This window comes from Orientia tsutsugamushi (assembly GCF_900327275.1).
In the GTDB taxonomy this organism is placed as follows: Bacteria; Pseudomonadota; Alphaproteobacteria; order Rickettsiales; family Rickettsiaceae; genus Orientia; species Orientia tsutsugamushi.
Map to the genome: position 1 here is coordinate 634,384 of NZ_LS398548.1, position 57,671 is coordinate 692,054.

At 30.2% G+C, this 57,671-nt stretch carries 50 protein-coding genes, 2 tRNA genes and 15 pseudogenes (2 of these 67 only partly in view); 35 read left to right on the forward strand and 32 right to left on the reverse strand.

The window, feature by feature from the left end:
- A protein-coding gene (gene rpoH / locus DK405_RS03385) for an RNA polymerase sigma factor RpoH (protein ID WP_045912782.1) crosses the window boundary here: on the forward strand, positions 1–380 show its 3' portion. It extends 520 nt beyond the left edge of the window; the window shows 380 of its 900 coding nt (coding positions 521–900); its start codon lies beyond the left edge, outside the window; its stop codon occupies positions 378–380.
- A gap of 1,198 nt (positions 381–1,578) precedes the next feature.
- On the opposite strand, the gene DK405_RS03395 is transcribed toward rpoH, so the two are convergent.
- Positions 1,579–2,121 (reverse strand): copper chaperone PCu(A)C, encoded by a 543-nt coding sequence (locus DK405_RS03395; protein ID WP_045912781.1) that lies wholly within the window; start codon positions 2,119–2,121, stop codon positions 1,579–1,581.
- A 1,170-nt stretch (positions 2,122–3,291) separates the two neighbouring features.
- On the opposite strand from DK405_RS03395, the pseudogene DK405_RS03400 reads away from it, so the two are divergent.
- Positions 3,292–3,387, forward strand: a pseudogene (locus tag DK405_RS03400) (IS5/IS1182 family transposase); the annotation flags it as partial.
- Positions 3,388–4,118: 731 nt separating this feature from the next.
- Here DK405_RS03400 and DK405_RS03405 read toward each other — a convergent pair.
- Together DK405_RS03405 and DK405_RS03410 are read right to left on the reverse strand one after the other, a co-directional pair.
- Positions 4,119–4,771: pseudogene (locus tag DK405_RS03405) on the reverse strand (transposase family protein); the annotation flags it as partial.
- A gap of 434 nt (positions 4,772–5,205) precedes the next feature.
- Positions 5,206–6,690 carry an ankyrin repeat domain-containing protein gene (locus DK405_RS03410; protein ID WP_045912780.1) on the reverse strand — a complete coding sequence of 495 codons (1,485 nt, stop codon included), beginning with the start codon at positions 6,688–6,690 and terminating at the stop codon, positions 5,206–5,208.
- A gap of 282 nt (positions 6,691–6,972) precedes the next feature.
- On the opposite strand from DK405_RS03410, the gene DK405_RS03415 reads away from it, so the two are divergent.
- The 13 genes and pseudogenes from DK405_RS03415 to DK405_RS03460 form a co-directional block, all read left to right on the forward strand.
- A complete protein-coding gene (locus DK405_RS03415) occupies positions 6,973–9,138 on the forward strand; it encodes a TraG/VirB4 family ATPase (RefSeq protein ID WP_410522031.1) in 2,166 nt (721 codons plus the stop codon).
- Positions 9,135–9,794, forward strand: coding sequence for a hypothetical protein (locus DK405_RS03420; protein WP_064612741.1), 660 nt, complete (start codon positions 9,135–9,137; stop codon positions 9,792–9,794). The genes DK405_RS03415 and DK405_RS03420 overlap by 4 nt, the downstream gene beginning before the upstream one ends.
- Before the next feature lie 83 nt (positions 9,795–9,877).
- Positions 9,878–10,081 carry a hypothetical protein gene (locus DK405_RS03425; RefSeq protein WP_012460825.1) on the forward strand — a complete coding sequence of 68 codons (204 nt, stop codon included), beginning with the start codon at positions 9,878–9,880 and terminating at the stop codon, positions 10,079–10,081.
- Positions 10,082–11,059 carry a conjugal transfer pilus assembly protein TraU gene (gene traU, locus DK405_RS03430; RefSeq protein WP_174197567.1) on the forward strand — a complete coding sequence of 326 codons (978 nt, stop codon included), beginning with the start codon at positions 10,082–10,084 and terminating at the stop codon, positions 11,057–11,059.
- A gap of 22 nt (positions 11,060–11,081) precedes the next feature.
- Positions 11,082–11,213 carry a hypothetical protein gene (locus tag DK405_RS14970; protein WP_269459338.1) on the forward strand — a complete coding sequence of 44 codons (132 nt, stop codon included), beginning with the start codon at positions 11,082–11,084 and terminating at the stop codon, positions 11,211–11,213.
- A gap of 259 nt (positions 11,214–11,472) precedes the next feature.
- The gene (locus DK405_RS03440; protein WP_064612740.1) at positions 11,473–12,699 is read left to right on the forward strand and encodes a tetratricopeptide repeat protein; all 1,227 of its coding nucleotides are present in this window, start codon (positions 11,473–11,475) and stop codon (positions 12,697–12,699) included.
- 103 nt (positions 12,700–12,802) lie between these two features.
- On the forward strand, positions 12,803–13,249 hold the full coding sequence (locus DK405_RS03445; protein WP_064612739.1) for a Panacea domain-containing protein: 447 nt from the start codon (positions 12,803–12,805) through the stop codon (positions 13,247–13,249).
- A complete protein-coding gene (locus DK405_RS14975) occupies positions 13,233–13,364 on the forward strand; it encodes a hypothetical protein (RefSeq protein WP_269459339.1) in 132 nt (43 codons plus the stop codon). Before DK405_RS03445 ends, DK405_RS14975 begins: the two co-directional genes overlap by 17 nt.
- 62 nt (positions 13,365–13,426) lie before the next feature.
- Positions 13,427–14,092 (forward strand): conjugal transfer protein TraF, encoded by a 666-nt coding sequence (locus DK405_RS03450; RefSeq protein WP_410522050.1) that lies wholly within the window; start codon positions 13,427–13,429, stop codon positions 14,090–14,092.
- The gene (locus DK405_RS15360; protein WP_331828116.1) at positions 14,089–14,718 is read left to right on the forward strand and encodes a conjugal transfer protein TraH; all 630 of its coding nucleotides are present in this window, start codon (positions 14,089–14,091) and stop codon (positions 14,716–14,718) included. The genes DK405_RS03450 and DK405_RS15360 overlap by 4 nt, the downstream gene beginning before the upstream one ends.
- A gap of 49 nt (positions 14,719–14,767) precedes the next feature.
- Positions 14,768–14,983 (forward strand): hypothetical protein, encoded by a 216-nt coding sequence (locus DK405_RS15365; protein WP_331828117.1) that lies wholly within the window; start codon positions 14,768–14,770, stop codon positions 14,981–14,983.
- The gene (locus DK405_RS15370; RefSeq protein ID WP_331828118.1) at positions 14,937–15,392 is read left to right on the forward strand and encodes a conjugal transfer protein TraH; all 456 of its coding nucleotides are present in this window, start codon (positions 14,937–14,939) and stop codon (positions 15,390–15,392) included. Before DK405_RS15365 ends, DK405_RS15370 begins: the two co-directional genes overlap by 47 nt.
- Positions 15,392–15,937: pseudogene (locus tag DK405_RS03460) on the forward strand (conjugal transfer protein TraG N-terminal domain-containing protein); the annotation flags it as partial. The gene DK405_RS15370 and the pseudogene DK405_RS03460, both read left to right, overlap by 1 nt.
- A gap of 1,049 nt (positions 15,938–16,986) precedes the next feature.
- On the opposite strand, the gene DK405_RS15690 reads toward DK405_RS03460, so the two are convergent.
- The 5 genes and pseudogenes from DK405_RS15690 to DK405_RS03490 form a co-directional block, all read right to left on the reverse strand.
- On the reverse strand, positions 16,987–17,247 hold the full coding sequence (locus DK405_RS15690; RefSeq protein WP_410522032.1) for a transposase: 261 nt from the start codon (positions 17,245–17,247) through the stop codon (positions 16,987–16,989).
- Positions 17,174–20,611, reverse strand: coding sequence for a hybrid sensor histidine kinase/response regulator (locus DK405_RS03470; protein ID WP_064613200.1), 3,438 nt, complete (start codon positions 20,609–20,611; stop codon positions 17,174–17,176). The genes DK405_RS15690 and DK405_RS03470 overlap by 74 nt, the downstream gene beginning before the upstream one ends.
- A gap of 302 nt (positions 20,612–20,913) precedes the next feature.
- Positions 20,914–21,081 (reverse strand): annotated as a pseudogene (locus tag DK405_RS13820) (transposase); the annotation flags it as partial.
- 461 nt (positions 21,082–21,542) lie between these two features.
- A tRNA-Ile gene (locus DK405_RS03485) sits at positions 21,543–21,619 on the reverse strand.
- A gap of 150 nt (positions 21,620–21,769) precedes the next feature.
- On the reverse strand, positions 21,770–23,329 hold the full coding sequence (locus tag DK405_RS03490) for an NADP-dependent isocitrate dehydrogenase (protein ID WP_045912820.1): 1,560 nt from the start codon (positions 23,327–23,329) through the stop codon (positions 21,770–21,772).
- A gap of 172 nt (positions 23,330–23,501) precedes the next feature.
- Here DK405_RS03490 and hemC point away from each other — a divergent pair, with 172 nt between their 5' ends.
- From hemC to DK405_RS03510, 4 genes and pseudogenes are all read left to right on the forward strand, one after another.
- Positions 23,502–24,398 (forward strand): hydroxymethylbilane synthase, encoded by an 897-nt coding sequence (hemC, locus tag DK405_RS03495; protein ID WP_045912821.1) that lies wholly within the window; start codon positions 23,502–23,504, stop codon positions 24,396–24,398.
- Positions 24,399–24,709: 311 nt separating this feature from the next.
- The gene (locus DK405_RS03500) at positions 24,710–25,930 is read left to right on the forward strand and encodes an MFS transporter (protein ID WP_045912822.1); all 1,221 of its coding nucleotides are present in this window, start codon (positions 24,710–24,712) and stop codon (positions 25,928–25,930) included.
- A gap of 724 nt (positions 25,931–26,654) precedes the next feature.
- Positions 26,655–26,741: pseudogene (locus DK405_RS03505) on the forward strand (IS5/IS1182 family transposase); the annotation flags it as partial.
- Positions 26,742–27,084: 343 nt separating this feature from the next.
- Positions 27,085–28,668, forward strand: a complete 1,584-nt coding sequence (locus tag DK405_RS03510; protein ID WP_231967615.1) for an RAP domain-containing protein — start codon at positions 27,085–27,087, stop codon at positions 28,666–28,668.
- A gap of 88 nt (positions 28,669–28,756) precedes the next feature.
- Here the strand turns inward: DK405_RS03510 and DK405_RS15695 are convergent.
- Positions 28,757–28,876, reverse strand: a pseudogene (locus DK405_RS15695) (DnaB-like helicase C-terminal domain-containing protein); the annotation flags it as partial.
- A 7-nt stretch (positions 28,877–28,883) separates the two neighbouring features.
- On the opposite strand from DK405_RS15695, the pseudogene DK405_RS16070 reads away from it, so the two are divergent.
- Together DK405_RS16070 and risK1 are read left to right on the forward strand one after the other, a co-directional pair.
- Positions 28,884–29,054: pseudogene (locus tag DK405_RS16070) on the forward strand (IS982 family transposase); the annotation flags it as partial.
- Between the two features lie 167 nt (positions 29,055–29,221).
- Complete coding sequence (gene risK1, locus DK405_RS03520) at positions 29,222–31,090, forward strand: T4SS effector phosphatidylinositol 3-Kinase RisK1 (RefSeq protein WP_045913015.1); 1,869 nt, start codon at positions 29,222–29,224, stop codon at positions 31,088–31,090.
- A gap of 565 nt (positions 31,091–31,655) precedes the next feature.
- Here the strand turns inward: risK1 and DK405_RS03525 are convergent.
- A complete protein-coding gene (locus tag DK405_RS03525; RefSeq protein ID WP_045912784.1) occupies positions 31,656–32,669 on the reverse strand; it encodes a serine/threonine dehydratase in 1,014 nt (337 codons plus the stop codon).
- A 137-nt stretch (positions 32,670–32,806) separates the two neighbouring features.
- On the opposite strand from DK405_RS03525, the gene lon reads away from it, so the two are divergent.
- On the forward strand, positions 32,807–35,158 hold the full coding sequence (gene lon / locus DK405_RS03530; protein ID WP_045912789.1) for an endopeptidase La: 2,352 nt from the start codon (positions 32,807–32,809) through the stop codon (positions 35,156–35,158).
- A 63-nt stretch (positions 35,159–35,221) separates the two neighbouring features.
- On the opposite strand, the gene DK405_RS03535 is transcribed toward lon, so the two are convergent.
- From DK405_RS03535 to DK405_RS03545, 3 genes are all read right to left on the reverse strand, one after another.
- Positions 35,222–35,872 (reverse strand): HdaA/DnaA family protein, encoded by a 651-nt coding sequence (locus DK405_RS03535; protein WP_045912785.1) that lies wholly within the window; start codon positions 35,870–35,872, stop codon positions 35,222–35,224.
- 130 nt (positions 35,873–36,002) lie between these two features.
- Positions 36,003–36,749, reverse strand: a complete 747-nt coding sequence (locus DK405_RS03540) for a ComF family protein (RefSeq protein WP_045912786.1) — start codon at positions 36,747–36,749, stop codon at positions 36,003–36,005.
- Positions 36,733–37,770, reverse strand: a complete 1,038-nt coding sequence (locus tag DK405_RS03545; RefSeq protein WP_045912787.1) for a tRNA (adenosine(37)-N6)-dimethylallyltransferase — start codon at positions 37,768–37,770, stop codon at positions 36,733–36,735. Before DK405_RS03545 ends, DK405_RS03540 begins: the two co-directional genes overlap by 17 nt.
- 69 nt (positions 37,771–37,839) lie before the next feature.
- Here DK405_RS03545 and DK405_RS03550 point away from each other — a divergent pair, with 69 nt between their 5' ends.
- The 4 genes from DK405_RS03550 to DK405_RS13830 all read left to right on the forward strand — a co-directional run bounded on the left by DK405_RS03550 (position 37,840) and on the right by DK405_RS13830 (position 40,050).
- Positions 37,840–38,457, forward strand: a complete 618-nt coding sequence (locus tag DK405_RS03550; RefSeq protein WP_045912788.1) for a ribonuclease HII — start codon at positions 37,840–37,842, stop codon at positions 38,455–38,457.
- A gap of 565 nt (positions 38,458–39,022) precedes the next feature.
- Positions 39,023–39,268: a DUF2312 domain-containing protein gene (locus DK405_RS03555; protein WP_012462077.1), complete on the forward strand. Its 246-nt coding sequence runs from the start codon at positions 39,023–39,025 to the stop codon at positions 39,266–39,268.
- Positions 39,269–39,761: 493 nt separating this feature from the next.
- Positions 39,762–39,923: a hypothetical protein gene (locus tag DK405_RS12705; RefSeq protein ID WP_162563000.1), complete on the forward strand. Its 162-nt coding sequence runs from the start codon at positions 39,762–39,764 to the stop codon at positions 39,921–39,923.
- Between the two features lie 16 nt (positions 39,924–39,939).
- Positions 39,940–40,050 (forward strand): Arm DNA-binding domain-containing protein, encoded by a 111-nt coding sequence (locus tag DK405_RS13830; RefSeq protein WP_162563047.1) that lies wholly within the window; start codon positions 39,940–39,942, stop codon positions 40,048–40,050.
- 238 nt (positions 40,051–40,288) lie between these two features.
- Here the strand turns inward: DK405_RS13830 and DK405_RS13000 are convergent.
- Positions 40,289–40,384 (reverse strand): annotated as a pseudogene (locus DK405_RS13000) (IS5/IS1182 family transposase); the annotation flags it as partial.
- A 227-nt stretch (positions 40,385–40,611) separates the two neighbouring features.
- Between DK405_RS13000 and DK405_RS13835 the strand changes: the two are divergent.
- From DK405_RS13835 to DK405_RS03575, 5 genes and pseudogenes are all read left to right on the forward strand, one after another.
- A complete protein-coding gene (locus DK405_RS13835) occupies positions 40,612–40,899 on the forward strand; it encodes a tyrosine-type recombinase/integrase (protein ID WP_064613196.1) in 288 nt (95 codons plus the stop codon).
- 11 nt (positions 40,900–40,910) lie between these two features.
- Positions 40,911–41,111, forward strand: a complete 201-nt coding sequence (locus DK405_RS14980) for a hypothetical protein (protein ID WP_269459355.1) — start codon at positions 40,911–40,913, stop codon at positions 41,109–41,111.
- 137 nt (positions 41,112–41,248) lie between these two features.
- A pseudogene (locus DK405_RS03570) lies at positions 41,249–41,473 on the forward strand (hypothetical protein); the annotation flags it as partial.
- Between the two features lie 139 nt (positions 41,474–41,612).
- Complete coding sequence (locus tag DK405_RS12710; protein WP_162563001.1) at positions 41,613–41,759, forward strand: hypothetical protein; 147 nt, start codon at positions 41,613–41,615, stop codon at positions 41,757–41,759.
- 96 nt (positions 41,760–41,855) lie between these two features.
- Positions 41,856–42,956, forward strand: a complete 1,101-nt coding sequence (locus tag DK405_RS03575) for a tetratricopeptide repeat protein (protein ID WP_064613192.1) — start codon at positions 41,856–41,858, stop codon at positions 42,954–42,956.
- Positions 42,957–43,261: 305 nt separating this feature from the next.
- Here the strand turns inward: DK405_RS03575 and DK405_RS03580 are convergent, their stop codons facing one another.
- The 3 genes from DK405_RS03580 to DK405_RS03590 form a co-directional block, all read right to left on the reverse strand.
- The gene (locus DK405_RS03580; RefSeq protein WP_064613205.1) at positions 43,262–43,807 is read right to left on the reverse strand and encodes an HD domain-containing protein; all 546 of its coding nucleotides are present in this window, start codon (positions 43,805–43,807) and stop codon (positions 43,262–43,264) included.
- A 463-nt stretch (positions 43,808–44,270) separates the two neighbouring features.
- Positions 44,271–44,396, reverse strand: a complete 126-nt coding sequence (locus DK405_RS14985) for a hypothetical protein (RefSeq protein WP_269459340.1) — start codon at positions 44,394–44,396, stop codon at positions 44,271–44,273.
- Positions 44,397–44,455: 59 nt separating this feature from the next.
- Positions 44,456–44,875, reverse strand: a complete 420-nt coding sequence (locus DK405_RS03590) for a sensor histidine kinase (protein WP_070786659.1) — start codon at positions 44,873–44,875, stop codon at positions 44,456–44,458.
- Here DK405_RS03590 and DK405_RS03595 point away from each other — a divergent pair.
- Positions 44,845–45,102 (forward strand): annotated as a pseudogene (locus DK405_RS03595) (DNA adenine methylase); the annotation flags it as partial. The gene DK405_RS03590 and the pseudogene DK405_RS03595 sit on opposite strands and share 31 nt — an antisense overlap.
- A gap of 37 nt (positions 45,103–45,139) precedes the next feature.
- On the opposite strand, the gene DK405_RS03600 reads toward DK405_RS03595, so the two are convergent.
- Both DK405_RS03600 and DK405_RS03605 read right to left on the reverse strand, forming a co-directional pair.
- Positions 45,140–45,214, reverse strand: a tRNA-Thr gene (locus tag DK405_RS03600).
- Between the two features lie 751 nt (positions 45,215–45,965).
- Positions 45,966–46,610 carry a zinc-ribbon domain-containing protein gene (locus DK405_RS03605; protein WP_045912573.1) on the reverse strand — a complete coding sequence of 215 codons (645 nt, stop codon included), beginning with the start codon at positions 46,608–46,610 and terminating at the stop codon, positions 45,966–45,968.
- 100 nt (positions 46,611–46,710) lie between these two features.
- On the opposite strand from DK405_RS03605, the gene DK405_RS03610 reads away from it, so the two are divergent.
- Positions 46,711–47,562, forward strand: coding sequence for a 2,3,4,5-tetrahydropyridine-2,6-dicarboxylate N-succinyltransferase (locus DK405_RS03610; protein ID WP_045912574.1), 852 nt, complete (start codon positions 46,711–46,713; stop codon positions 47,560–47,562).
- Positions 47,563–47,652: 90 nt separating this feature from the next.
- Positions 47,653–48,093, forward strand: a complete 441-nt coding sequence (locus DK405_RS03615; protein ID WP_109510584.1) for an RpnC/YadD family protein — start codon at positions 47,653–47,655, stop codon at positions 48,091–48,093.
- Positions 48,094–48,102: 9 nt separating this feature from the next.
- Here the strand turns inward: DK405_RS03615 and DK405_RS03620 are convergent.
- From DK405_RS03620 to traN, 8 genes and pseudogenes are all read right to left on the reverse strand, one after another.
- Positions 48,103–49,717 (reverse strand): annotated as a pseudogene (locus DK405_RS03620) (type IV secretion system DNA-binding domain-containing protein); the annotation flags it as partial.
- A pseudogene (locus DK405_RS12715) lies at positions 49,701–50,739 on the reverse strand (conjugal transfer protein TraH); the annotation flags it as partial. The pseudogenes DK405_RS12715 and DK405_RS03620, both read right to left, overlap by 17 nt.
- Complete coding sequence (locus tag DK405_RS03640; protein WP_081420668.1) at positions 50,736–50,864, reverse strand: conjugal transfer protein TraF; 129 nt, start codon at positions 50,862–50,864, stop codon at positions 50,736–50,738. The pseudogene DK405_RS12715 and the gene DK405_RS03640, both read right to left, overlap by 4 nt.
- Before the next feature lie 15 nt (positions 50,865–50,879).
- Positions 50,880–51,755 carry an IS982 family transposase gene (locus DK405_RS03645; RefSeq protein ID WP_064613057.1) on the reverse strand — a complete coding sequence of 292 codons (876 nt, stop codon included), beginning with the start codon at positions 51,753–51,755 and terminating at the stop codon, positions 50,880–50,882.
- Positions 51,756–51,845: 90 nt separating this feature from the next.
- Positions 51,846–52,391, reverse strand: coding sequence for a conjugal transfer protein TraF (traF, locus tag DK405_RS03650; RefSeq protein ID WP_410522033.1), 546 nt, complete (start codon positions 52,389–52,391; stop codon positions 51,846–51,848).
- 83 nt (positions 52,392–52,474) lie between these two features.
- Complete coding sequence (locus tag DK405_RS03655) at positions 52,475–52,876, reverse strand: hypothetical protein (RefSeq protein ID WP_045913073.1); 402 nt, start codon at positions 52,874–52,876, stop codon at positions 52,475–52,477.
- A gap of 93 nt (positions 52,877–52,969) precedes the next feature.
- Positions 52,970–54,151: a hypothetical protein gene (locus DK405_RS03660; RefSeq protein WP_064613191.1), complete on the reverse strand. Its 1,182-nt coding sequence runs from the start codon at positions 54,149–54,151 to the stop codon at positions 52,970–52,972.
- Between the two features lie 117 nt (positions 54,152–54,268).
- Positions 54,269–54,550, reverse strand: a pseudogene (gene traN, locus DK405_RS03665) (conjugal transfer protein TraN); the annotation flags it as partial.
- A gap of 430 nt (positions 54,551–54,980) precedes the next feature.
- On the opposite strand from traN, the gene DK405_RS03675 reads away from it, so the two are divergent.
- A complete protein-coding gene (locus DK405_RS03675) occupies positions 54,981–55,823 on the forward strand; it encodes a tyrosine-type recombinase/integrase (RefSeq protein WP_081420667.1) in 843 nt (280 codons plus the stop codon).
- Positions 55,824–55,991: 168 nt separating this feature from the next.
- Here DK405_RS03675 and DK405_RS03680 read toward each other — a convergent pair.
- The 5 genes and pseudogenes from DK405_RS03680 to DK405_RS03695 all read right to left on the reverse strand — a co-directional run.
- Positions 55,992–56,238, reverse strand: a pseudogene (locus tag DK405_RS03680) (hypothetical protein); the annotation flags it as partial.
- Between the two features lie 151 nt (positions 56,239–56,389).
- Entirely contained in the window at positions 56,390–56,569 is a 180-nt protein-coding gene (locus DK405_RS13840) for a hypothetical protein (protein ID WP_231967616.1), read from the reverse strand.
- Between the two features lie 95 nt (positions 56,570–56,664).
- A complete protein-coding gene (locus tag DK405_RS13845) occupies positions 56,665–56,865 on the reverse strand; it encodes a hypothetical protein (RefSeq protein WP_231967617.1) in 201 nt (66 codons plus the stop codon).
- Positions 56,862–57,414, reverse strand: a pseudogene (locus tag DK405_RS03690) (TraE/TraK family type IV conjugative transfer system protein). Before DK405_RS03690 ends, DK405_RS13845 begins: the two are co-directional and overlap by 4 nt.
- On the reverse strand, positions 57,414–57,671 hold the 3' portion of the coding sequence (locus tag DK405_RS03695; protein WP_045915450.1) for a hypothetical protein. The gene runs 39 nt beyond the window's last position; only the last 258 of its 297 coding nucleotides appear in the window; the start codon falls outside the window, past its right edge; it ends in the stop codon at positions 57,414–57,416. Before DK405_RS03695 ends, DK405_RS03690 begins: the two are co-directional and overlap by 1 nt.

Consider the following 57,671-nt stretch of genomic DNA (forward strand, 5'->3'; position numbering starts at 1 on the left):
CAGAAGTATCAGAAGTTAATCAACGCTTATCAAACTCCGATCTATCACTTAATACTCCTATTAGTTATCACGAAGATGATGCTACTGAATTAGTTGAATTAGTACCAGAGCATAGACCAAATCAAGAAATAATTTTAGCTAATCAGCAGGATTTAAACTTAAAAAAAGAAGTTTTGCAAAATGCTTTACAAACTCTTACACAAAGAGAATTATATATCATTCGTGCACGAAAGCTACAAGATGAGCCTGATACGCTAGAAAAATTAAGTTTGCACTTTAATGTCTCCAAGGAGAGGATTCGCCAGATAGAAAGCAAAGCTTTTGAGAAGTTACAGCAGTATGTAATGAACACTAAGCATAAGTTATTACATTTTGTTTAGTAATGTAGAGTAAGGCTTGATTTTTTTTGCTGTAGTATAATATTTCAATTTCATTATTGTGTTATATAAGCTTTGATACAAAACTTGTACTCTGTTGCTTGAAGAACTAGATAATCTGTAAATTAAATATCAAAACATAGGATAAATTATTATATTATCTTATTGTTTGCTACTTATTGCTATTTCTATTTTTTAACTCTTCAAAGCGTATTTTTCTGTCGCTATTTATTGTATCCGCAATAATGTAGTAACCATTCACATGATACTTTATAATAACAGTGCTATTCTCTTTAGTTTTATTTCTGCATTTACTTAAAAATCTGATGTTTGCATAGCATTTTAATAAAGAGATTAATTATACTAGAACCACTTGCTCAAACTGCTTTACCTCAGCTTCTTCACTAGTATAATCTACCTGACTCCATATATTTCATCTTACTTCCTTGTATGATGAAAATATGTGGAGTTACAATAAAATAAAAGTTATAGCAATAGTGCAAGGAAGCTAGTATATAGGTCTGCTCCTTATGCTAAAAGCCTGTATTTACAAGTTTTATTTTGAGTATACTAAGTTAATTTTAACATAAAATTGGTAATTATGCATAGTATAATTTTAGAGATTGATGTTTCTAAAGAGACATTTGATGCAGATATATTAATTAATAATAAAAGCGAAATAATGTCAGTTAAAATTACTAAAGTCTAAAAGCTATCTATAGCTTCAGTTATTTCTAAATGCTTGTCTGGCAAATTGTTTGGTGACAAAGCTTACATACAAAAAGCATTATTTCATTAGCTGATAACCAATGATCTACGTATGTTTACAAATCTTCGTAAACATATGCGAACATACTTATTGAATATAGAAGATAAGCTTTTATTAAAAAGACGTTAATGTACTAAAAAAATATGTATTTAGAGATACTAGACATTGTTCTCCTATTAATTTCTTGGTTCATATAATTGCCTCTCTTATAGCTTATTTTAATCCATATTTATCTTCTTCTTCTTCTTCTTTTCTTTCTTCTATTCTATCCTAATCTGACGTTTAAATGGTATACTGTTATAATACATTTTGTCATGTTGAGTTATTCATTTTTTATTTAAATTTTTCTTTATAACTCAACATTTTCTCTTCCTATACCTTTTATTCTATGCCTTTCATCTTTTTCTTATCATAATCTGACATTATTAAACTCTATTTCTTAACCTGAACTTTAATTGTTTTAGTACTTTGATCTTTCATACAAAAAGTCAGATCGAATGAATCACCAACTGTTAATTGTTTTGTAACTCCAGTTAGCATAATATGGAAACCTCCAGGTTTTAATTTAAATGTAGTTTGCAGAGGAATTAATAAATGCTCAATATGGCTCATACTAATAACTCCATTATTATCTCTTATGGATTGATGGAACATAGCTGCATTAGCTATATTAGGAGCAGAAACACCTATAATTTCAAGATTACTAAGAGACTGATTGTTAATTGTTAAGTAAACAGCAGTATTTTTACCTTTATCTGCTGGTCTTGCCCATGCATTTAGGAATTGAACTTCAGCATTGCTAAATTCGTTATTATTAGATAGTAATGCATTATCTTGGTCAGAATGTTGGCTATTGTGATGTACTAAGCAACAGCTAGAACTAACCTCTTTTGGCTCTAATTGAAGCTCTGTAGCACAAACTTGCCAAGTAAAAATATTGGATAAAGTTAATAAAATTAATGTACTTTTTCTCATATATCTTTCCAATTTGTAAAAAATAGTATATATAATAACTGTATTTCTTTATGTATAAAAGATAAAATGAATACAAAGTATAATTATTTATATTTATTATATCCAAAAGCAACATAGCTAATAAGTCTGATAATAGAAGAGATGTTACCATATCTCGGATTCTATAAGGTATGATCGAGTAATTATGAGGTAGTTTTGTGATTTCAGTTTTCATCAGCTACCTAGTGAAAAGTAGCGTAAAAATTTCCCGCATTATGCTTTTCTGATAGCCAAGTGTTGCCTATGGATTATCTGCTGTTAATGCTTTCAAAAATCTATAATATAGAATTTAGTAATCATTATATAATTCCATCTTCTCAAACTGCTAGAGTTACCGATAATGGAAACTTTAAATTTAATGACGTAGAAAGATTTAAAGAACAGTATCTAACTAAGATTAAATCTATCATATAGTCATTTACAATGAGGTTTAAGCATAGAAAAAAGCAGCAATAGCATCATAAGATTTACCAACAGGATATTTTATACGAAAACTTCATTGTAAATGACTATATATCCTAGTATAAAGGCTTAGTTGAAGCGTAAAATAGCTTGAGTTTTTGAGGTGAATACTGCTTATCAAATTTTGATCTCATGTGCTTTTGAGCAAGCCATTGAAAACAAATATTACATCAGTTACTTAAGAATACTTCACTATCAGATCATATTAAATTTAAGATATAGCAAAACCAGTAAAAACAGTTACGTTGTATACTGTCTAAAAATGGTGTCTACGCCACAGCGATACTTCATTCTTCTTGATTTAGCTTGAAACTATTTTTTCAATAAGATTTAGGAAAATAAGAATGTAAATACTATAAATATATGTTCATTTTTTCTATCATAGTTTTTAAATGAGAACTTTTATAAAAACTTGCATTACATATCACAACTACAAAATTATTAAGGTAATTTCTGAATTAAATCCTGTTCTATCGAACAGTCAAAAATTGATACTGTTAGCAGCAATTTATCTACTATCATCCTATATAGCCAAGCAACTATAAAATAGTAGTTATATTATATACTTTTCGAAAAGGATATCTAGGGCATAGTGATAGCCAAACTATTATAACTGTTTTATAGTAGTTTGGCTATATATTAGACCTCTTTCGAAACTGGTTAACGTAGTTCAAAATTATTGCTGATAAATATCGAAATAGACGTAAAAGATTTGATCTTAGATTTAATTTGATCTCTGCCATTTATAATTTTGAACTACGTTAACCAGTTTCGAAAGAGGTCTATTAAAAGAAGCGTATAAATTGTTAAAATCAAGATTTGGTCTTGTGGTAGTATCATGTTGTCAGAGACTAGTCAAATGGCATGGTTAGCATATAGTGCGATGTGAAGTTATGTATATGATTGTTTAACGGCGAGAGCAGATTAAACCTGTTGTTCTACCAACAGAAGCCTACTGGCACATGCAATGGAGTGATCCTATTTATGAAGCTATCAGGACAATACATTCAGTGGTTAAGAAGATTTAACTAACTTGAAGAAATAAGTTAGAGTAAGAGTTATTATGAGCTTTATACACTTTATAAAAGCTGCTATTTAGTTTATACTCGTTTGAGTTGATATATAAACTTAACTGTATTACAATATGATGATAACACCTTGATGATAATTGCGCAAATATAACGCAAATTTATATATGACATTTAGCTAATTGAGTGCTGATTTTAAATCCAAAAACTTAAATTTATAGTTGATAAGCTTAGAGCAATCTACAATTGATAATGTTGCCCTAAAACATTTTTATTGTTACAAAATTATTATAAAATTATTTGCTTTTAAATAAAAAGCATACTATAGATTCACAATTTAATCAAATTATAAAATAAGTTATTATTTAATTACTTCAATTTTAAATTTATGAATGTGGTGATAAATATGTCAGTAATGGTATTTAAATTTACACAAACAGCATTAATTAAATAAAATAAAAGTACCAATTTAGTTAAAGGATTTTTCTTGCATTTTTTCTTTGGTAATTCAGAATTATTGTGAATTTTTTGTATACCTTGATATCCTGTATCAGTAATCGCTTTAACCTTAGGATGAATAAGAATTTTGGATTTCTTAAATAATCTAAAGTCATGTTTTTTATCGTTAGAAAAATCTGTACATATTACTTGGCGTGTTTTATTGTCTACCACTATTTGAGTTTTTAGTGTATGCCTTTTCTTCTTTCATGAATAATAGAATTTTTGTTTTTTTTAGGTCTTTCTATAGGACTCTCAGTAGCATCAATCAAGACCACTTCATAATTCATATCACTCGTCATTAGAGCTTTGCGACCTAGAAGAACAAAGTTTGAGTGTTTAACTATGGTGTCTTCTACCCATTTTACATCTTTATATGCCGAACTTTCACTAATCCCATAGTTCTGGCCTATATGGAAATAAGTGCGGTATTCTCTAAGATATTCTAAGACCATCAGCAACTGTTCCTCCAAATTGAGCTTATTTTTACACCCACCTTTTGATTTCTTAAGACCATCAGCTTGCCTCAAAATATCTACCATATTTGAGAATGTTCTCTTCCTTACTCCTGTTAATCAATGAAATTTTTCATCCTCTAACTCTTTAATCTGATCGAATTTCATTATTACTTCAAATCAGATATTTATAACACCATTCTACATCATTGTCTACTTTCGAAAGAAGTCTAATGGATAATTCCATCTTCTCATATAACTTTCTTCTACTCTACTTTTTCCAGCTGAAGCCTTTTAATTGCTTTTTCAGATTTGGCTTTGATATATATTTTCCTTTTCGTGTTTTGTAATTCTATAGATGTTTTTATTATTCATCTTTATTTCCATGCTCTACAGACATTAAACTGCTTTATTGCTTATATAGCTAAACTACTATAAAACAATTATAATAAATTGTCATAAAAAAATTCATAGCCTGAGGTTAAAGTGTAAACCAGCTTTTTGATTTATGCTATATAATATAACTCTTCTAACTCTTAAGTTATCACAATAAATTTTATTTTGTCTTTTTAAGCTGTTAATTTTGTGATTAATCCATTAAATTATATGCATCTGTGACCTGAAGGCTGAGGATCTTTTTTCTTAGCTTCGCTTGTCTTATTTTGTTGAATTTTTGATAAATCTTCATTACTCAAATGCTTTAGTATATTGAATTTGACTTCAGGTGGTATAGTACCCCAACCTACCTTGCTTTCGGTGGAATGTTCTCTAGGCTGTTCTTCACATATATCATCCATTGATTCAACTGCACCATATAGCAGCTGTTTTCTAGTACTTCCTGCATCTATATGTTCTTTGAGGGTACCGTAATATATAGGAAATTTTTCTTCACAACATTCATAAACTTTTTGAACTGTAGGATCATTTATATATCTTGATAATTCATTATCATCTGTTGTATTAGCAAGAAAAGCACTCAACATACTTTTTTTGCCACCACCAACTTTTATGTTATTTAGTTTTTCTAGTTCTTTTTCACACGCAAGCTTATACTCACTAAGAGTTGATGATTGTTGTATAAGTTGCTGATTTGTTAGACTGCCTGCTGAATTAGTCTTTTTATCACTAGAATATTCTAACTTGGTAATATGAGCAGTTAAAAATTCAGGAGTTCCTGTTTGCATATTGATGATCGAACTACATAAAATAGCATTACTCAGCGGTGTACAACCTCTGCTATCATATGCATTAATATCAGCACCATACTTTAATAAAGCTTGAATAGCTGGTAAGGCACTATATATTTTTTCAGCAGCATGATGTAACGGAGTGCTACCGTTATTGTTTCGTGCATTAACATCAGCTCCATGATGTAATACAGCTTTTACAATGCTTTCATTTGGACCACGGCCTTGCGCAGCACAATGTAAAACACTGTTACCATGTTGACCTTTTAAATGCACGTTTGCACCACTTTCCAATAAACAAACAACAGTATGGAGGAATCCATTTCTTGCAGCACGATGCAAAGCAGTATCACCTGCATTATTTTGTGCATTAACATTGGCGCCATGATTTAACAATATCTCAGTCACCTCTAGGTGGTGAAAATGGTTTGCAGCGTAATGTAGAACTGTATTACCATTCTCATCTTGTAAATTAACGTTTGCACCATGAGTTAATAATGCTTGAGCAATTTTTAGTGATTCTGTACTTAGCAAACTAGAAACATATTGGGAACTAACTAGTCTTGTTAATGCTAGGTGTAAAGGAGTACGACCCATGTTGTTTTGTACATCAACAATAGTTTTATTATAACTTAACAGTATTTCAGTTATTTTTAAATTGTAACACTGAGCAGCTAAATGCAATGGTGTGTTTTGATTATTATCTTGCAGTGCAGCATCAGCATTATGCTCTAATAGCATATTAATAATTTCTTCTTGTTTAGACTGAACTGATAAATGTAGAGGAGTTCTGCCATACATATCTTGCGAATTAACAATAGTAGGATCTACATCTAAAATACGCTTTACAGCATTTACATCACCATGCTTAATAGCTAAACTCAAAGCAACAGTATTCATATTGATTACCTCTTAATCTTAGTTAATTAGCACTTTTCAATTTTAAATTGAGTTCAATATTATTTTAATTAATTAAACTATACAATTATTTTTTATTACCAAAGTTCGATATAAGGAGAATATAGCTAAACTACTATAAAACAATTATAATAATAAGATGTAATGAAAAAGTAATTAGTATGACATATACTATAGATTTTGGAAAAAAGTGCCAGCATAAAAGAAAGCTAGAAAATTAATTTTGAAAAAGTATCAAAACGTTTTGAGATAGGAACAGAGTTTTTGCATCATCAAGCTCAAAAATCAGGCTCTGTAAAGGATGTAGTATTGTTGATTTCAGTTACTATACCTAATTTAAATGCAAATATCGATGATATGATTCGCAGACGAGATGCTTTAAAAGATACGTTTAGGTCAATTGGATTAAGCACTGAAAATGTGAATGCACAGCAATTATTAAAGTTTCTGAGAGTAATATTTGGCTGGCCTGAAGAAGAACATTCAAATATTAACCAGTATGAAATATTGTCTGAACAAATTCTAAGTGGAGATTTCTCGTTATTTGAGAATGATGATTGTGTAAATGTAAATGATGATCAAATATTTATCAGTCTAGAAGCAAGAAATAGGCCTGCAGAGTGGAAATTATCTGCTATGGATCTGTTTTTAGGCAATGAAATGCGTCGTGATGAATATATAAAATCAAATTTCCTGATTCATTTTGGTCTGCAAATTTTACCAAATCAAGCTATGGAAAGAACTGCTGCTATAACCAAAAGAGAGGCACTAGAAAGAAATATTAATGCAGGAATGGGCAAATTTTTTCCTGACATACAGCAAGAAGCTGCTGATTTAGCCGGTGTAGTGGCTGCTCTACAGAGCGGTGATAGAGTTGTTAATATTCACTTCAATGTTATCATGTTTGATAAAACAAAGAAAGCTAAGCAATCTGCATCGGCTTTTTGTTCGATGTTAAGACGCAGTGGATGGTATTTTGTTCCATGCAAATATGATCATGTAGCCGTGTTATTAGCAGCCTTACCAATGCAGTTAGTCGAGCAAGGCCCAAAAGGTATATTGGGTCAAAAAACATCAGGAGTTGGAGTAGCGCTTTCTAGCTTAGGTAGAGGCATAAAAACTGTTTCTGTAGAGAGTAAAGTATTATTACCAATAATCGGTGAATGGAAAGGTGATTTAAGTTCTCCAGGTATGTTGCTAGCTGGAAGACGAGGTCAAATAATGTACTGGTCTCCTTTTGGTGGAGCTTTATTACCTGCATTAAATAAGAATGCAGCAGCTCCAAATGAGAACTTTAACCTTTGTATAGCTGGAGTTCCAGGCTCTGGAAAATCTGTTTTCATGCAAGAATTAATGCTATCTGTTCTAGGAGTTGGTGGTAAAGTTTTTGTTCTTGATTACGGAAGATCGTTTAAGCGTACATGCTTGATTCTAGGTGGTAGATACATAGAATTCGACATGAAAAATCCTGTATCAATTAATCCATTTTCAGAGGTGCCAGAGGATGACAGCGCAAAGTCTATAGAAGCTAGATCGGATTTTTTATCTAACTTTCCATCCATTTTAGCTACTATGGCTGCTCCACAGTATGGAACAAGCGATTTACAACAACCAATGCTACAGAGGGCTTTGATATCAGTCTGGCAAAAAAAGGGAGCTAAAGCTGAAATTACCGATATTGCAGACTGGTTATCAAATAGAGAAGAATCATATGCTAAAGAGCTTGGAAATATGCTCTTTCCTTTTACTAAAGATGGTCAACATGGAAGATTTTTTAGTGGTAAGGCGCAATTATCCTTGAATTCAGACATAGTAGTGATTGAAACAGATCATCTACGCTCTGTACCAGAGCTGTTAGCTGTGATTGTACAGATTATGATTGTTCATATTAATCAAACAATGGTTAAGGGAGATAGAAGTAGACCATTTTTAATTATGATAGATGAAGCTTGGAAGCTATTAGCTGGAAAGCGTTCAGGAGAGTTTATTGAAGAAGCAGGTCGAATAGCTCGAAAATATAATGGATCGATTGCTTTAGCTACTCAGCAACTCACGGATTACTTTCGTCAAGAGGGTTCTGCATCTGAAAAGGCGTTTGAGAACTCATCGCATAAGATAATTTTGAAGCAAAATTCTGAATCATTTAAGGCAATGCGAGCTAACCCTAAGCTTGCAGGCTTTGTAGATGAGGATTGGAAGCTGAATTTACTGCAATCTGTTCATTCAAATCCTCCGTATTATAGTGAAATAGCTATTTACAGCCCTAATGTTTCAGGTGTTGTAGGCAGATTAATGATTGATCCATTTACTCTGCTGTTAACTTCGACGAATGCTAGGGATTATCAAGCAATAGAAGACCATATGGCTAAAGGTATGAATGTTAGTGAAGCAATTAATTATGTGATAAGAGAACGGAAAATAATTCCATGAAGCACGGAGTAGTAATTGGTATAGGCACATTCTTTGCTTTATTTGCTGTTGCTTATCAAGTAAGCGATACAATGGCTAATTCATTAAATGCTGATATAGGTGTTGAGATTAAGGATTATGGTACTAGATGGCATGTTTTTCCAATCATTGAGGAATCATTACTAGAAGTGATTATGGCTAAACTTAATGCTGCATCAAAAAGTGGTTTGTTGAACCAAATTCAGCTGGAATTTCAGGAAAAAGTTAGACAAAAAATCATGAGACCAGTACCAGTTAAAAATTTGACTAAAGCTACTGAAAATAAAACGCGAATATATGATTCTACCTACGTTCAAAAGAATGACATTAAGACAAAAAATGGTATAATAATAGTAAAGGGAGGAACTAAAATAAATCCTTTAGAGATAATAAATTGGGGTGAACCACTAATATTAATTGATGGAGATGATGAAGATCAGGTCGCTTGGGCAAAATCAAGACCAGGAAAGATAGTGTTAGTTAATGGAAATCCTATTGAACTTAGCAATCTATTAGGCCGGCACGTATTCTTCGATCAATTGGGTTTTTTGAGTATGAAGTTTAAAATACAAGCTGCGCCAGCCATAATAGAACAACAAAATAACGTGCTTAAAATTAGCGAAGTAAGCACCCTATGAAAAGCATGTAACGTACGATGGAGGTACGCTGTAAATAGTATAACTCAGTATACTAGTCGATTCAACTTAAAAGAAGGTTTTATATGAAAAGTTGGAAATTACAGCAATTAGAACAAGATCTAGTTAAAATAGTTAATAATACGCTACGAGGTGAAATACAAGAGATAGTAAATCCAGGTGGTGAAACTTTATATTTAGTGCCAGGTGTCAAAGATATAGAAAATACTGCTAGCAAATTTCGAAAATATAAAAAAAAGGAAGTATACATAATCAAGAAAAGCTGGTAAGTGAAGGAACTGGTAATTTTGTTAGCGATAGTAATGTCTATAACAGCTAATAACTGTTATGCAGCTGCTGGGTGTGTTGGAAGATTTGTAAATTCTATAACAGATGTATGTTGGAAGTGCTTGTTTCCAATTACTATAGCTGGATTTAAGGTAGTGAGTAGTTCAATGCCTGATACTAATGCTTCTGGTAGACTTATATGTCTTTGTCCTAAGCCAGGGATTCCAATACCTGTACCTGGTATTCCTGTTGGATTTTGGGAGCCAGTACGCCTTGTAGATGTTACAAAATCACCAATGTGTATGGTAAGTCTTGGAGGTTTGTCATTTGGAACTGCTACTCAAAAAGGCATGAAAGATGAGGCTGAAGGAAGTGCTTTTTACCACATTCATTGGTATGTCTATCCCGTGATTTACTGGCTGGAAATTTTGCTTGATTTTATTTGTCTGGAAATGGCTGCAGTCGATATAGCATATTTAACAGAGTTTGATCCATTATGGAGCGATGATGCTAAATCTGCGATTTTAAATCCAGAAACGCTGTTGTTTCAAAATGTAGCTGCTTATCAAGCATGTATAGCTGATTGCATGAGTTGTAGCGCTGGTTTATTAGCAAGCGATTATGCTTTTTGGTGTGCTGGATGTCAAGGAATGCTTTACCCTTTCACTGGAACAGCTGCAGCGCATAATGGTGGAGTTGGAACATCTGTATTAATGGTAAGTAAGTTTATGGCTAAAATGCATAGGCAACTGATGTTATGGGGATATTATGGTTATAAAGGCCTATGTGGTAAGTATCCAATGCCTATTATCAAGAAAAGTCAGTATCGACTACAAATGACTTATCCAATTCCAGAAACAAAATCCTGCAAGAGCATAGGTCAAACAGAAGCTATATGGCAAGCTGGTAGAGAATTTCCAGTTAATGGTGAAGATTTCGGTTACTTGATTTGGCGAAAAAGAGATTGCTGTTTGCTTTGATTTATAAAGCTTGGAGAGGAATATGGTTATACGAGTAATGATGTTGATGGTTTTATTATTTGTTAATAATGCTAATGCTTTTTTTTTGGACAAGCAAAAAACTTTTATTTTTGTCTCAACCTATAGAAAATCACACGTATTTAATGCAACATAATTTATTATAACAGGTTGTAATAATAAAAAAAATAAAGAATATTAATAGAATTTCTGATAATATTTATTAATAAGACTGAAAAAAATATAAAAGAAGGATTAATTATAACACCTCTAATTTAGTAATTATTTGGTGTTTAGTAGCTAATCAAAAATTTAAATGGTAATTAATAATCATATGAAATTTGTAAAATATATAATAGCTGTGTTATTAATACTGTTAAATACGACCATCGCATCAAAACGAAACAACAATCAACATGTTACATCAGAAATTAATGCAGGATAAAGCAATGTTAGCAGAAAAACATTTTAATGTTGGAATTTCATTTCTTAAGTTAAACAAATATCAAGAAGCAATAGAAAATTTTAATTTAGCTATTAAGTATAAACCTAATGATGCAGAAGCTTATGTTAATAAAGGATTTTGTTTAGGTGAATTAGAACAACATCAAGAAGAAATAGAAAACTACGATTTAGCTATTAAGTATAAACCTGATTATGCAGAAGCTTATTATAATAAAGGAGTTTGTTTAAATGAATTAAAACAGCTTCAAAAAGCGATAGAAAATTTTAATTTGGCTATTAAGTATAAACCTGATTATGCAGAAGCTTATTATAATAAAGGAGTTTGTTTAAATGAATTAAAACAGCTTCAAAAAGCGATAGAAAATTTTAATTTGGCTATTAAGTATAAACCTGATTATGCAGATGCTTATTATATGAAAGGAGTTTGTTTAAATGAATTAAAACAGCTTCAAAAAGCGATAGAAAATTTTAATTTGGCTATTAAGTATAAACCTGATTATGCAGATGCTTATTATATGAAAGGAGTTTGTTTAAATGAATTAAAACAGCTTCAAAAAGCGATAGAAAATTATGATTTAGCTATTAAGTATAATCCTAATCATGAAGATGCTTATTATATGAAAGGAGTTTGTTTAGGCAAATTAAAACAATATAAAGAAGCAATAGAAAATTATGATTTAGCTATTAAATATAATCCTAATCATGCAGAATCTTATTATTATAAAGGAGTTTGTTTAGGCCAATTAGAACAATATAAAGAGGCAATGGGAAATTTTAATTTAGCTATTAAGTATAATCCTAATCATGAAGATGCTTATTACAATAAAGGAATTTGTTTAAGTAAATTAGAACAATACAAAGAAGCAATAGAAAGTTTTGATTTAGCTATTAAGTATAATCCTAATCATGTAGACGCTTATTGTAATAAAGGAGTTTGTTTAAGTAAATTAGAACAATATAAAAAAGCAATAGAAAGTTTTAATTTAGCTATTAAGTATAAACCTAATCATTCATTTGCTTATTATATGAAAGGATTTTGTTTGTATAGATTAGGACAACACCAAGAAGCAATAGTAAATTTTGATTTAGCTATTAAATATGATCCTAATAATGGAACATTATACAAGTTAATAAATATACTCAAACAAGAAATTGCAGGTATTAAAAAGCAATCTTGATTTTTAAATGATATCTGTAATAAGCAGGTATTATAAGGCATTATCATGATTTATTTGTGATACAAATTGTTATAAAATAGTCATAAGATATAATAATAAAATCATGACTATACAACAAAAGGGTGAGTTATTGAGTTGTTTTGATGTTGCTAGCTATTTTCTAGTATTGGTTGATAGAGAAGCAGGAGATGTAATAACTCAATTGAAACTGCAAAATTTAGTGTATTTTGCACAAGGTGTGCATCTAGCTTTATTTGATAAGCCTCTTTTTAAAGAAGATATTGAAGCATGGGAAAATGGACCTGTAGTACGGCATTTACGTTCTGTATTTGGCGGCTTTGAAGCTAATGCAATTCCTGCTCCAGGAGAAATAGATTTCAGTATTTATACTAATCAACAAAAAGAGTTAATTTATAAAATATATTCTTCTTATGGTGAACATACAGCATCTTATTTGCGTGACTTAACACATTTGCATTCTATTTGGCAACAAGCCATTATACGCCCTAGCCGTGCGATTACTAAAAAAAGAGATGAGAATATTTTTTAAAAATCATATAAAAAATATTGAAGATTATCTTTTACCTGTTTCAAAAAAAGATACTGCAGAAATAGTAAATGCTGAAGATCAATGGTGGATGAACTATGATAGTGGAGTTCCTTAGGATTGAGATCAATGAATGCAATACACTTATCGGTAATAATAGTGCTATTTGGTTACTTGTCGATGGAATTAGCTACTGCTAACTCTTTGCCAACATGGTTTTTATGGTATAATGATAAACATGGTCATGAGCTTGATGACTCTACTTCTAAATTGATGCGGAGAGCTCATGACCATAGAATCGAGGAATTAAAGGAGCAATTTAATCGAGCTCAGCGTATAGCGCTTGATAATCCAACGCTCGAAAATGTGATTACAGCTCAAAGGCTACAGAAAAAAATCATGGAGAAGGCGCATAAGTTTGCTACTATGTGGCAACTAGCTACTCTACTTGATTATCAACTGATTAATGCTCATGAGCCAGCTAATAGCTTACATAGAAAGCTGTATCAAGAAAAATCAGAGCAGAAAAACGACTTAAAACTCAAAAACATTGCTAAAAACTGGGGATTAATTTTGCAAGTTAAACAAGATTGCTTGCTCTGTAAGGCGTTTATGCCTATTGTTCAGGACTTTGCTAATAAATATGCATTTCAGTTGCTAGCTGTCAGCAAGAATAATGAGTTGCTGAATAAATTAAATCCTAAGCATGTTGTACCTGTGTTATATTCAGTAGCTAGCGATGGTAAGAAAATATATTCAGTAGCTAGAGCCATAATTTCTGAAGATAAAATTATCGACAATATTCTAGCAATCGATAGATATTATCATAAGTTGGAGACTAGATGAGCATCAAAATCAGAGTTTATGTTATTGCAGCATTATTTTCGCTACAAGCTCCAGTATCACTAGCTTGGAATATCGAAAACGTATTTCAAGGAATGAGTGTTAATGTTACTAGATCTGGATCATATCAAGATCAAGCGGCTGGATATTATGCAGCTGGTGGATTGTCTGCCAGAACAAGCCAAACATCATTTCAGCCATTTGCTATAACTCCACCATCTTTAAACATGAGCTGTAGCGGTATTGACGCCTATCTTGGTAGCTTCTCTGTTATTTCTGGAGAAGAATTAGTTCAACTAATGAAGAATATTGGTTCTCAAGCTAAAGTTTATGCATTTTCATTAGGATTAAAAACATTTGCTCCACAGATTGAGAACGCTCTCAAAGACTTACGTAATCTAGCAATGGAGATGAATCAATTTGCCAAAGGAGATTGCGAATTAACAAAAGCATTATTTGCTACAGCTTTACCAAAGAACTGGGCTATGAGAGAAGCTGTTTGCCGTGATATACAGTCACAAAGCGGGTTTGATTATTTTGCAGCTGGTAAAAAATGTCGTAATGATTTAGCCCAAAAACAAGCTCTGCGACAAGCGCAAAATAAGGATTCAGAGTTAATGCTAGAATGATTATAACATCTTCACTAAAGCAGCAGCAAAGGTTGGAATACTATCAAATATGCATGATTCAATCATGTCTATGACTGGCACTATCGTGGTTACAAACAATAATGTACACTTTTATGACTCCTTAGCTCAGGACGAAAAAAGTTGGATTAGTCATTTAAAAGGCGGAGAATCAGCCTCGATTTACAGCTGTGATAGTCTCAGTTGCTTGCATTCAACGCTTGCAACGAAATATCACAATATTACCAGAGAAATCTTATGCAGGTAAAGCTAAACAACAATTGAAGAATCTAAAAATTAACTTTGAGAATAATTCTGAATTCATTGACTCTGAAATAGCCTTTTTATCTTCGATTGGAGATATATTTCCAATTTATGATTATATCATATTAGAATATATTTCTGGAGTCACAATTTTAGATAGCTCATCAGAATTAATAGCTAGCTATACATTAGTTCAGCATTTGAAGGAAGTAATCACCGAAATACGTAGAGCCGTTACTTCACTAGGTGCTAAGCAAGTTTCGAATGAACATTTAGAAAGATATTTGAAGGAATTGAATCGAGTTCAACTTTTTGCAAATGAAAAATGGACTAGCCTACAAACCGATGCAAGTCGAATAGATAAAAGGGCTAGATTAATAGAGCAGCATTTAATAGCGAAGGAGAAAAGTTAATGGGTTACGTAATATACACATTTGGTGGTGGAGACTTATTGTGGCATGTGTTTAACGGCATAGGCAGAGTCTTTGCTTCAAATAGCGAATACTTCACTCCAGTAGGCCACTTAGCCTTGACTATTGGTGGCATATGGGCTGCTACTAGGGCTATTTTTAGAGGAAATATCGGCATCTTTGCTATGGAGTGGTTCTTTCCATCGATATTTATTTTTACGCTGTTATTTGCCCCCAAAGCTACTGTTTGGCTCAAGGATGAGGTATCAATGAGTGCACCAGTAAAAGTTGATAATATTCCGATAGGTATTGCAATGTTTGCTTCTCTTTCATCGCAAACGAGTTACTTTGTGTCCAAAATGTTGGAAAATCATCTTTTACCGGCTTATGAAGGACTATCAAGCAGAAAAACTGGTATTATGTTTGGAGCTAAGGCTGTAGCTAAGATTCGAGATGTGCAAATACATGATCCAGTAACTTTAACTAATACTAAGGAATTTCTTAGACAATGCTTTATGAAGCCTTACATCATAGGTAATATCTTAGGTAATAATATTACCACTATTGTAACAATTTTTTATAGCTTTATTGGAAATATCATTCCACAAGAATGGAGAAAGTTAATTTGAGATAATAGAAAAGCTTTCAGCAGAACTTCAAAACACCTTGTATCATTTATAGTATTTAGATTATAGATCTATTACAATAATAATATATAGCCAAACTACTATAAAACAATTATAATAATAAGATGTAATAAAAAAGTAATTAGATGACATGTACTATAAATTTCTGAAAAAACAGCTAGATATAAATGAAAGAAAGAAAATTAGTTTTGAAAAAGTATCAAAACGTTTTAGGATAGAAAAGAATACAGTTTTTATATGAAGCATTGCAGTTAAAAAACATAAACATAGCTCCAACAAAAATCTCTACTGATAAATTAAAGAAGATATGATACAATATAGTGACGCATATCAATATAAAAGAGCTAAATTGCTATGAATAAGTAAGTTAGAATTTTAGAGTAAGATAAAAATTCATAAAGACAAAGGAAAAGTTATTGTCTTTACGCGTGATAGCGGTTTTATAGTACACCTAGAACTCACGGATATGCTTAGCATGAGATGTTACTGCGTTTATAATTAGCATACGTAAAAGATAACTAATGTTTTTGACTACAATGTTAATACTGCTATTTTTTACTGTTTAATAGAACGGGATTTAATACCTAAATTACCTAATAACGCCAGATTAGGATAAGGGAAAGTATGAAAAGCATAATGAAAAAGGTCTACAAGAGATAATGTACAATTATAATTATGATATATCAAAATATAGTTTTAATTAATAGCTGTTTATTGCTCGCATGTCTGCAAATGCAAATTTAGAATAAAAACAGTTAGAAAGAGATAATATACAACTGTTACAATTGGCAATGTTCCGGTTATTAAATATAGTATTATGAACTAATTCTTGTAGAAATATGAGCAATAAATAAACCGTTATTAATTAAAATTATATTTAATATATCACATAATTATAATTGTACATTATCTCTTGTAGACCTTTTTCATTATGCTTTTCATATTTTTCCTTATCCTAATCTGTAGTTAAGAACGAGCCATAACTTACTTTTACCAATTTTAGAAAATCTGTTAAAAACTCTATTGCTGGAAGTACGTTTATTATGGCAAATTGCTAACTTTGTAGAATTGATGTAATATATACTTTTCAAAAAGCCTATCTGAACTCTAATAGCTAACATAAAAGATGAATGTAATCTAAGGGAGATAAGAATAAGGAAGGGGAATAATTGTTTGCTTAAGGTAGTGGTTGATAACATTACGAAGCTCATTATAGGTATAAGGTTTTTCAATGAAGGCTACTACTCCCATAGAATAAAGCAGGTTTTTAGTTTCATAGGTTTGGCTATAACCTGAAATAATAATAATAGGAATGCCATACATTTTTGTTACTGTATAAATTTCCTGCACAACTTGCTCTCCGGTTTTTTCAGGCATCACCATATCAAGTAATACCAAAGAGTACTGTAATGGATTTTCCTTAATCAACTTAACAGCTTCAAAAGCATTATTAACTGGTTCTGGAGTATATTGTTCAGCATATATATCTAAAGATATTGCATCCAAAACATTTTGATCATCATCAACTATCAAAATGCGTTTATTAACTCTAATATGATTCTCAAGATCCTTGAGAGAATTAATAGAGTTGCATTCATAACCAAATCCTTGTAATAATTTTGCTATTCTGTCTTTATATATTTTACCAAAAACCTCACTTTTACTATAAACAGCTTTATTGAAGCCGCCTTCTGGCTGTCGTAATGGTAATCTAAAAGTAAATTTGCTTCCTCTATTATTAGGTCGATTTTCTGCCCAAATTTCACCATGATGTGCTAATATAATTTCTCTAGCAAGTGTTAACCCTAACCCACGGCCACAAGCCTTAGATTTAGTTCTGCTACTTTCCTCAAATGGTACAAAGATTGCTTCTAGCTCATTTTCTGGTATTCCAACTCCTTCATCTTCAATTGATACTTCTACTCCTGATCTATATGGCTTTACTGTAATTAGAATCAAACCAGACTGAGAATATTGAATCGCATTTGAAATAAGATTTAGCATCACCGTTTTAATTCTAGTATGATCAAATTCAAACATTGTCTCAGCTTGAGGAACATAGTTTAAACTAATTGTATGTTTTTCAGCTACATTTACTTTGTTGCACTCAGCAATTATTTCTTTTAGCATTAATTGAAAGTTATTAAGCTCTATGTCAAATATCATCTGTCCTTGTGCAAATTTTGATAAATCAAACAAATTATTGCTGTACGCTACTAATCTCTCGATACCGGAATTTGCTAATGTCACCATAGTTAATACTCTTTCTTTTTCTTTGAGAATCATCTCAGTATCTTTATAGTACTTTGGTAAAAATTTGCTTAGTAAATTAATAGTAGTGCGAACGACTGATAATGGTGACTTTATTTCATGACTTAAATTATTAAGTATATGTTTTTCAGTATTAAGAAGTATTTCCATTTTTTGGCTTTTAGTATTTAAACGCAGATTAAGAACATCAACATCATTTTTTAGCTCTAGCATAGATCTAGTGTTATCTACAAATTGATTTTGTCTTAATCTAATGAACAATAGTATAGCGCCCAATAATGCTAATGCCCATATGACATACATTCCTAAATTATTATCAACTTCATTATAATCAGCTAAGTAACCTCGCCAACTAGCTAATATGTTAAATACTCTTGCCCCAACTGGTACACCTAACAATATCATAAACAAAGCTGTATGCCATTGTAATAATATTCCTGCTACAACTAAGTTAGATATAAAACACATTAGTAATATTGGAGATGAACCACCAATCATAGTTAATAAAGTATTGCTAAATACTAAAGTATAAAATATCGTAACATGCCAAATCAGCCCTAAATATTTAGTTCGAAAATCTGCATTCCATTTATTGTTATATAGCAAAGCTGTAGTCATCACTAACCCTAAAAGTATAACTGACACTTTTGTAACTAACCAAGCTGAAGCTGCATTATGCTCTACCTGCCCACATAATGACATAACAATTAACGATACAGCTGTAATAACGGAGTACTCAATATAATAATGCCTACCACGGAATGTTTCATTATTGCAGTAAGCACAAATATTATCCCAGCTAAAACTATGATATAAAGACTTAAAGAAGCTTGAAATAGAATTAATCTGTTGCTTGCGTTTTTCTTTAAGAACATTTAGTGGCCTGCGATCACTAGGCCCAACCCATCCTCCTGGCTCCCCAAGACAGTAGTGCATTATCATCATTACCGAGAAGTTTACTATAGCTGTAGGAATTACATCGCCTATTGGTAGTGCAGCATTAAAGTATTTATTCCAAATAAATACAGTCGCAATACCAGCAATCATACCTGATAATATTACTCTAGTAGTAGTTCTAAATCCTAAAATTGTAAACATTAATGGTATTCCTACTATTGCAGTTGAAAAACTTGCTCCAAATAATAATATATCTAATAAGTTTTTTTGCGATAGTGCCATATATAATCCTATTCCTCCGATAAATATGGCAAATATCCTAACTGCTTTAAACTCTAATTTTGCATTATTTTGAAATAATCCTAAAGGCTTGCATAAATCGTTAACAAATATCACAGAAGCAGAATTAATCCATGAATCGGCAGTTGACATAATCATTGCAGATATTCCAATTACTACCAGTCCTTTAAATCCAGGATATGCATAGCTATCTATTATATATGGTACTAAATTGTTAGCTTCTATATTCTGGTGTGATGATAGCAGTGTTAATCCTATAAACCCAACAAAAATGCAAAACGACAAATACATAAAAAGCATAATTTTAAAAGCATTAGCTGCTTGCACTGTACTACGAGCAAGTAAAACCCTGTGAAACATAGCTGGATTCATTTCAGGCAAAAAATAATAGAAAAACATTCCATAATATTTTAGTGTATTATGACTACTATAGTCTAACAATATTTTAGGATCAAATATAGGATTTGTTGTTAAAGTATTAACTATAGAGCCCCAACTACCAAACATCCCCCAAATAAGTATTGCTAAAGTTGGAATAAATGCTCCAAAAGCTAGAGATTGAAAAATATCAGTAAATACTACAGCCCTAATTCCCCCAAATGCTGAATATATAATAACTATCATACTACTAATTAGAGTAGCATATACACTATCTATTCCTAAAAAATGATTAAATATTGTAGAAAAAACTTTAATTTGCATAGCAATGCTTGTGGATGCTCTAATTATAGAACAAATAGCTGTAATTATTCTAACATTCATACCATATAGATCTCCCATTACATCTGCAACAGATAACTTTCCTAAGAATTCTTGCATCCTTGGAATTAGAACATAAGCTGTTATAAGAAAATTCAAGATATGCCCAATAACAGAGAGTACTGCAAGTATTCCAAGTGTATATATCTGAGATAATTTAAAGCTAAAAGTGCTACCACCAATCCATGTAGCTATCAGAGTTGCAGTAAGTGCTGCTGTACTAAAATTTCTTCCGCTAATAGCATAATCTCTAACAGATTTTACTTCCTTTCCATACCATAACCCTATAGCTAGATTAGCTATCAAGAATAATCCTACTAAAATTATGTCTATATTTAATGCTGGCATTTAAAACTTACTCCTTTCATACATTGCAATTGCAACTACATAACTAACATTATGAGATATAATCAACTTGACTATGGTGCTTTATGATTTTCTTAATCTTATATAAATCTTTTTTTAATTAATTATATCACTTATTAATTAATTAGTGATATAATATATTTGCATTGTCAATATTGTACTTTTAGTAGAAAAGTTTCTATAACTAAGTATAAACAAGTGCTATAGATAGCTTTACTGGTCCGCAACATAATGAAGCAACTAATTCAAAGACTGCAGAAAGCGTAAAAAATATTTCATTTAACTTAATTAGCAAGTATAGCTTTATTCTGAAAGGAAGTTACACATTGTAAAATGAAAAATACTTCATCAAAAAAGTCGTTAAATAAGTGAGATACTTTGCGTATGTCATTTTTAACTTTAAACCAATAATGCTCAATTAGATTCAAATCTGGAGAATAAGTTGGAAGATATAGCTAAACTACTATAAAACAGTTATAATAATAAGATTGTTGAGGTGTAATGAAAAAGTAATTAGTATGACATATTCTATATATTTTCGTAAAAAAGTGCTGGACATACTGGACATACTGGAAAGAGAGAAAATCAGTTTTGAATCAGTGTCAAAACGTTTTAGAACAGGAAAGAATACAGTATTTGTATAGAGTAAACATATTGCATATTTAGCCCCTTATTCTTCTGATTTAAATCTTATTGAAGAAATGTTTTCAGCTAAATCAAGCAGAATGAAATATCGATATAACTTAGACACGATTTTCAAAAAGTATATAACATAACTGTTTTATAATTAGCTATATATAATTTCACATGATTTTTATCACTTCTGTATTTTATATGAGTGATTTAACTAGACGTAATATGTATAGATACTATACAGATTAATGTATCTTATTATGTAGACTGCCAAAAAATCTGGTAGGCCCAACAGGACTTGAACCTGTGACAACCTCGTTATGAGCGAGGGGCTCTAACCAACTGAGCTATGGGCCTATATAGTAAACTTGATATGATATAAAGCTTAGCTGAAAAATTTTAGCAAGCTTAGTAATGCTTGCTACATGTTTGCGAGTAAATATATACTTAATAATATATACAGTCAAGTCTTAACAACACCTTCATTTGTAACTTGTGATTTGATTTTTACTCTCCTTGCGCTAAGCTAAATCCTACTGTATCATTAAATAGATATAGATTTTCCACTTTAATTAGTTCAAATTTGATGCTGTTATCATAATTATCATCTTTAGATTCAGAATTTGTTGAATTATTAATTGTAGCTACTAAATCATTAAGTAGGCTTAGAATATCGTTCATTGTAAGGTTTTTTGCTGTAACAGTCTTATCTTTACCGCTACTTTGTACCATGAAACGACAACACCAATGATCACTGAACATTTCTCTAACAGTACTATGAGGCCATAATTTTAGCCCTTTTGCTGAAATAGTAACTAGGTGCATACCATGCAAGCTACTTAGGCTAGATATTCTTTCTGTTAATTGCTTGGTAATGCGAGGGTAATCAATTATATTATGACTATCAAAAAATACGTCTACTCCAACTAATTTTTTTTGTTGTCTAGTTTCAGTGATAGTTTGAATTTGAGAATTATTGATAATATTGCTTTCAACGTCAAGATTATGATATTCTGCTATCTTTAATTTTTTAGGCTTATATTCTAAATTGTTAATTATAGCCTGAGCAAATTCTTTAGTTCCAACTTTTTTACTAGAAATGCCTGGATTATAAATATCTGCAGTGTGAATACCATCTTCAATAGTTTTTTTTAAGGCGTTTTCTATTTTAGCTGCATGCTCAGTTAACCCAAGATGGACTAACATCATTATAGCTGCATTAAGTAATCCAGAAGGGTTAGCAATATTTTGACCAGCTATATCAGGCGCTGATCCATGTACGGCTTCAAACATAGCATAGTCTTTACCAATATTTGCTGAACCAGCCAGGCCTATTGAATCAGAAATTTCAGCTGCAATATCAGATAAGATATCACCATATAAATTTGATGTTACTATTACATCGAATTTTTGAGGAGAGCTAATCAAACGTGCACTACCGATATCAATAAGGTAATGATCTACTTGAATATTGCTATATTGACTCGCTATTTCATTAAATGTTTTATGAAATATTCCATCTGTAAATTTCATAATATTATCTTTACTAAAACAGCTGATTTTTTTTCTATTATTTTTTAGTGCGTACTCAAAAGCAAACCGAATAATTTTTTCACTACCACTACGACTAATTAACTTAATAGATTCATATGTATCTGCTGTATGATGATATTCAATACCTGTATATAAATCTTCTTCGTTTTCACGAATTATTACTACATCTATTTCTGGAGCTGAAGTATTAATAAATGGAAAATAAGAAGTGCTAGGTCTAACGTTTGCGTATAATCCTAAAGTTTTTTTTAGAGTAACATTCAAGCTTTTATATCCTCCACCCTGAGGAGTAGTAACAGGCCCTTTAAGTAATGCTTTTGTACGAAATATTTGAGACCATGTATCTTCAGTAATACCGTAAGTATAGTATTTGTTGTATAATTTTTCGCCAATTTCTATTGTTTCAAGTCTTAAAGGTACAGCTGCTTCTTTTAAAACATAAACTACTGCTTCCATAATTTCTGGGCCAATACCATCGCCATATGCAATTGTTACTGGAATAACATTTTTCATGCTTGCTATTAAGGTTGTGTTATATTTTTATCTTTAGTGTAGTATATGTAGTATATGCACTAAATATATAAAGAAAAGCTATTTTTTATACTAATTTATGAATTTATATAGTTTAAATATACACTTATTCAGTGTGGAATAATAAGTCAGTGAAAGTAGTAATATCAAGTTTATGATTATTAGAGTAGGTAGTAGAGCAAGCAGATTGGCTTTGATACAGGCGCAAGCAGTAGTTCAAAAAATTAATGATTTACTTGGGTTAAATGCTATAATAATTCCTATTAAAACTACTGGTGATTTAATTCAGAATAAAAACCTTTATGATATAGGAGGTAAGGGCCTTTTTTTAAAAGAAATAGAGTATGCTTTATTAAATAATACTATTGATATTGCTGTTCATTCCTTAAAAGATGTGCCAGCTTATTTACCTGATGGATTACAGCTTGCAGCTGTACTAGAAAGGGGGAATGTTGGCGATATGCTTGTGTCTAAAATAGCAAATAAAATTACTGACTTACCTTTAGGGGCTAGAGTTGGCACTTCTTCTGTACGAAGACGAATACAGCTATTAATGCTTCGGCCTGATCTTAATATCGTGTTATTTAGAGGTAATGTTGATACTAGATGGAATAAAATTGTCAATAATGAGGTAGATGCAACAGTTTTGGCTGCTGCTGGACTACAGAGATTGAATTATGATACTAGCCGTTTTTGTAATATTATTCCTCAAGATGAGATGTTGCCAGCAATTGGGCAAGGCGTAATTGCAATCGAAGCTAGAAAAGACGATAAACTAATAATGCCATTATGTGCTAAAATTAATCATCAGTTAACTTGGCAATTAATACAAGTTGAAAGAGGTTATTTAAAAACTTTAAATGCTGATTGTAACGTTCCAATAGGTGGGCTTGCAAACTATATTGGTAATAATAATTTTGAGGCTAAATTTATGCTTGGAGATTATAATATGAGATATTTTTTTTATTCTGAGGTGTGTGGAAAGTTACAAGATGGTTACGATATTGGAGTTGAAGCAGCAAAAAACTTTCAAAAAAAAATATTTGTCTGAATTTTATTTCTTAATCAGAAGATCTATTTAGCAACTATATGTCTATGGTATACTCTCTAACATCTAATAATTAGGAAGAGCTTTAGCCAAAATACATATATGATGAAACGATATAATATAATTAAGATCTAAAAACTGATAAACTATAATTGTATCATGATTATTGCAATTTTTATCATGGTTTATTTTTTACTTCAAAAGTAATTATTTTGGTAGTTTTAATATTTATTAATTTGTAGGTGAAAGTCCTGATAAACTGCAACATAATCTATAGTATTATTTTACTTTTATAGGAATCTTTAGAAAATTTTATGAGTAATAAAGATCTGATAGTTGCATATTTTGCTAGTATTATCCAAGTATGTAATTATGCATTATTTGGGCATGCAATTACTTTTTTAGCAGCTGAATATATGCCACCTGATGTTTCAACTAATCCTACTACCAGTATCTTTATCTTGCTAGGAGCCACTTCTATTGCTAAACCAATAGGAGCGGTAATATATGGAATTATAGGTGATTATTATAGCCGAAGATTAGCAATTAGAACAGCTTCATTACTATCAACACTAGCTGTAATATCTATTGGGTTTATACCTGCATACCAAAGAATAGGGATGGTATCAAGCATGTTATTTATTCTATGCCGTAGTATTTTTATTATGGGGTTAATAGGTGAGACTGATGGAGTGCGGATATATGTATTTGAAACAGTAGATAAGTATAAAAACTTAGCGAATGGCATAATAGCTGGTTGTTGGCAAATAGGAGCACAATTAGCTGTATTGCTTTTATTAGTAGCAAATATTAATAATTTTCAATATAGTTGGCGCTTTTGTTTTATTACTGGAGGAGTATTAGGATTATTGGCGTTTTTTCAGAGTAAACATTTAAAGATTAATAATATCAAAATTTCAAAAACTACAACAGCAAGCAAACTATTTCAGTCCTGTAAACTTATACCAGAATATTGGAGGTTACTAATACCATGTATAATTATACATGGATGTATTGGTGCTATTTATAGTTTTCAACTATATTTTTTCCCTGTATATGTTATTAAAATGCTAAACATTGTTGACTATAATAATATGAATTTTACTATTTTATTAGCATTATTATTATATTCTATAATGGCTTTATGGTCAGGATATTTAGCAGATAAATATTACTTGCATTATCAAACCATCTTTTCTGCTTTAATATTAAGTATAGTTTTCAGTACAGTTAATATGGCTATGATGATAAGTTATCAAGAATTCTTACCAGTATTATATATTATACCAATTCTGTTAATACCTTTTTATTCTGTTCCGCTACAGGTAAAAGTATGTAAATTATTTTCTGATGATATTAGACTAAGATTGTTTAGCTTATCACATTCTGTGGGATCAGTATTAATATCAGCACAAATATGTGCTATATCAGCATTAGCATATAATAAGGCTAATTTTTTGCCAATGCTGATTTTAATCTTATTATTTCTTATCTTAGGGCTTACAGTATTAGTAATAAAACCTAGAATACAGTAAATTATGTCTTGTTAATACTGTTTTGATACATTATTGTTTTTAATGTTAACTTATATAGCTAAACTACTATAAAACAATTTTAATAATAAGATGTTAAGATGTAATGAAAAAGTAATTAGTATGACATATTCTATAGGTTTTCTGAAAAAATGTGCTGAACATATAAGGAAAGAGCGAAAATTAGTTTTGAATCAGTATCAAAACGTTTTGTGATAGGAAAGAATACAGTGTTTGTATTGCATTAAAACATATTGCGTTAAAAAACAGAAACAGAGCTTTAACAAAAATCTTTATTGATAAACTAAAAGAAGACGTGAGACAAGATAGTAACGCATATCAATATGAAAGAGCTGAACGACTATGAGTAAGTAAGTTAGGTATACAAAAAGCTTAAAGAGATTAAATATTACATATAAGAAAAACTTTAAAACATCTAAAGTCAAAAAAGAAGAGAGATTAAAATTTCAGAATAAGATAAAACGATACAAAGACAAAGAAAAAATTATTTTCTTGATGGATAAGAGAGGTTTTGTTCATAGTACAATTAGAACTCACAGATATGTAGCAAAAGGCATGAGATGTTACTGATGTTATGATTCATCAGTCAAAGAGAACTAATGTTAAGCAGCACTAGTAGATAAATTTCTGCTAACTGTATCAATTTTTGACTGCAATGTTAATCCGCTATTTTAAACTAGACCTCTTTCGAAACTGGTTAAGGTAGTTCAAAATTATTGCTGATAAATATCTAAATAGACGTAAAAGATTCGGTCTTAGATTTAATTTGATCTCTGGCATTTATAATTTTGATACGTTAACCAGTTTCGAAAGAGGTCTATTATCTCTTGTAGACTTTTTTTATTATACCTTTCATCTTTTTTTTTATCCTAAACTAACATTAAAAGTGATTTTTAATTTTTTGCCGAAGTTTTGATTTTGAACAAGCGTTCAATTACAGATTGATTTAAAAAGAATGGCATGATATATATTACTCAATTAATGTATATTATATTTTTTATCAAAAGACGTATTTAGTATTACAAAGTCAAACTATATAAGGAACTTAGAACATGCACCGTAGGAGCAATACGCAATTTAATATCCATGCAATGGGCAGCATCCAATTATGTCGGATACTTAAAGATAGAAGTATATTGTCCGAAACTATTATAACAGAGATTTACAATAGAGCTTTGTTTTTACTGCAAACTGAAGATGCAAGATACAATAGATTGCAGTTTGATGCCAGAGGCTTAGCAACAATTTTATATCAATTTGCAAAATTAAACTATGTTATAGGTTCTGAGTTTATTGAGGCTTGGACAAATCAAGCTATAAATCTAATGGATGAGTTTAACTCTCAAGGGTTAACTAATTCTCTATGGGCATTTGGACGGTTAAAAATTAAGCCACAAGCTCCATTCATTGAAGCTTGGATACATCATTCTATTAAAACTATTGATAAGTTTAATTCTCAAGATTTAGCTAATTCCATATGGGGATTTGGACGGTTAGAAATTAAGCCACAAGCTTCATTCATTGAAGCTTGGATACATCATGCTACTAAAACTATTGATAAGTTTAATTCTCAAAATTTAGCTAATTCCATATGGGGATTTGGACGGTTAGAAATTAAGCCACAAGCTTCATTCATTGAAGCTTGGATACATCATTCTATTAAAACTATTGATAAGTTTAATTCTCAAGATTTAGCTAATTCCATATGGGGATTTGGACGGTTAGAAATTAAGCCACAAGCTTCATTCATTGAAGCTTGGATACATCATGCTACTAAAACTATTGATAAGTTTAATTCTCAAAATTTAGCTAATTCCATATGGGGATTTGGACGGTTAGAAATTAAGCCACAAGCTTCATTCATTGAAGCTTGGATACATCATGCTACTAAAACCATTGATAAGTTTAACCCTCAAGAGTTAGCTAATTCTATTTATGGAATACTCGTATTAAATGTTTTATATGACCCTAAAATTAAAGTACCGCAGCAATTTATTTCTGCTGTTAATAAAAATATTGAACTGTTTGATGAAAATAATGAGATTATTAGTCAAATTTTAAAAGCGCATTATTATTTTGCTAAACAAGGTGTAGGAATATTAACTTCACAAAATCGTCAACTTCTTGAAAAAAAATTTAAAACCAAATTAACACCTTGTCATACTTCAGATTTACAACTAAATGTTCTGAAGGTAGTCAAAAAAGTATTAGTACAACACCCTGTTAAAAGCGAGCATTATATTAAGCAGATTACTTCCAGTGTTGATATCTTTATTAAAGAGAAAAATACAGTAATTCAAGTAGATGGTCCACGCCATTTTGATGACAATAATGCTCCTAATATTTCAACTAGGCTTAATACTAAATTATTGAAAAGTTATGGATACATAGTACATAGAATTCCATATTGGGTTTGGGATAAGTTAAGAACAAATACTGACAAAGAAAAATATATATGTGAATTGATATGCACTGATAAATCTGTTTCTCAGTCAGAGATGTTAGAGGAGATATTCTATGATGCACAAGAGAATATACCAGAGCAATCAACAAGCGAAATTTTACCTCATTCTGAATCACAAATATCAGATGATGATGCATTTTATGATGCGTACGAATATATTCCACAAGATCCATTAACACATGAATCTTCATCTCATTATGATATGCAAGCATTAGGTAACATAGGTTCTTCTGATTCTGAGACACGTAGTTTGTAATCCTTTTTACAAAAACTTAGCAAGTTTTTGATGCGAATGTATGCTAGAGAAACATGAGTTCTATATATAGCAGAAGGCATAACTATAGTTACATCACAATATTATCAAATTTAGAATACTGATTATCATAGTATAACTTCACTGTACCAACTGACCTATTACAGTGTTTAGCAACAATTATTTCAGCAGTATTATAATATTTATCTTGAATTTAGTCTGTCTTTAATATACTAAAAAAACATATCTTTTAGAGCATACTAGACATTGTTCTATTATTAATTTCTTTGTTCATATAATTGCTTCTCTTGTAACTTATTCTATCTCAAAACTTAATTCCTATCTTAATCTCCTCTTTTTTCTCTTTACTACAACTTATCCTAATCTAGCCTTATTAATTGTTTTGACACATTATTTTATATCAAACTCTGATGCTTTTGCATATTTTTTGTCTTTTACGTAAATTCTAGCCTCATTATTTTCAGCTTTAACTTGCTAGAGTTTATAGGATTATATACAATTAAAAGTTGAAGATATTTTATTCAGGAAGGTTCTAATGTTTAAAAACATATTTTCAGAAGACATCTTAATAAATCAACTGCTTACAGCTCTAACAACTTCTGACCAATCTAAATTCACAGAAGACAATATTTTTTTGTTAGGCAAAAATCTTGCAAAAGTTTTAAATAATATTGCTGAGAATCCTAGTATATCTAATGTAGAGGAATACCAAAAATGTTTTTCAGACTTGAATAACCAAGACTTATGCAAAGTATTAAAAATACTACAAAATATGATTATAGCAGATGAAAATAAGGAATTAATAGAAATTATAAGTTCACCACTTTTATATAGATTAACTAAAAAATATAAAGCAGAGCGTGCAGAAGAATTAAATAATAATCATAGTCAAATTTCTAGTAAACATTTTAAAAATAGCAACATTGAGGAACTACTACGTGATAGAAACATTGCTAAACAGGATGAATTCCCTAAAACAGAGGCTAAAGCAATTGGAATATCTGAAGGATACATAGCTACTGAGAAGTCAAGCGGTCATATATTTCTTTTAAAGAAATTTTATAAAAAAGATATTAGTATTGGAAAAAATTTAGCTAAGATGCCAAGTGAAGAATTGGATAAACTTCAACTAGCTTGGAGTGATAGAAGAGATGCTGTACAAGAATTACTAGCATCTTCTATATATCAGTTATTATTGTATGGACAAGCTCCAAAAGAAGAATTAGTAATACCTGATAGATCTAATGCAGATTCGCTGTATATTAGGTCTAAGTTTCTTGATAATGCAGTACAGCTTTCAAGATTTTCTGGTATGAAAAGATCAACTGGACTTAAAGCTGAAGCTAAAAATTTACAAAAATTAGAAGGATTTGAAAAAGTAATTGCTGCTTGTCATATACTAGGAGAATTAGATTATCATTCCGGTAATTTAATAGTACAAAATGGTAAAACTATAGCTAAAGTAGACCATGGTAGATCTTTAATGCAATTCTATGCAGATTTTGAAAGTATGGTTAGCACAACTGATAGCATATTTGATGATCCTTTTTTAAATTATAATTCAGCAATTCAAAAAGGTAATCTATCATTTGATATTAACAAATATAATGACGCATTAAAGCAGATGCTTGCTCAAATAGATGAAGGTCAAATAGATGCTATAATAGAACAAAAAATTTCCGAATTAGCAAAATTAGGATTTGATCCAAAAGGCTTTATTGGAAAGGTTAAGTTTAAAGGAGAAACTTTCATTAGCACCCCTATTAATGACTATCCTGCACTGATAAAGTTCTATCAAGTCAATTTAAAAGAAAATATTAAAAATATGAAAGAAATAGTAAAAGCAACTGATGTAATAAGCAGATTTAGCAACGTATCATCTAAATTTAAGAAAGGTGGATGGTTAAATGCTTTTGCTACCACTAGTATAAAAGAGCCAGTTTTATATGCATACAACCATAACATAAAAATTGATGGAAAAGATGCTTTAACATGGGCTATTGATAATAATTATCAAATGAATAGCTTAAACCATAGCTATATAGAAGTAGAAAAGTGTAATTATGAGCCACAATGGCAAAAGGATAGTAATGGAAAGTGGCAAAAAAAAGAACATTTGGTGCAAACAATAACAAATGATATTGTTAAGTGGCATGCTGCAGATTATATTCTAGAAATAGAGAAGAGTAGAAATGATCTCAAAAAACAATTGCAACCCTTATTAGGGCAATCACAAAATATATTAACAAAAAAATCAGTATCAAAAGAAATAAAAAAATTTGATGATTCTGAGTTAGCTAGAAAGAGAATGTTATTAAATCCTAGAATAAATTACTGTACAAGGATTCAAAAAGCTCGTTCAGCATTTAAGTCTAAAAATTCTCAAGGTGTTGAAATTTCTTGATTAGATATTCTGCAAAACTTGTAAAGATTGTAATAAAAAATGCTAGAATAGGATAAGTTGAAATACGAAATGTAGTAAATAAAAGGTATACAAAAAGAAAATATTGAATTATAAAGAAAATTTAAATAAAAATAAAATAACCCAACATGAAAAAGTGTATTACAAACAGTATACTATTTAATAGACAATTTTGGCACGATATATCATAAAGAAATTAATACCAAGTAACAATCAAAGAAACATAGATGGAAAAAATGCTTTAACATGTGCTATTTTTAATAACTCAGCTAATGATAACTTTCAATATTGCAAATGACTATATACTATTCATAATCACCAATTTATGTAAAAAATTAACTGAATATACTTGAAACTAATCTTGTAAATACATGCTTTGCACCTAAGAATATCGCCATGTTTAAGTTATTCAAAAAAGTTAGTTACTTATCTAAATTTAGGCTATTAGCCTCAGGATCAAAACTGTATACTAGCTTTCTTTTATGCTATTGCTATAACTTTTATTTTATTGCAATTTCACATATTTTCAACATACAAGGCTATATCATCAAGAATTTTTGAATGAAATAGTTCCCTTGCTACATTCTTCAATTTTAGGAATTTGTTGTATAAATTTATCCTGCATTAGTTTTGAGTGTGTATTTGGATCAGTGTTACCACCAGATAGTATAACTAAAGCCTTTTTGGGTGAATTTTGCCTTAAAAGCCAATTACACACTGCAGCCATGTTGATTGCGCTTGATGGTTCACAAGTAATTTTTAGTAAAGTAACAAGCCAAGTAGTCCAATAATAAATTGATTTTTCTGGAACAAGTACCATATCATCTAGTTTTTTGATATATTGAAAAGTTCTTTCTGATAGGTTTAATGCACTAAGACCATCAGCAACTGTATTTGGTGATTTAGGCAAGGTAAAAATATTGCCATGACACAACGAAGTAAATGCATCGTTAGCATTTACTGGTTCAGATCCTATAATTTGAACTAAAGTATCAGTTCTAATTTTAGTTAGGTATGTACCTGATAACAATCCTCCACCACCACAAGAAGCAAATACTGCATCAGGAGAAAAGTGTAATTGTTGCAGAGCTTCATAATATACAGTTCCAGCTCCGGCAATAATACTATCGCTATCTGATGGGTGTAGATAATAAAATTCATTGTTTTGCTCTAACTTTGCTTTTTGCTCTGCTTCAATTCTTGAATTTGTCAAAATTACCTTTGCTCCATAATGTTTTGCCATATGTAATTTTGTTTTAGAAATGCAGTTAGAGTATATTTTAACAGTATTTAATTTTAGTAATTTAGCTACCAATGCTACTGCTACTCCATGATTTCCAGTAGTATAAGTTGAAATTTTTGTTGGTAGTAATTTCCTTTCTTGCAATGCAAGTAAATGATTAAGTACTCCTCTTATCTTAAACGAACCAGATTTCTGTAATGATTCTGCTTTAAAGTATATTTCATGTCCTAAAAGGTGGTTTAGGTAATCAGAATATAGAATGGGTGTTTGATAGATATATGGCTTAATTCGATTATAAGCTTTAATAATACTTAACATACAAAAATACTATCTACTATGCAAAATATTCATATGTAAAATAATTGAATTTAATTATCTGTGTGATTATATAGATTATCATGATATACTAGTAAATAAAAATTTAATTATATTTAGTGGCACAAGTTTTAAATGATATTAGCAATCGTGTTTTACCATTATTTCCAATAAGAAACACAGTATTATTTCCTGGGCTAGTATTGCCTATATTAATTGGCAGAGATGATTCGGTTAAAAATTTGTTAAAATTAGGCAATGATTCTGAGAATCATCCTACTGTCTTGCTTACTACTCAAAAAAATGCTGATGATATAAAACCTTCGATAAATTCTTTATATAAAATTGGAGTATTGGCAGAAATAACTGAGCTAGTTCAATTGCCTAATGACAATTATAAAATCTTGATAAAAGTATTAGATCGAGTTAAACTGACAATAAGACGCTCGCAGGACCTTTTAGTAGCTGAATATGTAATTGTTCCAGATGATGAAATTAATAATGCTGATGAAATAAAAGATAAGTTAGCAAATGCAATTGTTCTCTTTAATAAATATATTAGGTTAAGTAAAAAAATTAACCCAGACTTGTTAGTTCATATTTTATCGTACACTAATCAAAGCTATGTAGTTAATGCTTTAGCCGCAAATTTAATTTGCAATGTTGCTAACAAGCAATCTTTGTTAGAAATAACTGATCTTAAACAAAGAATAGAAAAGCTAACTGATCATGTTGCCAAAGAAATCATTATAATGGAAACAGATGAATTGATTACTTCGAAGGCACAGAAAAATCTAGAAAAAATGCAGCGTGATTGCTTTCTTAATGAAAAGATGAAAATAATTAAAAACGTTTTAGGAGTAGATGATGAAAAATCTGATATTGCTGAACTGCAAAAGAAAATCGATACTCTTCACCTTTCAAAAGAAGCTAAAGCTAAAGCGGAAAGTGAGTTAAAAAAATTAAAGATGATGAATCCAATTTCTGCTGAAGCTGCATTAACACGTAATTATTTAGATATTCTTCTAGGATTACCATGGAAAAAAGAAAAAGAAAGTAAGATTAACATTAATATTGACAAGGCTTTACAAGATTTGAATGCAGATCATCATGGACTAGAAAAAGTCAAGGAAAGAATAACTGAATATTTAGCAGTACTGCAAAGGACTAAAAAATCTATAGGAACAATCTTATGTTTTATTGGTCCACCTGGAGTAGGAAAAACATCTTTAGTAAAATCTATTGCAGAAGCTACAAAATGTAAATATGCAAAATTTGCTCTAGGTGGAGTGAGAGATGAAGCAGAAATTCGTGGCCACAGAAAAACTTATATTGGAGCAATGCCAGGTAAAATTATTTCTTTAATAAAAAGGGAGAATAGTAATAATCTTGTCATATTACTAGATGAAATTGATAAGATTTCTAGAGATTCTAGAGGTGATCCAGCATTTGCTTTATTAGAAGTATTAGATCCAGAGCAAAATAGCCGCTTTCAAGATAATTACCTAGAAGTAGAGTATGATCTTTCAAAAGTACTTTTTATTGCTACTGCTAACAGTTTTAATTTTCCTATTCCTTTGCGTGATCGTATGGAAATTATTCAAATTCCTGGGTATGTCGAAGGTGAAAAATTAGAAATAGCAAAACATCACCTTATTCCTAAACAAATCAAAAATAACGGTTTAAAAAATACTGAAATCAGTTTTTCAGATGAAGCAATATTAGAGTTAATAAGATATTATACACGAGAAGCTGGAGTTAGAGGTCTAGAAAGAAATATCGGAGGAATATGCCGTAAGGTGCTTAAGAAAATTTTAAGTTCTAAAGATATAAAATCAGAAAGTGTTAGCAAAGAAAATATTAAAGATTATCTTGGATCTAGGAAATATAAGTATGGGCTTGCTGAAGATGATAATCAAGTAGGCATTACTATTGGATTAGCTTATACTGAAACAGGTGGGGATTTGATTTGGGTTGAAGCAGTAATGATACCTGGCAAAGGAAAAATTAAAGCTACAGGTAAGTTAGGTGATGTGATGAAAGAATCAAGTCAAACTGCATTTAGCTATTTTTGCTCTAGAGCACAAAAATATAATGTAAAGTATGAGCAATATCATAAGTATGATATTCATATTCATTTTCCTGAAGGAGCTATCCCTAAAGACGGACCTTCTGCAGGTATAGCTATTTTTACTACAATAGTTTCCTTAATGACGGGTATACCTGTCAAGCTTTCAGTAGCAATGACTGGTGAAATTACTTTAAGAGGACGAATATTACCTATTGGTGGACTAAAAGAAAAGTTAATGGCAGCAAAACGAGGAGGAATTAAAACAGTAATTATTCCAGAAGGAAATACTAGTGATTTAGAAGATATACCTAATAGTATTAAAAATGATTTAGATATTATTCCATTATCAGAAGCCGATCAAGTACTAGATATTGCTTTGGCTACTACAGTAACCAATTCGCCTGCAGAAACAGCTTGTTAATATTTGTTAATTTCTCTATAAAATAGAAAGCAAATTAGAATATATCTTTAAAGCCTTTGAATACTACTTAAGTAGTTCTTTGAGTAATGGAATGGTGATATTGCGTTTATGCTCTAACGAATATTTATCAATTAATTTTACCGTATCATGAATTATACTAAATTCCCTGGTTAGCCTTGATGATAAGTAGTTAATAATTTCAGTTGATACTTTCAGAGAACGTTCAGAGAACGCTTTCATTAAAACAATTTTCAGCATTTCATCATCTGGTCGATGAAGTTTTATAGTTAAAACAGCGCTTAGTCTAGAAGTAAGATCTGGTAATATAAAATTAGTAGGATGTATACTGCATGTTAGCATTAAAAATTTATTATTTTCATGTAATATATTAAAAATATGTAATAACTTTTTATCTGACCAATGGTTTTTATCTATATCCTCTATAATAAAGCTTGGTTTCGTTTGATAAAATTGATCAATATTATCTGAACTAGACATAAAAACTGCATTAGCATATCTTTGCCAAATGTTTGCTAAGTAAGTTTTACCAGAAGAAGGTGGCCCACAAACAAGTAAGGATTTAGAGTATGGAGTTATTCCCCACATAGAAGGCCAGTTTTTAATTAACTGATATGCATCAAAGTTTGAACTCGTAACAATATAATCTTCTTCTAGGTATTTAGAGTTATTTGGAAAGTTTATAGTATGTTGCATATTTAAATATTAAAAACTTTAAAGATAATAAATATATTATTTACTGCAAAGCTAGCTTAAGTATTAGATAAAAACACAAAAAAGAAAACTATTAAGCTCTAATAGTAAAAAGATAAATGAATTTTTTAACTTAAGTATATGCAATGCAAAGCACAAATATGCTTTTTGCTCCAGCATTTTTAAGAAGCTTAGCACATAAGTTAACAGTTGTTCCAGTTGTAACAACATCATCTAGTAATATTATTTTTTTATTTTTTATAATTTCTGAGTTATTAATTCTAAAGCTTCCACTGATGTTTTTTATACGCTCTTTTTTCGTTAACTTAGTTTGTGATTTAGTCCATTTATACTTGATCAATATGTTGGATTTTATAGGTAGCTTAGCAATATCCGATAAATATTTACCTAAGACTTGTGCTTGGTTGTACCCTCGTAACAAAAGTTTAAATCGATGTATAGGTACTGGTATTATGTAATCTGCAGATAAAATATTATATTGATAACGTACATATAATAATTGCGCTAGCATCATTGCAATTAAAGGTTTATCATAATATTTGAAAGCATGAATTAAAAATTTACTATCTTCATTAAAAATTAATAATGCTCTTGCTAATTCGTAATTAGGTGCAGTATGACAACATTTAAGGCAAATTACATCAGCTCCATAATCATAAGGTAAAGCTCTGCCGCATTTTTGACAAAATGGCAAAGTAATAAAGTTAATTTTATTCCAACAAGTTGAGCATAATCCAGCTGGCAAAGCGCTTTGAATAAGCTGTTCGCATGTTAAGCATTGTCTTGGAAAAAAATAATTTAATAATATTATTAACGGGTAGATGATTATTTGTAACCAAGAACTAATTAAAGAACACATCGTTAACTTGCGTTTTGTATAACTCACTCATACTTTGATAATGTAATGTATATCCATTAATTGTTTGATTTCTAAACCAAGTTAATTGTCTTTTGGCATATTGTCTAATTTTTTGCTGAGCTATTGTTATAGCCTCTTCAATTGTTAGTTCTTGATTAAGATATGAGATTATTTCATTAATGCCTAGCGCCTTTTTCGCTGAAATGCTAATGTAATCATAATATGGCTTTATTTTAGTTATTTCATCTACTAATTCTCCATTAGTTGCTAGTTTAGCAAATCTCTGATCACAGTTCTGATATAAAAGCTGCCTATCTGGCAACAATATTATTTTTTTTACATTGTAACCTTCAAGAGGAGAAACTAGTTTAGAGTTATGGTAACTAAAAATTGATTTATTAGTTTGCAGCACAACTTCATATGCCCTAATCATTCTCTGAGCATCACTTGAATGAATGTAATTCTTAGAAATAGGGTCTAAATCTATCAATTTTTGATAAAATTCTTGTTTAGTTAGTTTTTTATAGAGATCTTGAACTTGCGTACGAATCTCCCAAGTTATTTCAGGAATATGATGAATACCATAAACTAGGGCCTTAATATACATTCCACTACCTCCAACAACAATTGGTAATTTTAATGCATGTATAACACTTTTAATAATTTTACAAGCTTCTTGTACATACTTAGCTACCGAATACCTCCTATTTGTTAATTGTTTTGTTATAGATTGCTGTAAGTTTATATTATTATAATTAGCATTTACTTTAGATTGAGAAATATTATCGAAGGAATTCAGTTCATTAATATCAGAATGAAAAATTGATACATAATTATATAAATAGTGATCAATCTGCTGTTTTTCTGAAATGCTTGGAGAAGCTGTAATTATTGGAATTTCTTTATATATTTGCATTGAGTCAGCATTAATAATAACACCATTGAATTTCTGAGCTAATAACATTGCTAGTTCAGATTTACCACTAGCTGTAGGTCCAGCAATTATAAATATATCATTCATTGTTAATATAGTTTCAATAATAAGTGCACATTATAATATAATGTATACTAAATCAATAACTTCTATAGTATGAATCCTAACTTAAATATTGAACAAGATAATGCTTCGGAAATAATTGCTGGTGTAGATGAAGCTGGCAGAGGTCCATTAGCTGGACCAGTAGTAGCTGCTGCTGTAGTTGTCAACCAATTAATTATGATAGATGATATTAAAGATTCAAAAGTGTTATCTAAATCTAAAAGAGAAAGTTGCTATGATAAGATTACTAATAACTACTACTACAGTATTGGTATAGCATCAGTTCAAGAGATTGATAAATATAATATTTTAGAAGCAACAAAGCTTGCATGTATAAGAGCTGTTAAGAATTTAGCAATCATACCCACAAAAGTGCTAGTAGATGGCAATATGAATTTTACTGACAATAGATTTATTAGTATAGTTCGTGGTGATCAGATTTGCTACTCTATAGCATCTGCTTCAATAGTAGCAAAGGTAACAAGAGATCGCATGATGCAGATTTTACACAAAGAGTATCCAGTTTATGGTTGGAATAAGAATTGTGGGTATGGAACTAAACTGCATATTGAGGCAATTAAAACTTATGGTCAAACTATACATCACAGAGTTAGCTTTAAATTTAAAGGCAATATCAACCATAGTGCGATATTAGGAAATATGGTATAATATAGCTAAACCACTATAAAACAGCTATGCTATATTGAAAAAATGGTTTCAAGCTAAATCAAGAAGGATAAAATATCACTGTGAGTAAACACGCTTTTCGAAAAATATATAACATAACTGTTTTATACTAGTTTGGCTATATTAAAAAAAGTTAAAACATTACAGATTTCTTTTAACACCATTAGGATAAGAAGCAGCTAGAAAAAGTGTTATAATGATGAATAATGTTCCATGTGGTAAGTATAGTATTCTAAAAAATATTTGCAGCAATGTAGAAATAAATGTTTATTAATTGGAATCATCATATATTTAATATATTAAAAGTTATAACTGTATATTATCTTTTTTAGATTTTTCTTACTATATCTTTTCATATTTGTTATTATATTAAATCTTGCGTTATAAGCATGGTTAGTAAATAGATATAGCTCTTATGTTATGAAAAAGATGATTTCTTAATTACCAACAAATTTTCTCCTATTTGCAATTACTTTAAATAGTGTATATTATTACTAAGATTTAGTATTTCAAATCAAAAAATTTAATAACACAAAGAAGGATTTATATGTCAGAAAATGTTGTCTCTAGTAACCAACTCAAACAAATTATTGAAAAAATTGAAAGATTAGAAGTTGAAAAAGCTAATATAACAGAAGACATTCAAGCAGTGTATGCTGAAGCAAAAAGTTATGGATTAGACACTCATACACTGAAGCAAGTAATTAAAATCAAAAAAATGGATAAAAGTAAATTTAAAGAACAAGAAGAATTACTTGAGACTTACTTAAGTGCTTTAGGAATAACATCATAATTAAGAGTTGTTAAATGCTTAAATTATGTAATTAATAAGTTGTCAGTGCAGATATTTTATATAAACATTACCTAATAATAAAGCTGCAAAGATATATCAAATATAAAGAAGAAGAAATGTTAATTTTTTGTTAACTTCTACACTTTATAGAACCTACTATTAACTTATGTTAACTTTTATTAATATTTATAATTAATCTTCAACTTTAACTATAAACATATTTGGAATATTTATTAATATAACAAAAAAATTAAGGCGAAAGGTATAAAATAGGTAGAAAAAAAATCAGGAAATTGGGGTCAGTTTTCAATCTAAAGGTTAAGATGATAGCTGAAAAATGCATACCAATCCAAGGTTGATAAAGGGGTTTGGAAGTCAGGTATATTATGAATAAATTAGTATAAAAATTTGATTCAAATAAAGAGAATAATATAGATACCTTGTTTAGGTAATTGTAACATGAATTAATATACAATTAATCTATGGTATAATTATGGAATCAATAACATTAACATTAAAGTTAACAGATAAGTTAATAAGAAAAATAAAAATTCCAACTGAAAGAACATCAATCATCCAGGATAAAATTGAACCAGGCCTTAAATTAAGAATATCACCGACAGGAAGAAAACATGGTCTTTTGAAAAAAATTTAGAAAAGAAGGGATAAAAATGACGATAAGGGTATTTCCAGATTTATCTATTAAAGAAGCTAGAAAAATAGCAAGAGAATTAAAGAGATTAATGACGAACGGAATAGATTCAAGAGAAGTAAAATGTTAACAACAGATAGAAGAAAATGAGAATCGTATAAAAGAAAGAGAAAGAAAAGCTAACGATATTACATTTAAAGAGCTGTGTTATAGGTATATTGAAGAGTATGCCAAAATATATACTATAAACTGGCAGAAAGATGCTGCAAGAATATATAATTATGGGAACCCGTTATTTTTAAAAAAGATAAGTGAGATTAAAAGTAATGATATTGAACAAATATTCAATAGATATCTTTCGAAACTGGTTAAGGTAGTTCAAAATTATAAATGCCAGAGATCAAATTAAATCTAAGACCTAATCTTTTACGTCTATTTCGACATTTGTCAGTAATAATTTTGAACTACCTTAACCAGTTTCGAAAGAGGTCTAATGATATCAGCAAAGATGGAAAATATGCGACAGCAAATCAATTTCTAGTAACCTTAAGCAGTATATTTAATAAGGCAATAAAATGGGAATTAATAGACAGAAATCCTACACTAAGAATAGATAAACACAGAGAAAGACGTCTAAGTTACGATGAAATGACTAAATTTTTACAAGTATTTATGTGGAGAAGCAAGTGCGTTGATAAGAGATTTTGCATTACTAGCGTTATATACTGGAGCTAGAAAAAGTAATGTGTTAGAGATGGAATGGGACAATATAGATTTTGAAAGAAAAATATGGCATATACCAAAAACTAAGAACGGAAAGGCACAAAATATACCATTAACAGATGATGCAATGGAAATATTGCAAGCAACGAAATTAATATCTACAAGTAAATGGGTACTACCAAGTGCTACTAGCGAAAGCGGACACTTAGAAAGCCATATGAAGCATGGAATAGGATTTGTAAAAAGGCTGGCATAAAAAATTTCAGAATACACGATCTAAGAAGGACGTTTGCAAGTTGTCTGTCAGATATAGGTGCAGGTCAGTATATAATTCGTGCAGCATTGAATCATATTAATTTTGAATCAACAAGTGATTATAGTATAGTTAGTACAGAGTTACTAAGAGAGTATATGTCTAAGGTGACACAAATGATTAGTGGACATATGCAAAGTTATAAATATTTATAATACTATCTGACTAATATAAACGTTGTGGTAAGAATAGTGCGACTTCATGTCGCACATGCATGTATGTAAACTAATTATCACAGGTAAAATCTGTGTTTGAAGATATTTAGCTAATTTAAACATTATAGAGAAATCTCATGCTACAATTGCAGCTGAAGGTGATTATACAAAATCAAAAATTATGTTTGGCATTATCGAGGCCGTTGAAGTATATGGGTTTGAGCATTGATGAATGGGGAGTAGTATTAGCTGGAGTAGCTCCAGGAATTGTACTACTAAACAGCAGGCATGCTAAATTAGGCCTAGCATTTATGGTTGGAGGAATTGCTCTATGTTATTGCTTTAAGAAATTTAAGAAGGTATTGATGCCTTAAAGAATGGCCTCCTCAATGTTCAGTATAAACTTGAGCTTGTATCTTAGATAATAGTTCAAACTATATGCACAGCTAGCAATATCACTACTGATAGAAAATATAGAGTAAGAATTTTAGAATAACATAATTGATAGTAATAATAAAAAAAATAAAGAATTTTGATGAAATCTCTGATAGTATTAAAAATAAGGCTGTAAAAAAGAAAATTTGTAACAGCACATTTGATTTAGCAATTATCACAGCTAATCAAAAATTTAAAGGGGAATTTTTATAAATCATATGAAATATATGACAGTATTATTAATACAGTTACATCTATTGCATCAAAATAATCTGCTCATATAACAGTATTTAATTTTAGGGTAAAGATATGCTAGCAAACAAATATTTTAGTAAAGGGAATTCATTTTTTCAGTTAAGAAACTATCAAAAAGCAATAAAGAATTTTGATTTAGCTATTAAGTATAAACCAGATTTTGCAGAAGCTTATGTTAATAAAGGAATGGCTTTAAAGGCATTAGGGCAACATCAAGAAGCAATAGAGAATTATGATATAGCTATTAAGTGTAATCCAGATTTTGCAGAAGCTTATGTTAATAAAGGAATGGCTTTAAAGGCATTAGGACAACGTCAAGAAGCAATAAGGAATTTTGATACTGCTATTCGATACAGACCAGATGATGCAGAAGCTTATTATGCTAAAGGCATAACTTTTCAAGAGTTAGGTCAACATCAAGAAGCAATAAAGAATTTTGATACTGCTATTCGATACAGACCAGATTTTGCAGAGGCTTATGTTAATAAAGGAATATCTTTAGACGAATTAGGACAATATCAAGAAGCAATTAAAAATTATGATCAAGCTATTCAATATGATTCAACTAATCTAGATATTTATATTGATAGAGGAGTTTATTTATGCGAACTTGGACACTATCAAGAGGCAATTAAAAATTATGATGTAGCTATTAAGTATAAACCAGATTTTGTAGAAGCTTATGTTAATAAAGGATCGTCTTTGAAGGAATTAGAGCAACATCAAGAGGCAATTGAAAATTATGATATAGCTATTAAGTATAAAGCAGATTTTGCACTAGCTTATGTTAATAAAGGAATTGCTTTGAATGAATTAGGTCAGCATCAAGAGGCAATTAAAAATTATGATATAGCTATTAAGTATCGACCAGATTTAGCAAATGCTTACAATAATAAAGGAACTGCTTTATGTACACTAGAACAATATCAAGAGGCAATTAAAAATTATGATATAGCTATTAAGTATAAAGCAGATTTTGCACTAGCTTATGTTAATAAAGGAGCTGCTTTGAAGGAATTAGGGAGACATCAAGAAGCAATGGAAAGTTGTGAACTGGCTGTTAAATATGATTATGATGATGGGTACGCATACCAGTTAGCAAATGACCTTGCAAAAAAATTAAAAAAAAGCAATCTCCACATCATAACTGATTAATTTTTAGAATCAAGGTATAGAGAATCACATGTTCATAAGTTAAGAATGTGTCAGTAAAAATGTTTTAACATTTAACATAAGATTTATTCTGGATTATGGACTATATCAAAAAATATTCCTAAATATTAAGAGATATAGTCTTAAATCTTAGAGTTCAAAATAAAACAATGCTACTTTTTTTTGAACCAACAATATTTATTTAAAAATAAAATATTGTTGTGCTTTTGAATTAGCATTTATTCCAGATAAGTATTAAGTAAACAGTATCTACTTAACTTATCAGCAATCTTTGGTAGTTTAAGGTATCAAGCAAGAGGTATAAATTCTTGCTCAGTTTCAATGATGATTTTTTGTCTTTTTTCATCAGATTTTATGAATACGGTTTGAATGTTGTGTAAACGGTCACATAATTTGATTAATAACAAATCTTTTTTGTTTTGCTGACGCAATATTTTAATCATTTCTCTAGAACTGATTTTTTTATTATCCCTAATTCTGGTAAGGTCAAAAACCTGTTCTGCAATCTTTACACCAAACACCTTAGCAATTTTTTCTTTAGTTAATGTTGTATCTTCGAGTGTGTCATGTAGTATTGCTGTAATAATCGTATCAGTTTCAAAGCTGTATTCTGCTACTGTGCAGGCTACTTCCAATGGATGTATATAATATGGCTCTCCTGTATCTCTCTTTTGCTTGCCATGATATTTTTTAGCATATTTTATTGCCTTTGTAACTTCATAAAGATTAATATATCCTTGTGTATGTTGATTTATTAGTATCAGCTTATTTAATAGAATTTGACTAAAATCTGGAACTGACGTTTTGCAGTAACATGTTGAATATGTTATCATTTTGCCTCCATCTTTAATTGGTAGATTGTTAAATAGTCCAGATAATGAATTAGTTATACTAGTATTTGCGAGTTTCAATGGAACATTGAATATAAAAAGCATGCACCTTTGTTTTCTTCGCTTTTCAGCATAATTTCCCCGTTCATCTCCTGTATAAATTGCCTTACAATTTTTATTCTAAAGCCAAGTGTAGAAGCTTCCCCTGAATATGTATAGTCAATTACAATGAAGTTTGAGTATAGAAAAAAGCGACAATAGCATCATAAGATTTACCAACAGGATATTTTATACGCAAACTTCATTGTAATTGACTATATCTTTAAATTCTTTATTTATCTGATCTACTTTGCTTTTTGAAAATCTTTGGCCTGTATCATTTACAATAACTTTCAACATTCTGTATTTGTTATTCATTAGTATGCGATATAACGTCATTTGGACTGAAACTTTGCTTCCTTTGCTTTTAAAGTACTGCCTGTAGTCTGTAATTGTCATCAATTACTTCTTTTACTGTAGTTAAATAATCGCAACTAAGTTTTATTCCTTTATATTCTGCAACTGCATTTAGAGCAGATTTAGTAATCTTCATTTTCTATTTCTGAATCGAATTCTTTTTCTAATATCATAAATCACACTTATTTTAGAAAATTAAAGATAGTGAGCATATATCGGTACACAGCATATAACCTCTGTATGCTCATTTTTTACATATGTAATTTCTCCTTTTATTGCTTGAAGTAGTAGCTTAACAAATGTCAGCCCTAAACCTAAGACGTTATCTTCATTTGGAGTTTTAAAAGCAGTATTTATTTTTTGTAATTTTTTTATGTTGTTTCCATTATTTCGAATTGTAAGTTCTAGTGTTTTGTCTCGTATTTCTGAATTTAGTAATCTAACTCTAATGAGTATTACTTTAACTTTTTCTCCAAATCTATTTGCATTATCAAGCAGCTGAGTTAGTATTTGCTGTATTTCATCTCCATATCCAATCATACGAATTTTTTCATAGTCATAATCCGTATAAACAATGCAATCTGAAATGCAGCAACCTTTTACATGGTGTATCAATTTATGCTACAGATTTTTCATTTATAGAACCTAAAAAAGGTGACTTCGTTTATCTTGATCCACCTTACCACCAATCTGGAGAAAGGTTCTACACTAGACTTCCATTTGATGAAAAAGATCAAATCAGACTACGAGATTTTGTATATGAGATAACCAATAAAGGTGTTAAAATTATGCTTTCAAATAATAACACTACCTTTATTAAAGACCTATACAAAGACTTCTTCTTTTTAATGCAATATGGCAATAAAGCTGATAAAATGGTGGTGCCACTAAGGAGAATCGGACTCCCGACCTCATCATTACCAATGATGCGCTCTACCACTGAGCTATAGCGGCTAATAGTATATCAAAAAACCATAGTTTTTACTGTTCTAAGTTCATGAAAGTAAAACTATAAAATAATTGTTCTAATAAAAGCTAAGCTTAATTCATGATGATGTACAAAAATATTTATCTATAGCTTATTATGTATGTTATTGACATACTATTTAAGTTAGGTCAAGATAAATATTACTTCATAATAACATTATCAATTAGTAACATCTTTTTTTAATGTAATATACCTTATAATCAACTTTATAGTTAAAAATTAATGTATAAACCTAACATGCAAACAGTATCAAAGAAGTGTTATAAGGCTCGTGATACTCTAGGTCTTTCTAAAGCTTTAAAGCAAAATCTTTATAGAAGAAAAAATCCAAAAAATATTTGACCTTAGTTTTTCGAATGTCTAAAATGTCATGTTAGGATAATGGAAAAAGATAAGTTAAGTAGTATACAAAAATAAAGAGCTAAGTTATAAACCAGAGTTGAACATAAGCAATATGTTATAAACCTATGCAGAATAAGTGTTGTAGTTTTTTTGATGCTTATATTTTGATGCTTATATATAGAGGTTTATATTTTTTTGTTTAAAAAATTTGCCTATGTTGTATTTATCATTCTATGTTTTTCTGCTTTTTATATTATGCTTATGTCTTCTAACTCTTGAATACTTCACCAACAATTTAAAAATTTTTTCAGAGTTAGTTTGTACTCTTGTTTTGTTGCAATGACACTATTTCAATATTTTATCATATAACATCAGTTAGTTAATCATAAATAACGAATTATTTCCCAAACTTATACTGAAACTGCTGAGTTGAATGTTATCATTCTGAAACTTTGTTTTAACAAGCGCATAAGTCTTAGCTGGCAATATTATTTCCTCATTACTAAATAGATGATAATTTATCAGTTTTTTATTTTGGTCATATGTGCATATTTTTATAACTGGAAGGTGAACAGCTATTGATGAATTGTTAAACAGTATGTACTGTATTACTCTATGATTAGTTTCAGGAATATATGTTGATGTAACTCTATGTAATGAAATATGCTTCTTTTCTCCTAAAATTATATCTTGTGCTGCTGAATTATATTTTACTGTTAAAAATAATAATAGTGAAATTAAACTTGCTAATATGAACGGCAGTATTACTGAATATCTAGATATTGATACTGTATATTGTTCTCTATTTAATAAAGAGGATATGTTGTTACCTAATTGATAACTATAATCTGTTGCACAAAAACTCGCCGTAGTCATTGGCACAGATATTAAATCCTGTAACTTTCCAATCCAAATATGTTGACACTTAGAGCATTTGATTTTTCTTATATTTTTAAAACTTAAATTTTTATTATTAGGCAATGCAAAAACAGTATTACATTGAGGACATGAAATCTGCATTTATGTTTCAAATTTTTATTGCGCTATCAAGTTATCTATCTATATTCTATATGTAAGATTAAGGTTGTTCAAAGGTTTTTTGAAATACAGAGTAAATATAATGGAAAAAAATACTGGTAAATTATATAAATATATTAATAAAGTCGAAGATTTTTGGACAAAGCGCAATCAATTGATTAAAGGTGCTGAAGATTATAAAGTAGCATGCAGATGGCTGCAAAGTATCTTAGATGATCTAGACAAAGGTATAGTGAGAGCTTGTGAAAAAAAGCATGGAGAATGGCATACTAATGAGTGGGTTAAAAAAGCTATATTACTGTATTTTAAATTACATGATAGCGTTCTTACATCAACACAAGTTGCTTGTTATTATGATAAAATTCCATTGAAGTTTTATTCTTCTGGATCTGAAGAAGATAACTTTAAAGAACTTGGTATCCGAGTGGTACCTGGCGCAATCATTAGAAAAGGAGCATATATTGGCCATAGTACTGTAATAATGCCATCATTTATTAATATAGGAGCGTATATTGGTAGCAGTACAATGATTGATAGTTGGGCTACTGTTGGATCATGTGCATATGTTGGTAATAAGTGTCATATTTCTGGTGGAGTAGGCTTAGGTGGAGTACTTGAACCAATACAAAATGCTTCAGTGATTGTTGAAGATAATTGCTTTATTGGAGCAAGGAGTCAAATTGCTGAAGGAGTAATAGTTGAAAGTGGAGCTGTTATAGGTACTGGAGTACAGATTAGTGCTTCAACAAAGATAGTTGATCGGGAAACTGGAGAAGTAACTTATGGCCGTATTCCAGCTAATTCAGTTGTAGTTCCTGGAAGCTTACCACATGCTCATTCAAACAACTTACAGTTGCAATGCGCTGTGATTATTAAGAAAGTTGATAATAATACTAGAGCTAAAACTTCAATCAATGATTTATTAAGATGCTAGTTTTCCATATTAGTAGAAGTAATAGTTGTTTCTATACTGCCATTAAAAAGAATTGATGGGCTCTGAATACTTATTAATCGATTGGCAAGCATGCCAGATAGTGAAATAAAAAGAAAAGCAACTGCTGCACTAGTTCATTTTATGAAGTATATTCATAATCAACCGGATATAATAGAGCTATGTGCAAAATTTTTTGATACACTACAAGAAATAGCACAAAAAGATAAAGAAAATGGCTTTCTTTACATAAAAGCGTTATTGCATTATACTATAAGTAAGGTTAGTAAAGATGAGCAACCTAGGTTAAAAAAATTACTGGACGAAAATTTATCAATTGAGGATAGAAAAAGGATTATGGGAACAATTGCTGCACAATATATTGACGAAGGCAGAGCTGAAGGCAGAGCTGAAGCCGCGCGAGGGCTTGCAAGGAACTTATTAAAAGCTGGCTTTTCAGTTGAATTTATTTCTGAAAATACCGGATTGTCAAAAGAAGAAGTGATTAATTTAAAAAATAACATAGAGTATTAATTTTTCGAATTAATACTCTACTAACTTAAGTTTTTTGAGCAATTTATATTCACAAACAAAAGCTGTATTTAAATTTTGTAGCTGCATAGTTAGTTTTGTGATGGGAAAGTTACCAGCAAGCTTTACATAACAAGTTAGGTCTGGTAGGTTCATAATTTCAGATGGCATAACTAAAATCTTTTTACGCTCAACATTATTCATATTTACTCCATCTCGCATAGTATTTGATCCATATGACAAGTTTTCTTGAGTTTCAATAATTTCTTGTTCACCTAGTATTAATGCTGACTTATAAGCTGTAACCTGATCGCTAACTCGAAAAATAAATTTACTATTAAACAAATCCAGCATAGAAGCACATTCAGCAGCCCCATATATTGCTTCTAATTGATGAATGTTCTGCAATCCAGCAACAAAGCAGCCTCCATACTTTCTACTTTCAGCTAAAGCAACTGGTAAAGACGAAACTTTTTGTAGAGCTGGCAATTCATCAAGTATAAACCACATGTTTTTGTTATCATGATTAGGATTTCTACACATCAAAGCTTTGATAGCTATGCTTATCCAAGCTGAAATAAGTGGGCATAAAGTAGCTCTTTGATTTGGGTTAGCTGTGATAAATAGCCAGCTAGTTTCATTTGAATTACTAAACCATTCCTTGATGCTAAAACTACCTCCAGGCTTTAAATATTGTAGCGAAGTAATATTCTTTCCAAGAGTAGATTGAATTCCTGCAGAAGTTTCGAGCGCGCTTTCGCTTATAATACCTGATACAGCTGTGTTTCTAAAAGCTTTTGCAAATTGTCTATTATCAGAGTAAATGATTGTATGAATTAATTTTATGATATCTTTATCATCCTTATATAGCTTCAATGCTTCAGACAAGACTAATTCAGCATTTTTAGCAAAAAAGTCATCAAGTTTAGGAGTATAATTACTAAAACTACTCGCTATATCATGAAAATCAGCTGCTTCAAAACAATCATTCCAAGGCAACCATTGCTCACTATTTTTTTCAAAAGGATTAAGCAGCTTATCACATTTAGGATCAAAAAATCTATCAATAAAAGTTCCAGTTGTGTCTACAATTATTGCTCGATCTTTGTGTAATCGAATTTGTGGTAGCAGTTCATTAAGCATATTGGTTTTACCAGTACCTGTTGTTCCAGTAATCAGAATGTGCAGCCTTTCACTATTCTTTACTAATGGCAAGCCTGCAAAACAGATTTTTGAGGCCTTTTTAGCGCTTTTTAGCATTTTAGATAGGTATTTCAGCGCCTCTAATTTTGGCCTTAATAATCGTGTTTTTGCCTTGAGATGTAAAGAAAACAATTGAGATTATCACACCAATAGCAAAAACAATTAAGCTTTCTAACAATGCTGAATTGATTAGGAATTCCCATAATTGCTGTATTTTAAATCCATGTTGGCCTGTATAAAACTCATGCAAAAAGTCTTGAGCATTGAGGTGCATCCATTTTTTAAACCTTAAACTATAAAACTTAATGCCTATTTGATCGATATCATAAAAATGCTCACCAATTGCTAGCTTAAGCTGCACATATCTTTCAATTACAAAATAATACAAACTGCTCAGAAATACTTTTTGATATACCAGAAATAGATTCTAATGTGATATAATCATAAATTGGAAATATATCTCCAATCGAAGATAAAAAGGCTATTTCATGGTTACTAAATTCAGTATTATAATCAAACTTATTTTTTAGATTAGTCAATTGTTGTTTAGCTTTACCTGCATAAGACTGCTCTGGTGATATTGTTATATTTCGTCGCAAGCTTGGATGCAAGCAACTGACATTATCACAACTGTAAATCGAGGCTGATTCTCCGCCTTTTAAATGACTAATCCAACTTTTTTCATCCTGAGCTAATGAGTCATAAAAGTGTACATTATTGTTTGTAACCACGATAGTGCCAGTCATAGACATGATTGAATCATGCATATCTGATGGTATTCCAACCTTTGCTGCTGCTTTAGTGAAGATGTTATAATCATTCTAGCATTAGCTCTGAATCCTTATTTTGTGCTTGTCGCAGAGCTTGTTTTTGAGCTAAATCATTACGACATTTTTTACTAGCAGCAAAATAATCAAATCCACTTTGTGACTGTATATCACGGCAAACAGCTTCTCTCATAGCCCAGTTTCTTGGTAAAGCTGTAGCAAATAATGCTTTTGTTAATTCACAATCTCCTTTGGCAAATTGATTCATCTCCATTGCTAGATTACGCAAGTCCTTGAGAGCGTTCTCAATCTGTGGAGCAAATGTTTTTAATCCTAATGAAAATGCATAAACTTTAGCTTGAGAACCAATGTTTTTCATTAGTTGAACTAATTCTTCTCCAGAAATAACAGAGAAGCTACCAAGATAGGCGTCAATACCGCTACAGCTCATGTTTAAAGATGGTGGAGTTATAGCAAATGGCTGAAAGGATGTTTGGCTTGTTCGAGCAGACAATCCACCAGCTGCATAATATCCAGCCGCTTGATCTTGATATGATCCAGATCTAGTAACATTAACACTCATTCCTTGAAATACGTTTTCGATATTCCAAGCCAGTGATACTGGAGCTTGTAGCAATAATAGCATTGTAATAGCATAAACTCTAATTCTGATGCTCATCTAGTCTCCAATTTATGATAATATCTATCGATTGCTAGAATATTGTCGATAATTTTATCTTCAGAGATTATGCCTCTAGCTACTGCATATATTTTTTTACCATCGCTAGCTACTAGGTATAACACATGTACAACGCTAATTTAGGATAAGTGATTAGAAGAGAAAGAAGAAGAGATAAGATAGGGATTAAGTTTGGAGATGGAATAACTAGCAAGAGAAGCAATTATATGAACAAAGAAGTTAATATGAGAGCGATGTCGAGTATGCTCTAAATGCATGTGTTTTTTTAGTACATTAAAGACAGACTCAATTAAGGAACGTTTATTTAATAAAAGCTTATCATCTATGTCCAATAAATATGTTTTCATATCTTTACGAAGATTAGTAAATAAACGTAGACCATTGGAGAAGAGTTGATGAAATAACTCTTTAGATATGTAAGCTTTATCACCAAACAATTTACCAGATAAGCCTTTAGAAATAACTGAAGCTACAGATAGATCGCTTTTATTGCCTTTAGTAATTTTAACTGACATTATTTCACCTTTATTATTAATTATGAGATGCAGCTTAAAACCTAAGAACCAGCCATAGCTACTCTTACCAATTTTAGAAAATCTGTTAAAAACTCTATTGCTGGAAATACGTTTGTTATGACAAATTGCTAACTTTGTAGAATCGATGTAATATATACCAGTCTCTTCTCCTTTCAGATAATGCATTAATACGGCTAATGGTAGCAACATTCTAGGTAATAGTTGTATTATCGTACTATAGCTTGGTAAACAAAAGTATTCTTTATACTTATAACGCAAGTAATATAGATAATAATTTTTAAAATCCTTGCATGGAGATAAATAAAAATATATCGTTATTGTTAATAACTCAGCTAAGGACAACTTTCCATCTCTGTTCCTTTGATTACTACTTGGTATTAATCTCTTTCTTTCCCAGTCTTGATATATCTTGCAAAAATTATCTATTAAATAGTATACTGTTATAATACATTTTTTCATGTTGGGTTATTTTATTTTTATTTAAATTTTCTTTTTAACTCAACATTCTCTCTTTGTATACCTTTTGTATTATGCCTTCCCTGCTTCCTCTTATCCTAAACTAGCGTGTACAATATGCTTAGGATTTAATTTATTCAGCAACTCATTATTCTTACTGACAGCTAGCAACTGAAATGCATATTTATTAGCAAAGCCCTGAACAATAGGCATAAAGGCTTTACAGAGCAAGCAATCTTGTTTAACTTGCAAAATTAATTCACAGTTTTTAGCAATGTTTTTGAGTTTTAAGTCTTTTTTCTGCTCTGATTTTTCTTGATACAGCTTTTTATGTAAGCTATTAGATGGCTCATGAGCATTAATCAGTTGATAATCAAGTAGAGTAGCTAGCTGCCACATAGTAGCAAACTTATGCGCCTTCTCCATGATTTGTTTCTGTAGCCTTTGAGCTGTAATCACATTTTCGAGCGTTGGATTATCAAGCGCTATACGCTGAGCTCGATTAAATTGCTCCTTTAATTCCTCGATTCTATGATCATGAGTCCAGTGTATCAGCCTAGAATTAGTAGCAGAGTCATCAAGCTCATGACCATGTCTATCATTGTACCATAAAAAAACCTGTAGGCAAAGAGTTAGCAATAGCTAATTCTATCGATAAGTAATTAAGTATTGTTATTATTGGCTATTACCTTCTACTTTTTTAAATTAATGAAGTGTTTGCATTAATCCCAATCATTAACTAAAGCTGATATGCCACAGTGTTCTGATACTTCTTTTTCAAATTCTCTAGATAGTTCTACTCCACCACATTCTATAGCAATTGCATCTACGGCATACATTACCTTACTTACACTGTTAGATGAATCCTTTTGCATTAGGTTTTTAAATATATCTGTCTTACTTTCTATAAGACTATGCATTTGTTTGATTTTTATAACATTATCACTAGTATCTTTTATACAGTTAATTAATTTTGTTAGAAATTTAGATTCATCATCATTTTTTCGTAATTTTGCCTTAAGTGCATCACTTCTCTGCCTATCAGCCCTTTGTTGTTGTCGGATACAATACTCTTTCTGCTGCTGAATATAGTAACGTTTTTGTTCTGCAAGTGTTTTACCCATTTTTCACCCTATAATTTTAGTATAATTATTTATTATAACTAAGTTAATAAATAACAGTCAATTGTTTTTTAAATTAAAGTTAGTATAACTCAATTATTCAAGTTGTATATCCTTATATACTGCATTACCAATGTCGATTAGTACATCCCTGTGTATTGATTCAGAGCATAAATTATGAATATTTTCCTCTCCATACCAATCAATTAATAAATTATCTATCTCTTTTGCAAAAAGAGTAATTGCCTCATTTGCAGGACTACAATCTTCTGATTTAACATTTCGAACGAAAGATAGCCATTCTTGAATAATTTTAGCTTCCTTATTAGCGAAAGCATCTATCAATAAAATTTCATCGCTAGTAGCACGATTGTCATAGGAGTAACAATATTGGCATAACCCATGATTTTCTAATACTTTATTTATTTTTTTTGATAAAAATACATTAGAAGCTACGGTTCCTTTAGTAGACATTGGAAAGTAATCCATTAGTATACAACGCAAAATAATATCATAATTATCGTTGTTGCTTTGATCATCATCATCTTCGCTATCTTGCATACTTTCCTGATTAATATTTTGATATAACAAAATATTGCTTTGTATAAATTTTTCTAGGTCATCGCTATTATTAACAAGATGATTATATAACTCAAAACACATAGGTAGAGTGATTAATGTTGTAGGATTACGCATAACTTCAACAAAAAATATATCTACAAACTTAGAAAATATTACCCACCTATCATCTGGTATATTATTTTGTGCATTTTTAAATATATTTTTTATTTCTATTAAAAAATCTCCAAATACTAAAGATAATTGTGTTAAATCACAATTATCATATGAAGTAAAAGAAAAAGCTTTTGTTTGACGGCATAAATTTGGTTTAGATAACAAATTTGTTATAGGCATAGAACAATAACCATTAACAATAATCTCATCTTCAGTCGCAAGGTCAGAAAGATTCTTGCTCCAAATTAATGAAATACTACAACAAAAATCATCAACTACGATGCTACTATCTTGATCATTTTGCTGCATCTCTATATCTAATCGCCTTTTTTCTATCCATACAGAATGATTAACTCGTTCATTTATACATAATAATTCGCGAACTCCTTTACACTTAAAACTCTGTGCTCTTCCTCCTGTTAAAAAAATATTTTTGCCATATAAATCTTGATTTTCATCCAGATTAGATCCATGAACTAATTGAGTATAACATTTATATCCCCAATAATTTACAGCACTTAACATGATTTTTATTATCTGCATCTTTAAATATACCTATAATCACCTATACACTAAGAGTTAGCGATGGTAACTTAATTTTTTTCGAAAGTAAAGCAATATCTAAATGAGGAAAATAAAATCATTTATAAAGAATATACTTTATAAAGCAACGCAATTTTGTTGCATACGATGAACTTTATCTTTGATTCCTGCAATAATGTCTTTGTTCATGCTGTTTTGAGCCTTAGTGAGTATATCGCCAAATAGTTCATCCATATTGATTTTAGTGAAATCAACTTTTTGTAATTCCTTAACAGTAAGGCCTCTACACTTTGGACATTCAGGTGTACCAAAGTTCATTTTTAGCTGTTTTCTTGCTTCTTCCTAAAAAATTCTAGTAAGTTTCGACTGAAAGCAGCAATAAGTAGACTTTCTAGCTAAGAACATTGCCTAATAATAAAGCTGCAAAGACGTATCAAATATAAAGAAGAAAAAATGTTAATTTTTATTAACTTCTACACTTTATATAACCTACTATTAACTTATGTTAACTTTTATTAATATTTATAATTAATCTTCAACTTTAACTATAAATATATTTGCAATATTTGTCAATATAACAAAAAAATTAATGCGAAAGGTAGAAAATAGGTAGAAAAAAAAATCAGGAAATTTGGGGTCAGTTTTCAATCTAAAGGTTAAGATGATGGATGAAAAATATATACCAACCTAGAGTTGGTAAGGCGGCTTGGAAGTAGGTATGTTATAAATAAATTAGTATAAAAATTTTATTCAAATAAAGAGAATAATATAGATACTTTGTTTAGGTAATTGTAATATATATTAATATATATTAATATATGGTGTAATTATGAAATCAATAACATTAAAGTTAACAAATAAGTTAATAAGAAAAATAAAAATTCCGACTGAAAGAACATCAACAATCCAGGATAAAGTTGAACCAGAACTTAAACTAAGAATATCACATACAGGAAGAAAAACATGGTCTTTTGAAAAAAAATTTAGAAAAGAAGGGATAAAAATAAAGATAGGAGTATTTCCAGATTTATCTATTAAAGAAGCCAGAAAAATAGCAAGAGAATTAAAGAGATTAATGGCGAAAGGAATAGATCCAAGAGAAGTAAAACGTCAACAACAGATAGCAGAAGATGAGAAACGTCTAAAAGCAAGACAAGAGATTACATTTCAAGAGCTGTATTATAAGTATATTGAAGAGTATGCCAAAATATATACTATACACTGGCAGAAAGATGCTGCAAGAATATATATTTATTGGCAACCAAGAATATATAATTATGGAAAACTGTTATTTTTTAAAAAGATAAGCGAGATTAAAAGGAATGATATTGAACAAATATTTAATGATATCAGCAAAGAGGGAAAATATGCGACAGCAAATCGATTTCTAGTAACCTTAAGCAGTATATTTAATAAGGCAATAAAATGGGAATTAATAGACAGAAATCCTACACTAAAAATAGATAAACACAAAATGCAAGCAAGAGAAAGACGTCTAAGTTACGATGAAATGACTAAATTTTTACAAGTATTATGTGGAGAAGCGACTCCGTTGACAAAAGATTTTGCATTACTAGCGTTATATACTGGAGCTAGAAAAAGGAATGTGTTAGAGATGGAATGGGACAATATAGATTTTGTAAGAAAAATATGGTGTATACCCAAAAACTAAGAGTAAAATTAGAAAAAAAGACTGAAGATACATTTGAGCCTTTAACAAATTGCATATGAACATTGTTATTGCTTATTAGTAAATTTTGCATTATTCTCCTAGTGCTAGTGAATTCCACGTTGAATAAAATTTTACTTTGAAGTGAGTTTCAGCCACCCTTCTAGAACTTTAAGTCTTTGAAGTAAAAACTAGCATTTTAAGCCAGTTTTTTTTCTTATTAACCCCACTCAATAACAAAAGGTAATTAGGACTTCGCTTGTAAGTTAGAAAGTAATTCTTATCGATAGCTATATGTTTACTATCGCTAAACCAATAACGAAGCGTTTCACTAATTAATACTCCATCATTTATCACTTCAACCTTCTTTAGAAAAAAAGACTGAAGACACATTTGAGCCTTTAACAAATTGCATATGAACATTGTTATTGCTTATTAGTAAATTTTGCATTATTCTTCTAATGCTAGTGAATTCCATGATCAATGAAATTTTACTTTGAAATGGTTTTAATAAGCTTGATGCTGAGCTTGCCAGTTTTTGAAGTAAAAACTAGCACTTTAAGCCAGTTTTATTTTTTCTTAGTATTTCTACTTTGTTTTTTAGAAGGTTTTGCTGTTAATTCTTTTGTATTAACGTCATTACTGAACAAATTGTTATTGTTTTGTTTTGAATTATCCTTTTCATCTGTGTCTATAGCAGCATTAACAAGCATTACAGGGCTTGGAGTTTTTGGAGTAAAAGTTAACATTAAATCTTGAATTGTTTTATATTCTCCTATTACAGTTAAATAAACTTTGTTTCCTTCTTCTCATGGAGCAATAAACAAACATCCAGACTCATGAACTATAACTTCAACTGTGTTTTGAGGGTACATAAGAATATCATTAATTTTTTCATCTTTAAGATTAATTCTTGTTGGCCACTATCAGAAATCTCAAGCTTAAGCAGCTCATCATCTTCTAACTCATATTCTACCGCATATATATTATTAACGTTGACTAAAGCAATAAGCCCTATCATAAATCTCAAAACTCTAATACTCATTTTTTTATTCCATTCTCTTTAACACCAGTCAATAACAAAAGGTAATTAGGAGTTCGCTTGTAAGTCAAAAGGTAAGTCTTATCGACAGCTATATGTTTACTATCGCTAAACCAATAACGAAGCGTTCCACTAATTAATACTCCATTCATTTATCACTTCAACCTTCTTTAGAAAAAAAGAGTGAAGACACATTTGAGCCTTTAACAAATTGCAAATGATTCTGAAAAAAATTTTTAAAGATTCAGTATTACTGAATACCACTTTCATGTCTGCTATTTGTCTTTCTACCTCATTTGGAGAAGTAGTAAATAAGAGTTTCATCACATAAATTGCCAATTCCTTTAAATAGGTTTCATGGTAATTTTTTGATGAAAACGTCATTTTACGATCAGGCTCCATTGCTGGAATTAACAACCACTTTTCTTCTTTGGTAATTGCAGCCATTATCGCAATTATATTAGCTGCAGCTAGCAATATAGTTACTGAAAGTAAGCATTTATTATATTTAACCAGCTCTTGTATAGCATTTTGCTTAAAGAGATGATTCATTATTTGCCAACTTTTTTGCCCAGCAATCTTGAATATCCTAATGGAGCTGGCAATAAACCTTTAGCTACTAAAAAACTTTTTAGCAAAAAATTCTCCGATACCTTCTTAAATTTCTTAAAGCAATAACATAGAGCAATTCCTCCAACCATAAATGCTAGGCCTAATTTAGCATGCCTGCTGTTTAGTAGTACAATTCCTGGAGCTACTCCAGCTAATACTACTCCCCATTCATCAATGCTCAAACCCATATACTTCAA

Excerpts from the sequence above, each read along its gene's own strand:
- DK405_RS03395 (WP_045912781.1), bottom strand. The coding sequence starts at position 2,121 with ATGAGAAAAAGTACATTAATTTTATTAACTTTATCCAATATTTTTACT.
- DK405_RS03410 (WP_045912780.1), bottom strand. The coding sequence starts at position 6,690 with ATGAATACTGTTGCTTTGAGTTTAGCTATTAAGCATGGTGATGTAAAT.
- DK405_RS03420 (WP_064612741.1), top strand. The coding sequence starts at position 9,135 with ATGAAGCACGGAGTAGTAATTGGTATAGGCACATTCTTTGCTTTATTT.
- DK405_RS03425 (WP_012460825.1), top strand. The coding sequence starts at position 9,878 with ATGAAAAGTTGGAAATTACAGCAATTAGAACAAGATCTAGTTAAAATA.
- DK405_RS14970 (WP_269459338.1), top strand. The coding sequence starts at position 11,082 with ATGGTTATACGAGTAATGATGTTGATGGTTTTATTATTTGTTAATAAT.
- DK405_RS03440 (WP_064612740.1), top strand. The coding sequence starts at position 11,473 with ATGTTACATCAGAAATTAATGCAGGATAAAGCAATGTTAGCAGAAAAA.
- DK405_RS03445 (WP_064612739.1), top strand. The coding sequence starts at position 12,803 with ATGACTATACAACAAAAGGGTGAGTTATTGAGTTGTTTTGATGTTGCT.
- DK405_RS14975 (WP_269459339.1), top strand. The coding sequence starts at position 13,233 with ATGAGAATATTTTTTAAAAATCATATAAAAAATATTGAAGATTATCTT.
- DK405_RS03450 (WP_410522050.1), top strand. The coding sequence starts at position 13,427 with ATGGAATTAGCTACTGCTAACTCTTTGCCAACATGGTTTTTATGGTAT.
- DK405_RS15360 (WP_331828116.1), top strand. The coding sequence starts at position 14,089 with ATGAGCATCAAAATCAGAGTTTATGTTATTGCAGCATTATTTTCGCTA.
- DK405_RS15365 (WP_331828117.1), top strand. The coding sequence starts at position 14,768 with ATGCATGATTCAATCATGTCTATGACTGGCACTATCGTGGTTACAAAC.
- DK405_RS15690 (WP_410522032.1), bottom strand. The coding sequence starts at position 17,247 with ATGAGCTTCGTAATGTTATCAACCACTACCTTAAGCAAACAATTATTC.
- DK405_RS03470 (WP_064613200.1), bottom strand. The coding sequence starts at position 20,611 with ATGCCAGCATTAAATATAGACATAATTTTAGTAGGATTATTCTTGATA.
- DK405_RS03490 (WP_045912820.1), bottom strand. The coding sequence starts at position 23,329 with ATGAAAAATGTTATTCCAGTAACAATTGCATATGGCGATGGTATTGGC.
- hemC (WP_045912821.1), top strand. The coding sequence starts at position 23,502 with ATGATTATTAGAGTAGGTAGTAGAGCAAGCAGATTGGCTTTGATACAG.
- DK405_RS03500 (WP_045912822.1), top strand. The coding sequence starts at position 24,710 with ATGAGTAATAAAGATCTGATAGTTGCATATTTTGCTAGTATTATCCAA.
- risK1 (WP_045913015.1), top strand. The coding sequence starts at position 29,222 with ATGTTTAAAAACATATTTTCAGAAGACATCTTAATAAATCAACTGCTT.
- DK405_RS03525 (WP_045912784.1), bottom strand. The coding sequence starts at position 32,669 with ATGTTAAGTATTATTAAAGCTTATAATCGAATTAAGCCATATATCTAT.
- DK405_RS03535 (WP_045912785.1), bottom strand. The coding sequence starts at position 35,872 with ATGCAACATACTATAAACTTTCCAAATAACTCTAAATACCTAGAAGAA.
- DK405_RS03540 (WP_045912786.1), bottom strand. The coding sequence starts at position 36,749 with ATGTGTTCTTTAATTAGTTCTTGGTTACAAATAATCATCTACCCGTTA.
- DK405_RS03545 (WP_045912787.1), bottom strand. The coding sequence starts at position 37,770 with ATGAATGATATATTTATAATTGCTGGACCTACAGCTAGTGGTAAATCT.
- DK405_RS03550 (WP_045912788.1), top strand. The coding sequence starts at position 37,840 with ATGAATCCTAACTTAAATATTGAACAAGATAATGCTTCGGAAATAATT.
- DK405_RS03555 (WP_012462077.1), top strand. The coding sequence starts at position 39,023 with ATGTCAGAAAATGTTGTCTCTAGTAACCAACTCAAACAAATTATTGAA.
- DK405_RS12705 (WP_162563000.1), top strand. The coding sequence starts at position 39,762 with ATGGAATCAATAACATTAACATTAAAGTTAACAGATAAGTTAATAAGA.
- DK405_RS13830 (WP_162563047.1), top strand. The coding sequence starts at position 39,940 with ATGACGATAAGGGTATTTCCAGATTTATCTATTAAAGAAGCTAGAAAA.
- DK405_RS03575 (WP_064613192.1), top strand. The coding sequence starts at position 41,856 with ATGCTAGCAAACAAATATTTTAGTAAAGGGAATTCATTTTTTCAGTTA.
- DK405_RS03580 (WP_064613205.1), bottom strand. The coding sequence starts at position 43,807 with ATGATAACATATTCAACATGTTACTGCAAAACGTCAGTTCCAGATTTT.
- DK405_RS14985 (WP_269459340.1), bottom strand. The coding sequence starts at position 44,396 with ATGAAGATTACTAAATCTGCTCTAAATGCAGTTGCAGAATATAAAGGA.
- DK405_RS03605 (WP_045912573.1), bottom strand. The coding sequence starts at position 46,610 with ATGCAGATTTCATGTCCTCAATGTAATACTGTTTTTGCATTGCCTAAT.
- DK405_RS03610 (WP_045912574.1), top strand. The coding sequence starts at position 46,711 with ATGGAAAAAAATACTGGTAAATTATATAAATATATTAATAAAGTCGAA.
- DK405_RS03615 (WP_109510584.1), top strand. The coding sequence starts at position 47,653 with ATGCCAGATAGTGAAATAAAAAGAAAAGCAACTGCTGCACTAGTTCAT.
- DK405_RS03645 (WP_064613057.1), bottom strand. The coding sequence starts at position 51,755 with ATGAAAAAATGTATTATAACAGTATACTATTTAATAGATAATTTTTGC.
- DK405_RS03655 (WP_045913073.1), bottom strand. The coding sequence starts at position 52,876 with ATGGGTAAAACACTTGCAGAACAAAAACGTTACTATATTCAGCAGCAG.
- DK405_RS03660 (WP_064613191.1), bottom strand. The coding sequence starts at position 54,151 with ATGCAGATAATAAAAATCATGTTAAGTGCTGTAAATTATTGGGGATAT.
- DK405_RS03675 (WP_081420667.1), top strand. The coding sequence starts at position 54,981 with ATGAAATCAATAACATTAAAGTTAACAAATAAGTTAATAAGAAAAATA.
- DK405_RS13840 (WP_231967616.1), bottom strand. The coding sequence starts at position 56,569 with ATGTTAACTTTTACTCCAAAAACTCCAAGCCCTGTAATGCTTGTTAAT.
- DK405_RS13845 (WP_231967617.1), bottom strand. The coding sequence starts at position 56,865 with ATGAGTATTAGAGTTTTGAGATTTATGATAGGGCTTATTGCTTTAGTC.